This window comes from Pseudoxanthomonas suwonensis (genome assembly GCF_010093235.1).
Classification (GTDB): Bacteria; Pseudomonadota; Gammaproteobacteria; order Xanthomonadales; family Xanthomonadaceae; genus Pseudoxanthomonas; species Pseudoxanthomonas suwonensis.
In genome coordinates this window covers 1-57671 of the sequence record NZ_PDWP01000018.1, presented here as the reverse complement: position 1 = coordinate 57671, position 57671 = coordinate 1, and the positions used below count along the sequence as shown (strand labels likewise).

Annotated in this window: 45 protein-coding genes and 1 tRNA gene (1 of these 46 running past the window's edge); 9 read left to right on the top strand and 37 right to left on the bottom strand. The window is 71.1% G+C overall.

Annotation, left to right across the window (positions count from 1 at the left end; genetic code table 11):
• The 13 genes from tkt to CSC68_RS10160 form a co-directional block, all read right to left on the bottom strand.
• Positions 1 to 1382, bottom strand: the 5' portion of a protein-coding gene (gene tkt, locus CSC68_RS10220; protein WP_162203453.1) for a transketolase. 619 nt of this gene lie to the left of the window's left edge; the window shows 1382 of its 2001 coding nt (coding positions 1-1382); the start codon lies at positions 1380 to 1382; its stop codon lies beyond the left edge, outside the window.
• 174 nt (positions 1383 to 1556) lie between these two features.
• Positions 1557 to 2870: a dicarboxylate/amino acid:cation symporter gene (locus tag CSC68_RS10215; RefSeq protein WP_211365731.1), complete on the bottom strand. Its 1314-nt coding sequence runs from the start codon at positions 2868 to 2870 to the stop codon at positions 1557 to 1559.
• Between the two features lie 46 nt (positions 2871 to 2916).
• Entirely contained in the window at positions 2917 to 4575 is a 1659-nt protein-coding gene (locus tag CSC68_RS10210; RefSeq protein ID WP_162203483.1) for a BatD family protein, read from the bottom strand.
• A gap of 17 nt (positions 4576 to 4592) precedes the next feature.
• Positions 4593 to 6332 carry a VWA domain-containing protein gene (locus CSC68_RS10205; protein WP_162203452.1) on the bottom strand — a complete coding sequence of 580 codons (1740 nt, stop codon included), beginning with the start codon at positions 6330 to 6332 and terminating at the stop codon, positions 4593 to 4595.
• A complete protein-coding gene (locus CSC68_RS10200; RefSeq protein ID WP_162203451.1) occupies positions 6329 to 7354 on the bottom strand; it encodes a vWA domain-containing protein in 1026 nt (341 codons plus the stop codon). Before CSC68_RS10200 ends, CSC68_RS10205 begins: the two co-directional genes overlap by 4 nt.
• Complete coding sequence (locus CSC68_RS10195; RefSeq protein WP_162203450.1) at positions 7351 to 7812, bottom strand: DUF4381 domain-containing protein; 462 nt, start codon at positions 7810 to 7812, stop codon at positions 7351 to 7353. The genes CSC68_RS10200 and CSC68_RS10195 overlap by 4 nt, the downstream gene beginning before the upstream one ends.
• A 7-nt stretch (positions 7813 to 7819) precedes the next feature.
• Positions 7820 to 8740 carry a DUF58 domain-containing protein gene (locus tag CSC68_RS10190; RefSeq protein ID WP_162203449.1) on the bottom strand — a complete coding sequence of 307 codons (921 nt, stop codon included), beginning with the start codon at positions 8738 to 8740 and terminating at the stop codon, positions 7820 to 7822.
• Positions 8737 to 9750: an AAA family ATPase gene (locus CSC68_RS10185; protein WP_162203448.1), complete on the bottom strand. Its 1014-nt coding sequence runs from the start codon at positions 9748 to 9750 to the stop codon at positions 8737 to 8739. The genes CSC68_RS10190 and CSC68_RS10185 overlap by 4 nt, the downstream gene beginning before the upstream one ends.
• A gap of 118 nt (positions 9751 to 9868) precedes the next feature.
• Positions 9869 to 11743 carry a type IV pilus secretin PilQ gene (locus CSC68_RS10180; RefSeq protein WP_162203447.1) on the bottom strand — a complete coding sequence of 625 codons (1875 nt, stop codon included), beginning with the start codon at positions 11741 to 11743 and terminating at the stop codon, positions 9869 to 9871.
• A 15-nt stretch (positions 11744 to 11758) separates the two neighbouring features.
• The gene (locus CSC68_RS10175; protein ID WP_162203482.1) at positions 11759 to 12280 is read right to left on the bottom strand and encodes a pilus assembly protein PilP; all 522 of its coding nucleotides are present in this window, start codon (positions 12278 to 12280) and stop codon (positions 11759 to 11761) included.
• 26 nt (positions 12281 to 12306) lie between these two features.
• Positions 12307 to 12987 carry a type IV pilus inner membrane component PilO gene (locus tag CSC68_RS10170; protein ID WP_162203446.1) on the bottom strand — a complete coding sequence of 227 codons (681 nt, stop codon included), beginning with the start codon at positions 12985 to 12987 and terminating at the stop codon, positions 12307 to 12309.
• Positions 12984 to 13739, bottom strand: coding sequence for a PilN domain-containing protein (locus CSC68_RS10165; RefSeq protein ID WP_162203445.1), 756 nt, complete (start codon positions 13737 to 13739; stop codon positions 12984 to 12986). The genes CSC68_RS10170 and CSC68_RS10165 overlap by 4 nt, the downstream gene beginning before the upstream one ends.
• Positions 13739 to 14797 (bottom strand): type IV pilus assembly protein PilM, encoded by a 1059-nt coding sequence (locus CSC68_RS10160; RefSeq protein WP_162203444.1) that lies wholly within the window; start codon positions 14795 to 14797, stop codon positions 13739 to 13741. The genes CSC68_RS10165 and CSC68_RS10160 overlap by 1 nt, the downstream gene beginning before the upstream one ends.
• Before the next feature lie 213 nt (positions 14798 to 15010).
• On the opposite strand from CSC68_RS10160, the gene CSC68_RS10155 reads away from it, so the two are divergent.
• Positions 15011 to 17455, top strand: coding sequence for a penicillin-binding protein 1A (locus tag CSC68_RS10155; RefSeq protein WP_162203443.1), 2445 nt, complete (start codon positions 15011 to 15013; stop codon positions 17453 to 17455).
• A gap of 77 nt (positions 17456 to 17532) precedes the next feature.
• Positions 17533 to 18165 (top strand): hypothetical protein, encoded by a 633-nt coding sequence (locus CSC68_RS10150; RefSeq protein ID WP_162203481.1) that lies wholly within the window; start codon positions 17533 to 17535, stop codon positions 18163 to 18165.
• 96 nt (positions 18166 to 18261) lie between these two features.
• Here CSC68_RS10150 and CSC68_RS10145 read toward each other — a convergent pair whose 3' ends face one another.
• From CSC68_RS10145 to CSC68_RS10115, 7 genes are all read right to left on the bottom strand, one after another.
• Positions 18262 to 19551, bottom strand: a complete 1290-nt coding sequence (locus CSC68_RS10145) for a citrate synthase (RefSeq protein ID WP_162203442.1) — start codon at positions 19549 to 19551, stop codon at positions 18262 to 18264.
• A gap of 270 nt (positions 19552 to 19821) precedes the next feature.
• Positions 19822 to 20070, bottom strand: coding sequence for a type B 50S ribosomal protein L31 (locus tag CSC68_RS10140; RefSeq protein ID WP_028915918.1), 249 nt, complete (start codon positions 20068 to 20070; stop codon positions 19822 to 19824).
• A 97-nt stretch (positions 20071 to 20167) separates the two neighbouring features.
• Complete coding sequence (locus CSC68_RS10135) at positions 20168 to 21109, bottom strand: nucleoside hydrolase (RefSeq protein ID WP_162203441.1); 942 nt, start codon at positions 21107 to 21109, stop codon at positions 20168 to 20170.
• Between the two features lie 75 nt (positions 21110 to 21184).
• Positions 21185 to 23320, bottom strand: a complete 2136-nt coding sequence (gene recG / locus CSC68_RS10130; RefSeq protein ID WP_162203440.1) for an ATP-dependent DNA helicase RecG — start codon at positions 23318 to 23320, stop codon at positions 21185 to 21187.
• 10 nt (positions 23321 to 23330) lie between these two features.
• Positions 23331 to 23711: a RidA family protein gene (locus CSC68_RS10125; protein ID WP_162203439.1), complete on the bottom strand. Its 381-nt coding sequence runs from the start codon at positions 23709 to 23711 to the stop codon at positions 23331 to 23333.
• A 75-nt stretch (positions 23712 to 23786) separates the two neighbouring features.
• Entirely contained in the window at positions 23787 to 25958 is a 2172-nt protein-coding gene (locus tag CSC68_RS10120) for a RelA/SpoT family protein (RefSeq protein WP_162203438.1), read from the bottom strand.
• A 79-nt stretch (positions 25959 to 26037) separates the two neighbouring features.
• The gene (locus CSC68_RS10115) at positions 26038 to 28224 is read right to left on the bottom strand and encodes a RelA/SpoT family protein (protein WP_425501238.1); all 2187 of its coding nucleotides are present in this window, start codon (positions 28222 to 28224) and stop codon (positions 26038 to 26040) included.
• 55 nt (positions 28225 to 28279) lie between these two features.
• On the opposite strand from CSC68_RS10115, the gene CSC68_RS10110 reads away from it, so the two are divergent.
• Entirely contained in the window at positions 28280 to 28900 is a 621-nt protein-coding gene (locus CSC68_RS10110; protein ID WP_343039886.1) for a hypothetical protein, read from the top strand.
• A gap of 69 nt (positions 28901 to 28969) precedes the next feature.
• Here the strand turns inward: CSC68_RS10110 and CSC68_RS10105 are convergent, their stop codons facing one another.
• Positions 28970 to 29530: a Dps family protein gene (locus CSC68_RS10105; RefSeq protein ID WP_162203436.1), complete on the bottom strand. Its 561-nt coding sequence runs from the start codon at positions 29528 to 29530 to the stop codon at positions 28970 to 28972.
• A gap of 99 nt (positions 29531 to 29629) precedes the next feature.
• Between CSC68_RS10105 and hrpA the strand changes: the two genes are divergently transcribed.
• Positions 29630 to 33820, top strand: a complete 4191-nt coding sequence (hrpA, locus tag CSC68_RS10100; protein WP_162203435.1) for an ATP-dependent RNA helicase HrpA — start codon at positions 29630 to 29632, stop codon at positions 33818 to 33820.
• 58 nt (positions 33821 to 33878) lie between these two features.
• Positions 33879 to 35750: a DNA helicase RecQ gene (gene recQ / locus CSC68_RS10095; protein WP_246193523.1), complete on the top strand. Its 1872-nt coding sequence runs from the start codon at positions 33879 to 33881 to the stop codon at positions 35748 to 35750.
• A gap of 21 nt (positions 35751 to 35771) precedes the next feature.
• Here the strand turns inward: recQ and CSC68_RS10090 are convergent, their stop codons facing one another.
• Complete coding sequence (locus CSC68_RS10090; RefSeq protein WP_162203434.1) at positions 35772 to 40268, bottom strand: DEAD/DEAH box helicase; 4497 nt, start codon at positions 40266 to 40268, stop codon at positions 35772 to 35774.
• 230 nt (positions 40269 to 40498) lie between these two features.
• Here CSC68_RS10090 and CSC68_RS10085 point away from each other — a divergent pair, with 230 nt between their 5' ends.
• The gene (locus tag CSC68_RS10085; RefSeq protein WP_162203433.1) at positions 40499 to 40717 is read left to right on the top strand and encodes a hypothetical protein; all 219 of its coding nucleotides are present in this window, start codon (positions 40499 to 40501) and stop codon (positions 40715 to 40717) included.
• 247 nt (positions 40718 to 40964) lie between these two features.
• Here the strand turns inward: CSC68_RS10085 and CSC68_RS10080 are convergent.
• The 14 genes from CSC68_RS10080 to CSC68_RS10015 form a co-directional block, all read right to left on the bottom strand.
• Positions 40965 to 41040, bottom strand: a tRNA-Lys gene (locus CSC68_RS10080).
• A gap of 100 nt (positions 41041 to 41140) precedes the next feature.
• The gene (gene queC, locus CSC68_RS10075) at positions 41141 to 41815 is read right to left on the bottom strand and encodes a 7-cyano-7-deazaguanine synthase QueC (RefSeq protein WP_162203432.1); all 675 of its coding nucleotides are present in this window, start codon (positions 41813 to 41815) and stop codon (positions 41141 to 41143) included.
• A 48-nt stretch (positions 41816 to 41863) separates the two neighbouring features.
• Positions 41864 to 42523 (bottom strand): 7-carboxy-7-deazaguanine synthase QueE, encoded by a 660-nt coding sequence (queE, locus tag CSC68_RS10070; RefSeq protein ID WP_162203431.1) that lies wholly within the window; start codon positions 42521 to 42523, stop codon positions 41864 to 41866.
• A gap of 171 nt (positions 42524 to 42694) precedes the next feature.
• Positions 42695 to 43504 carry a tol-pal system protein YbgF gene (gene ybgF / locus CSC68_RS10065; RefSeq protein ID WP_425501237.1) on the bottom strand — a complete coding sequence of 270 codons (810 nt, stop codon included), beginning with the start codon at positions 43502 to 43504 and terminating at the stop codon, positions 42695 to 42697.
• 4 nt (positions 43505 to 43508) lie between these two features.
• Complete coding sequence (pal, locus tag CSC68_RS10060; protein WP_162203430.1) at positions 43509 to 44021, bottom strand: peptidoglycan-associated lipoprotein Pal; 513 nt, start codon at positions 44019 to 44021, stop codon at positions 43509 to 43511.
• Between the two features lie 70 nt (positions 44022 to 44091).
• Entirely contained in the window at positions 44092 to 45411 is a 1320-nt protein-coding gene (tolB, locus tag CSC68_RS10055) for a Tol-Pal system beta propeller repeat protein TolB (RefSeq protein WP_162203429.1), read from the bottom strand.
• 218 nt (positions 45412 to 45629) lie between these two features.
• Positions 45630 to 46616, bottom strand: coding sequence for a cell envelope integrity protein TolA (tolA, locus tag CSC68_RS10050; RefSeq protein WP_162203477.1), 987 nt, complete (start codon positions 46614 to 46616; stop codon positions 45630 to 45632).
• 19 nt (positions 46617 to 46635) lie between these two features.
• Positions 46636 to 47064, bottom strand: a complete 429-nt coding sequence (gene tolR / locus CSC68_RS10045) for a protein TolR (protein ID WP_162203428.1) — start codon at positions 47062 to 47064, stop codon at positions 46636 to 46638.
• Positions 47065 to 47089: 25 nt separating this feature from the next.
• Positions 47090 to 47866 (bottom strand): protein TolQ, encoded by a 777-nt coding sequence (gene tolQ, locus CSC68_RS10040; protein WP_162203427.1) that lies wholly within the window; start codon positions 47864 to 47866, stop codon positions 47090 to 47092.
• Between the two features lie 70 nt (positions 47867 to 47936).
• Positions 47937 to 48347, bottom strand: a complete 411-nt coding sequence (gene ybgC / locus CSC68_RS10035; RefSeq protein ID WP_162203426.1) for a tol-pal system-associated acyl-CoA thioesterase — start codon at positions 48345 to 48347, stop codon at positions 47937 to 47939.
• A 309-nt stretch (positions 48348 to 48656) separates the two neighbouring features.
• Entirely contained in the window at positions 48657 to 49139 is a 483-nt protein-coding gene (locus CSC68_RS10030) for a transposase (protein WP_162203425.1), read from the bottom strand.
• 262 nt (positions 49140 to 49401) lie between these two features.
• The gene (gene pilB / locus CSC68_RS10025; protein WP_162203424.1) at positions 49402 to 51132 is read right to left on the bottom strand and encodes a type IV-A pilus assembly ATPase PilB; all 1731 of its coding nucleotides are present in this window, start codon (positions 51130 to 51132) and stop codon (positions 49402 to 49404) included.
• Positions 51133 to 51268: 136 nt separating this feature from the next.
• On the bottom strand, positions 51269 to 52729 hold the full coding sequence (locus CSC68_RS10020; RefSeq protein WP_162203423.1) for a sulfatase-like hydrolase/transferase: 1461 nt from the start codon (positions 52727 to 52729) through the stop codon (positions 51269 to 51271).
• 66 nt (positions 52730 to 52795) lie between these two features.
• On the bottom strand, positions 52796 to 53272 hold the full coding sequence (locus CSC68_RS10015) for a pilin (RefSeq protein ID WP_162203422.1): 477 nt from the start codon (positions 53270 to 53272) through the stop codon (positions 52796 to 52798).
• A 403-nt stretch (positions 53273 to 53675) separates the two neighbouring features.
• On the opposite strand from CSC68_RS10015, the gene CSC68_RS10010 reads away from it, so the two are divergent.
• The 3 genes from CSC68_RS10010 to coaE all read left to right on the top strand — a co-directional run bounded on the left by CSC68_RS10010 (position 53676) and on the right by coaE (position 56512).
• Positions 53676 to 54938, top strand: coding sequence for a type II secretion system F family protein (locus tag CSC68_RS10010; protein ID WP_162203421.1), 1263 nt, complete (start codon positions 53676 to 53678; stop codon positions 54936 to 54938).
• A 12-nt stretch (positions 54939 to 54950) separates the two neighbouring features.
• Positions 54951 to 55814: a prepilin peptidase gene (locus tag CSC68_RS10005; RefSeq protein WP_162203420.1), complete on the top strand. Its 864-nt coding sequence runs from the start codon at positions 54951 to 54953 to the stop codon at positions 55812 to 55814.
• Positions 55815 to 55894: 80 nt separating this feature from the next.
• Complete coding sequence (coaE, locus tag CSC68_RS10000) at positions 55895 to 56512, top strand: dephospho-CoA kinase (RefSeq protein ID WP_162203419.1); 618 nt, start codon at positions 55895 to 55897, stop codon at positions 56510 to 56512.
• Positions 56513 to 56538: 26 nt separating this feature from the next.
• On the opposite strand, the gene CSC68_RS09995 is transcribed toward coaE, so the two are convergent.
• A complete protein-coding gene (locus tag CSC68_RS09995; RefSeq protein ID WP_162203418.1) occupies positions 56539 to 57498 on the bottom strand; it encodes a Nudix family hydrolase in 960 nt (319 codons plus the stop codon).
• Positions 57499 to 57671 lie beyond the last annotated feature (173 nt).

Sequence of the window (57671 nt, the reverse complement as noted above, 5' to 3'; positions counted from 1 at the left end):
ACGTGGATCACGTGCGCCGGGATCAGCGCGCTCATGCGCAGCGCGTTGCGGGCGTAGTCGCTGAACACCAGGAAGGTGGCGTCGAACGGCAGGAAACCGCCATGCAGGGCGATGCCGTTGGCGATCGCGCTCATGCCGAACTCGCGCACGCCGTAGTGCACGTAATTGGCGTTCGGGTCCACCTCGGTGACCGACCTGCTGGCCTTCCACTGGGTCAGGTTGGACGGGGCCAGGTCGGCCGAGCCGCCGATCAGCTCCGGCAGCAGCGGCGCGAACGCGGAGATCGCGTTCTGCGAGGCCTTGCGCGAGGCGATGGTCGCGCCCTCGGCCTGGACCCGGGCGATGAAGGCGTCGGCCTGGGCGATGAAGTCCTCCGGCAGTTCGCCGCGCGAACGGCGGACCAGCTCGGCGGCCTCGGCGGGATACTGCTTCGCGTACTTGTCGAACAGCTGCTCCCACTCGGCCTGGCGCAGCTGGCCGGCACCGTTGGCGCGCCAGCCGTCGTAGATCTCCTGCGGGATCTCGAACGGCGCGTACGGCCACTCCAGCGCCTTGCGGGTGCCTTCGATCTCGTCCTTGCCCAGCGGCGCGCCGTGCGACTCTTCCTTGCCGGCCTTGTGCGGGGCGCCGAAGCCGATGGTGGTCTTGCAGCAGATCAGGGTCGGCTTGTCCTCGACCGCGATGGCCTGCTCGATCGCGGCCTTGATCGATTCCGGATCCTGGCCGTCGACGCCACGCACCACGTGCCAGCCGTAGGCCTCGAAGCGTGCCGGGGTGTCGTCGGTGAACCAGTCGTGCACCTCGCCGTCGATCGAGATGCCGTTGTCGTCCCAGAACGCGGTCAGCTTGCCCAGGCCCCAGGTGCCGGCCAGCGAGGCGGCCTCGTGGGAGACGCCTTCCATCATGCAGCCGTCGCCCATGAACACCCAGGTGCGGTGGTCGACGACCTCGAACTCCGGGCGGTTGAAGCGCGCCGCCAGCACCTTCTCCGCCAGCGCGAAGCCGACGGCGTTGGCGAAGCCCTGGCCCAGCGGACCGGTGGTGGTCTCCACGCCCGGGGTCTCGTAACGCTCGGGGTGGCCGGCGGTCTTGCTGTGCAGCTGGCGGAAGCGCTTGAGCTCCTCGATCGGCAGGTCGTAGCCGCTCAGGTGCAGCAGCGCGTAGTGCAGCATCGAACCGTGGCCGTTGGACAGCACGAAACGGTCGCGGTTGAACCAGTCCGGGTTGGACGGGTTGTGGCGCAGGTAGTCGTTCCACAGCACTTCGGCGATGTCGGCCATGCCCATCGGCATGCCGGGGTGGCCCGACTTGGCGGCCTCGACCGCATCGGCGGCGAGGAAACGGATGGCATTGGCGAGCTGGCGGCGTGTCGGCTTCGTCATGTGGGGATTCGGCTTGGTCGATGGCTACCGCGGAATGCGGGCCGCCCATTGTCCCATCCCCGGCCGCCCCTGTCCTGCCGCAAGCCCTTGATTCGCCGCCCCGAACGCAGTGTTTCCCGACTTTTCCGGCGGTCGCGGGCTCCCGCCGCGGTTTCCCCTTGGAACCGTCGCCGCTCAGGCGACGGTTCCGGACGCCGGCGCATGGCCGCCGTCGGCATCCTCCGGCTCGCCGGCGGCCACCAGCGCGGCCAGGGTCAGGTCGCCGCTGACGTTGAGCGTGGTCCGGCACATGTCGAGGAAATGGTTCACGCCCAGGATCAGGCCGATGCCGATCGGATCGACCCCGACCATCGCGCAGATCAGGGCCACCACCGGCAGCGAGCCGGACGGCACGCCGGCGGTGCCGATGCCGCCGAGGATGCACACCAGCATCACCATGAACTGCTGGCCCAGGCTCAGGTCCACGCCGAAGAACTGGGCCAGGAAGATCACGGTCACGCCCTCGAACAGCGCGGTGCCGTTCTGGTTGGCGGTGGCGCCGACGGTCAGCACGAAGCGAGAGACCTTGTGCGGCAGGCCGATCTGGTCGGCCACCCGCAACGCGGTCGGCAGGGTCGCATTGCTCGACGCGGTGGAGAACGCCATCACCGCCGCTTCCTGGATGTCGCGGAAGAACTTCAGCGGCGAGCGCCCGGCCAGGCGCACGGCGATGCCGTAGCCGACGAACATGTGCAGGCCCAGCGCCAGCACCACCACGCCCACGTACGCGCCCAGACGCAGCAGCAGGTCGAAGCCGAAGATCGCCGCGAGGTTGAACATGAAGCAGAACACCGCGTACGGCGCCAGCCGGATCACCAGCCCGATCAGGGTCATCGAGATCTCGAACACGCCCTCGATGCCGCGCTTGAGCGTGGCGACCTTGTCGTCGTCGGTCAGCACCATGCCCACGCCGAACATCAGCGCGAAGAACATCAGCGCCAGGATCGAGCCGTTGTCCGAGGCGGCGGCCACGACGTTGCTGGGCACGATCGACAGCAGCATGTCGATGCCGCGCGGCTGCGATTCGATGCTGGCGACGATGTCGCGGCTACGCTCGGCGTTCTGCGCCAGCATCTGCGCGGCCATCGCCGGATCCACGCCCGCGCCCGGGCGCAGCAGGTTCACCAGCAGCAGGCCCAGCAACACCGCCGCGCCGGACAGCACCACGGTGTAGGCCAGGGTCTTCCAGCCGATCCGGCCAAGGGCGCGGATGTCGCCCATCTCGGCGATGCCCAGCACCAGCGCCGAGAACAGCAGCGGCACGATCAGCATGAAGATCAGGTTGAGGAACAGGCTCGACGCCGGCGTGGTGACGTAGCGGGTGAACGCCTGGACCCAGCTGGCATCGGCGCCGGCCGTCAGGTGCACCACCAGGCCCAGCAGCAGGCCGGCGGCGAAGCCCACGCCCATCTTGAGCGGCATGGGCCAGGGGCGTCCTTTGGAGGTCATGCGGTAGTCCTGGGAACGTGCCAAACCGGCAGGTTAACAGACGCCGTCAACCGCCCCGGGCAGGCGGATACAACGGCGGCAACGGCGCCCCGGCGGCCTCCCGCGCCGCGCCGGCCCAGCGCGGGCCATCGCGGAACGCGGCGCGCAGCGCCACGCGGGCGCTGGACGGATCGCCATCCCCGGCCCACAGCGCGCGGCGCATGGCCTGCAGCGCGTCGCGCTGGGCGGGGTCGGCAAGGCGCGCGATCACCTCGTCCAGGTCGGCGGCCGGCGGATCGGCCATCGCCTGCAGCAGGCGTACGGCCTCGCCGAAACTTTCCGCGTCCAGCGCGCGCCGCAGCTCGGCCGTGGACGGCCTCCCGGCCCGGTGCGCGGACGCGGTCGCGGGCGCGGCATGCCTGGTGCGCGAGCGCAGGCGCAGTGCCCAGGCCAGGGTCGCCAGCCACAGCAGCGCCAGGAGCAGCACGAGCCAGCGCCATGGCGCCACATCCGCAGCGCCACCCGCCACGGCCGCGGTCGGCGCCGGCAGCGCATCGCCGCCCCCGGCCGTCCCTGCATGCGGCACGGCCGCGGCCGGATCGCGTGCCTGCACCGCGCCCGGAGCCACGTCCAGCTCCAGGTCCGGCAGCCTGGCAGTGCGCGCCTCGCCTGCCACGGTGTCCCACCAGCCCACCGACTGCCCCGGAACCACCAGGCGGCCCGCCCGCTGCGGCACCACGGCGAAGCGGCGCACCACGGTCAGCTGGGGACGGCCATCGATGAAACGCTCGGTCGTTTCCGCGCGCTCGGCGAACACCTGCGCGCCTTCCACCCGCGGCACCGGCAGTTCCGGGAACTGGGCGGCGATCGCGCCGTCCGCCTTCGCCTCGACCACCACTTCCACCGCCTCGCCGGCCCGTGCCGCGCCCGGCTGCCCGAGATGGCGCAACTGCAGGCCACGTAGCGGCAACCAGGGCTGTGGAACGCCCACGGGCCGCGGCCGCACCTGCAGGACCTGCGCCTTCCCGTCCGCGGCCAACGCGCGGTCCGTGCCGAAGAAATCGTCGAAGCAACGCGGCGCGGCCTGCCCGCGGAAACGCGGCGCCGGCAGCTCCAGCGGGCCGCTGCGCTCGGGCACCAGCAGGAAGCGGCGCTCCACGAACTGGTACTCGCGGCCGCCGATCCGCTCGCGTCCCGACACGTCATCGCCCACCCGCTGCAGCGAGGCACCGTCGGGAGCCGGCTGGCCCAGTTCGCCCGACAGCAGCGAGGTGGCGTAGTACAGGCGCACGGTCACGCCGACGCTCTGCTGCACCCAGGGCGAGGTCTCATCCACGCGCGTCTGGAGGAAGACTTGGCCACGCTCCTCCTGCTGCGCGTCCCCCACCTGCAGCGCCAGCGGCTGGCTCAGCTCGCGGCCCACGCGCAGGGCCGGGATTTCCAGCAGGCCGCTGCGGCGCGGCACCAGGCGCACCCCGACCAGCGTGGCCCGGCCCGGCCCTTCGTTGCGGTAGGGCCTGCCCACGGTGAAGTCCCGCTGCAGTGGCGCGAAATCGGGCGCGACGCCTGGCTGGTCGGTCTCGATGTTGAGGGTGACCGTTTCGCCCTCGCGCACCTGGGTGCGATCCAGCCATGCCCGGGTCGCCGCATCCGCGGCCCCGGCCAGGAACAGCGCTGCCGCGCAACAGGCGCGGGCGAGGACGGCGAAGGCGCGGCCGGGACGCATCCGGAGTCGGTGGACGCTCATCTTCCCTCCTGCTGGCGACGCTGGTGCTCGAGCTGGAACTTGGCGCGCAACAGGCCGCCCGGATCGTCCGGCACGCGCTGCAGCCACGCTTCGTGGGCCTGGCGGCGCTCCTGCTCGCGCACGTCGCCGGGCGCGGCGGCCTCGCCCTCGTCCGGCGGCGCCCCTTCCCGCGCCTTCCGCTCCATCGCCTGGCGCATGCGCTCGCGCTGCTCGCGATCGGCCTGCTCCTGGCGTGCACGCGCGGCCGCGGCATCCTCGGACGTGCCATCCCCGCTCTTCGTTTCCGCCTGGTCCCTGGACGGTGCGTCGGGCGGCGGCGGCGGCCCTGGCTGCGGCTCGCCTTCCTGTCCGCTGTCGCCCTTGCCGGCGGAGGAACCGGAGCTGTCGCCCCGCTCCTTGGCCTGGCGATCGCGCTCGCCGGACTTGCCGGCGCCGTCCTGGCGCGGCGGCTGCCTGCGCATCGCCGCTTCCACCACCTGGCGGTTGGCCCGCGCGTCCTCCATGTCCGGCGCCTGCGCCAGGGCACGGTCGTACGCCTGCAGCGCCTCCTCGTAGTTCCCCTGTCGCGCCAGCGCGTTGCCGAGGTTGTACTGGGCCTCGGCGCCACGCGCACCGGCCCGTGCGAAGGCCTCCGTGGCGGCGGCGAAATCGCCGCGGCGATAGGCCTCCACGCCGCGCTCCAGATGGCGCTGTGCCTGCTGGTCCGGGCGCAGCCACGGACTGTCCTGGGCGAACGACGGCGCGGCCGGCAGCAACCACAGCAGCAGCGGCAGCGCCAGCAGCGCGGCGCCACGCCGGAATGCCAGCGCCGTCAGCAACAGCAGCGGCGGCAGCAGCCAGTAACCCTGGTCCAGCCAGGTCCGCGCACCGGCGGCGTCCGCGGGACCGTCCGCCATCGCCGGCTGCAGCACGCCGATGGCCGCCAGGTCGGAGCCATCGGCCGTCAGCGCCGCATAGCGCCCCTGCCCGGCAGCGGCCAGCGCGCGCAGTGGGGCATCGTCGCGGCGCGAGGTGCGCACCACCCCGCGCGCGTCGCGGTAGGCACCGCCGGCGGGAGTCCCCAGCCCGAGCACCGACACCTGGTAGCCGGCGGCGGCGGTGGCCGCGGCGATCCGGGTGGCGCGGCCGTCGGCCGTGGCGGTCAGCAGCAGGATCTGGCCACGCTCGAAGCCGGCCTGGCGCAGCAGCCCCGCGGCATGGGTGATCGCGCGATCGGCACGGTGTCCGTCCACCGGCATCACCTCCGGGGCCAGCGCATCCAGGAACAGCGCGACGTTGTCGGCATCGCCGGTGAGCGGCGCGACCGTGTACGCGTCGTCGGCCCATGCGACCAGGGCCACGTCGCCGCCCTGGCGCTCGTGCAGCAGCGTGGCCAGCTTGGCCCGCGCCTGGGCCAGGCGCGAGGGCGGCAGGTCGGGCGTGGCCACCGAACTGGACAGGTCCAGGGCCAGCACCAGCGGCATCCGTGGCCGGACCTGGGGCTGCGCGGCCTGGCTCCAGCCGGGCCCGGCGAGGGCCAGCACCGCCAGCAGCAGGGCCAGCGATACGCCGGCAAGCCGCAGTCCGGCCCCGCCCCGGCCGGGAACCAGCAGGACCTTCAGCAGGTGCGGATCGACCACGTCGCGCCAGTCCTGGCGACGGCGAAGTCCCCATGCCGTCCACAGCAGCGGCAGCAGGATCAGCGCCCACAGCCACTGCGGGCGCTGGAAATGCAGCAGGTCCAGCCAGCCGCTCATGCGGCGCCCCCGGCACGGATACCGCCGCGCAGGCGCACGGCCGGCATCCCCGCCAGCACGGCAAGCACCAGGGCACCGCCCAGTGGCCAGGCATAGGCCTCCAGCCGCGGACGGACGGGCTCGGCGGCGACGTCCACCGGCTCCAGCCGGTCCAGCTCGGCGTAGATGCCGGCCAGCTCGTCGGCATCGCGCGCGCGGAAGAAGCGCCCGCCGGTCGCCTCCGCGACTGCGCGCAGGGTGTCCTCATCGACATCCTCGCCAGCCTGCACCGGCACGCCGAACAGCGAGAACCCGCCGGCGCTGCCGCCGAAGGCGATGGTGTACACGCGCACGCGTTCGGCCGCGGCGAGCTCGGCGGCCTTCAGCGGCGGCAGGACGCCGGCCGTGTTGACCCCATCGGTAAGCAGGACCAGGACGCGCTGGCCCTCGGGCTGGGCGCGCAGGCGCTTGACCGCCAGGCCGATGGCGTCGCCGAGCGCAGTCTCGCGGCCGGCCAGTCCGGCCACGGTGTCGCGCAGCTGTTCGCGCACCGCGGCCAGGTCCAGGGTCAGCGGCGTGAGCATGTAGGCGCGCTGCCCGAACACCAGCAGGCCGACACGGTCGCCGGTCCGGCGCTGCAGGAAGTCGGCGATGACCGCCTTGGCGGCGGCCAGGCGGTCCACCGGCTGCATGCCGAGCATCATGTCGGTCTCGCTCATGCTTCCGGACAGGTCCACCGCCAGCAGCATCTGCCGCGCCTGGTGCTGCGGTACGGCGGCCTCGCCCAGCTGCTGCGGCCGTGCCGCGGCGATGCACAGCAGGATCCAGGCAAGCGCAGCGAGCACCCCGCGCACCGGCGAGGCCCCCGAACCGGTGGCGGGACCACGGAGCCGGCCGGCCCATGGCACGCGCAGCGCGGCGCCCGCTTCGCGACGCGGCGGAAGCAGCCACCGCACCAGCAGCGGCAATGGCAGCAGCAGCCACGCCCACGGCCAGGCGACCCCTGCGAAGCCACCCCATGCCTGTGCCAGCCAGCCGGTCATGCAGGCCTCCGCTTCGGCTCCATCAGGTCCAGGAAGCGCGCGTGGGCCAGCGCGGCGACGGCATCGACCTCGGGCGGGTCCAGCTGCGGGCGGAACGGACCGTCGAGCAGCAGGCGCCCGGGCCCGGCGCTGAAATCCAGTCCGCGCCCGCCGTCCAGGAAGTCCAGCCAGGCCTCGCCCTGGAGGCGTTCCGCGCCCGGCTGGGCGCGCCGGGCGGCGCGGCGCAGCAGGGAGGAGATCGCCGCCAGCCGCTGCGGTGGCGTGCCGCGCGCGGACTCCTCCAGGAACCAGCGCGACCAGCGTCGCCGCCGGCGCGCACGCCAGAAGCGCCAGCCAAGCCAGGCCGCCACGACCAGCAGGATCGCGACGCCCACCCACCACCAGCCCGGCGCAGGCGGCCACCAGCCCGGGGACGGCGGCAGGTGTACGTCGCGCAGGGGCAGGCTGGTCGGATCCATGGCCGGCTCAGGCATCGGGCGGGAGCGGCCGCGCCGGCCGCAGCCATCCGGAGGCGGTGGCGTCGGTCGCCAGGCGATGGACGCGCCAACCGTAGGCCGGCAACGACTGCGCCAGGGTTTCGGCCGGTCTGGCCAGGACCTGGTGCCACTGCGCGCGCGCCTGCGCGAGCTGCAGCGGGACGTGCAGGCGCTGTCCGCCGCTGGCCACCGCCAGCGCGCGCCGCGGCGGCGCGATCTCCAGCGCATCCTGCAGCAGCACCAGCGCCGCTTCGTGGTGCCGGCCCAGCGCCGCCCAGCGCTGCAGCGGGACCTTCGCCGCCGCCTGCGGGTCGGCCAGCACCACCAGGCGCGCGCCGGGCCGCAGCAGCCGCTGCGCGTGCTCCAGCGCCAGCTCCAGTCCGGCATCGTCCGCGGGCGGGCGGGCGTACCAGCGCGACAATGCCTCGAGCACGCGCATGGCGCCGCGCATGCCGCCGGCCGGTGGAATCGCCGGCTCCCCGGCGCGCAGGGCCGCGATGCGGTCGCCGGCCTGCAGCGCGGCCCAGGTCGCGCCCGCGCCGGCGCGCGCCGCCTGCACCGACTTGAAGCGCACCCGCGTGCCGAAGTACAGCGCCGGCGACGTATCTGCCACCAGCAGGGCCAGGCGTTCGCGCTCGGCCTGGAACAGCTTGGTGTGCGCACGCCCGGTCCGGGCGGTCAGCCTCCAGTCCATGCGCCGCACGTCGTCGCCGGGCACGTACTCGCGCGACTCGGCATATTCCATGCCGCGGCCGCGCAGGCTGGAAGGCGCGGCACCGCGCATCCCGGCGCGCCCGATGCCCGGCGTGTCCATCCGCGGCGCTTCGTGCCGCAACGCGACCAGCTCCTCCAGCCGCGGGACGATGCCATCGCCAGCCGCCCCCGGATCCCGGAGCGCGGCGCCGCTCATGGCGGCGGCACCTGTTCGAGCAGCGCCGACACCAGGCGGTCGCCATCCCAGCCCTCGGCCAGGGCCTCGTAGCTTGGCAGGACGCGGTGGCGCAGCACGTCGGGAGCCACGGCACGGATGTCTTCGGGCGTCAGGTAGTCGCGACCGGCAAGCCAGGCGCGCGCGCGCGCGCAGCGTTCTAGGGCGATCGATCCACGCGGGCTGGCGCCCCAGGCGATGCGACGGGCCAGCGCCGGGTCGTAGCGGGCCGCGTCGCGCGAGGCCAGCACCACCTCCACCAGGTAGCGTTCCAGCGCCGGCGCCATGTGCAGGGCGAGCACTTCCTCGCGGGCGGCGAACACCACTTCCTGCGGCATGCGCTCGGGCGCCGCCGTCTCGTGCAGGACGCTGCGCGCCTGGTTGCGCGCCAGGCGCAGGATCTCGGTCTCCATCGCCGCATCCGGGTAGCCGATGCGCACGTGCATCAGGAAGCGGTCCAGCTGCGCCTCCGGCAGCGGGAACGTGCCTTCCTGCTCGATCGGGTTCTGGGTGGCCATCACCAGGAACAGCGGCGGCAGCGCGTAGGTCTGGCGGCCGACCGTGACCTGGCGCTCGCCCATGGCTTCCAGCAGCGCCGACTGGACCTTGGCCGGGGCGCGGTTGATCTCGTCGGCCAGCAGCAGCGGATGGAACACCGGCCCCGGCTGGAACTCGAAGCGGCCCTCCTGCGGGCGCCACACCTCGGTCCCGGTGAGGTCGGCCGGCAGCAGGTCGGGGGTGAACTGGACGCGGGCGAAGTCCGCTTCCAGGTGCGCGGCCAGGGTGCGGATCGCGGTGGTCTTGGCCAGGCCGGGTGCGCCCTCCACCAGCAGGTGGCCGTCGGCCAGCAGTGCGATCAGCAGCCGCTCGACCAGCGCCTCCTGGCCCACGATGGCCGCCGAAAGCCGCTCGCGCAGGCGCTGGAAGGCGGCGTGGGCTGCGCTGGTGGCGGGATCCGGGGTGGCGGCGGTTTCGGCGGTCGGGGTATCCATGCACCGATTCTGACCGATCCGGGCGCGGCGTGGTTCCCGGTGCGCCGCGTCCACGCCGGCCCGGAAACGGAAACGGGGCCCGCGGGCCCCGTTCCGTGTACCGGCCAGGGGCCGGTTGTCAGACGCGCTTCTCGACCCGCATGACCTTCGGGGTCAGGAAGATCAGCAGCTCGGCCTTGTCCTTGATGCGGCTCTTCTTCTTGAACAGCGCGCCGAGGAACGGCACGTCGCCCAGGAACGGCACCTTGGAGACGCTGTTGGTGTCGGTGAACTCGTAGACGCCGCCGATCACCACGGTCTGGCCGTCGTCGACCAGCACGGCGGTGTTGATCTCGCGGGTCGCGATCTCCGGCACCTGGCCGATCGAGGTGTCGATGTAGCCCAGGATCTCGTCCTTCAGCACGTTGACCGCCATGAAGACGCGGTCGTCCGCGGTGATGGTCGGGGTGACCTTCAGCTCCAGCACGACTTCCTTGAACTGCACGTTGGGCGTGGCGAAGCCCTGGTTGCCGCCGCCGGTGAGGGTCACGTAACCGACCTCGCGGCCCTGGCGGATGACCGCCTCGCGCTGGTTGGAGGTGACCACGCGCGGATTGGACAGCACCTCGCCGCGGCCTTCGCGCTGCAGCGCCGACAGCTCCAGGTCCAGGGCGAAGTTGCGGCCCAGCAGGGTGTAGGCCAGCGCGCCGGCGTTCTCGGCCGAGGCCGGGAGGTTCACGTTCAGGCCGCCTGGAACGTTGTGGATGCCGCTGTTGAGGATGCTGACGTTGTTCTCGAGCGAGCCGCTGACGACGCCGGTGTTGTTGCCGGTGCGACGGCCGGCCACGCCGAAGCGCGCACCCAGGTCGCGGGCGAACGAATCGGTGGCGATGACGATGCGGCTCTCGATCAGCACCTGGTCGACCGGGCGGTCGATCACGTCGATCAGCTCGCGCATCTGCGCGACCTTCTTCGGGATGTCGCTGATCATCAGCGTGTTGGTGCGCTCGTCGGCGACGATGCGGCCACGCTGCGAGAGGAAGCCATTGTCGTTGTTGCCCTGGCCGCCACCGCCGCCGCCCACGCCCTTGGCCTCGGTCAGCGCCTTGAAGATCGCGCCGGCCGAGTGGTAGTTCACCTGGATGTAGTCGGTGACCAGGTCAACGCGGTTCTCCAGGTCGATGCGGGCGTCCTCGCGGGCCTTCTCGAACGAGGCCAGCTCCGCCTGCGGCGCCACCCAGATGACGTTGCCGTCACGGCGCTTGTCCAGGCCCTTGGCGCGCAGGACGATGTCCAGCGCCTGGTCCCACGGCACCTGCACCAGGCGCAGGGTGACGTTGCCCTGCACCGTGTCCGAGGCGACCACGTTGAGGTTGGACTCCTCGGCGATCAGCTGCAGGACGGTACGCACCGGCACGTCCTGGAAGTTGAAGGTCACCGGGCGGCCCGAGTAGGGGCGGCTCGCGACCTTGGCCTGGGCGCTGGCGACGCTGTCGCCGGTGACCGCGCCCACCGCCGGCGCGCTGGTGCGCGGCGAGATCTCGACCACGTACTCGTTGCCGGTCTGGTAGGCCAGCGACTCGTAGGCGCCGCGGGTGGCCAGCACCAGCTGGGCGCCGCCGGCGTACGGACGGGCGTCGATGCGCTGCACCGGCGTGGCGAAGTCGGTGACGTTGAGCGGACGCTGCAGCTCGGCGGGCAGCACGGCGTTGGCCACGTCGACCACCACGCTGCCGTCCTGGGTGCGCAGGTCGGGGGCCACGCCCTCGCCGTCGAACCTCAGGACCAGGCGGCCCGCGCCGCCGTCGCCGCGCTTGAAGTCGATGTGGGAAACGCTGGCCTTGGCCGCTACCCCTGCGGCCGAGGCGGAAGGCTGTGCCGGAGCCGCCGGCGTGGCGGCAAAACCGGTGGCGGCGGCAGTGGCCAGCGCGAGGGCCAGGCCAGCCAGGCCCACGGCCTTGAAGGTCGCCGGGTGCCGCGGCTTGCACAGACTCCGGTTGTTGGAAAAGGTCATCGTGCTATCCCCTAATCAATGATCTTCGAGCGCGATCGAGGCCGGACGTTCCAGCCATCCCCCCGCGCCATCTGGCACCAGTTCGACCAGTTCGATCCGGTCTTCGTAAACGCCCACCACGCGGCCGTCGTTCTGGCCGAGGTAGGCCCCCGGGCGGATCCGGTGGGTCACCTTGTCCGGCGCCATCACCAGGGCCAGCAGGCCGCTGCCCTGGCCGATCGTGCCGACCATGTCCAGGCTGTCCAGCGGGAACTGTTCCAGCGGTTCCTTGGGCCGGTTCGGATCGGGACGCAGGCCGCCGCCGCCCTCAGGATTGCTCCAGGCGTCGCTGAACGGATCGCGCAGGTCCTGCGCGGCGTACTCGAAGGTTTCGAACTGCTGCATGACCGGCAGCGGATCCAGCGGCGGCGCCGGGCGGGCGCGGACGTCCGCGACCCACTTGCGCAGGTTCGGGGCGTCGCCCGGGGTGCTGGTGATGCCGCGGCCGCAGGCGCCGAGCGCGAGCATGAGCATCAACGCTCCGATGCCGCGCAGCATGTTGCCGTGTTCGTGGCGCCCCATCGTCACTTACCCCCCTTCTTCGGCTTCTTCTTGCCGCCCTTGGCCTTGCCGGCCGGCTCGACCTTCGGCATCTCGCTCTCGTCGAGGTAGCGGTAGGTCTTCACCGTGCCGGACAGCTCCAGCACTCCGGCCCGCGTGATTCCCCCGCGGTCCTTCGGCTTGAGGGAGATGTCATGCATGGTCAGGATCACCACCCGCGGCAGGGAGGCCACGCCGCTGACGAAGGCGCCGAACTGGTGGTAGCTGCCCACCATGCGCAGTTCGATCGGCTTCTCCGCGTAGAACTCGCGCGGCATCTCCGGCAGCGGCTTGAACAGCTCGTTGGTCAGGCCGCTGGCGAGGGCGGTCTGGGAGATGTCGACGATCAGGTCCGGCATCTCGGTCTTGCTGGGCAGCTGCCGCAGCATCTGCTGCAGCACCAGCTCCATCTGCGCCAGCTGCTGGCGCAGGGGTTCCAGGTTCGCGGCCTTGCCCTGCTCGTCCTCGAACTGCTTGCGCAGCGCGACCTCGTCCCGCTCGAGCTTGAGCAGGGTGTCGCGCTTGCCGTTGATCAGCGCGAACCAGGCCACGAGCACGATGCCCACCGTCAGCAACCCGCAGAGGACCATCTTCCACTGCTGCGGCCAGGCGCCGATGTTGTTGAAATCCAGTTCCTTGAGATTGACGCTCTTCTTCTGACTCATGACGCCGGTCCCCCCGCGGCGTTGGCCGCCGGCTTGTTGCCCTGATCACCGCCGTCCTGCACGGTGGCGGCCCCGGCCTCGGCCTCGGCCTGCACCGCCGCTGCCTCGGGGGCGGCGGCAGCAGCTTCGGCCTCGACCTGCACAAGCGCGGCCGGGTCGATGGCCTGCCCTTCCTCGCCGCTGGCGTTGGGATTGGCCAGGCGGACCTTCAGGCTGAAGTTGTACGGCAGCGCACGCGCGCCACTGGTCATCGGCGCCTTGTTGTCCTTGCGGACCTCGATGATCGACAGGTCGGGCTTGGTCATCCAGCCGGAGATCTCGAGGTTGCGCATGTAGCTGCTGACGCGCGCGTTGGACTGCGCGGTGCCCTCGAGGGTGAGGATCTCGCCCTCCTGCTTGAGGGCGGTCAGCACCACGCCGTCGGGGATGGTGCGCACCAGCGAATCGAACAGGTGCACCATCTGCGAACGATTGGCCTGCAGCTCCTCGATGACCTTCTTGCGCGCCAGCAGGCGTTCCTTCTTGAGGTCGAGCTCGGCGATTTCCTCGTTCTGCTTCTGGACCTTCTCGATCTCCGCCTTGAGGAAGCGGTTGCGCTCCTGCTGGCCGCTGATCTGCTGGTCGAAGTGGAACCAGACCAGGGCGGAAATCAGCAGGCCCGCGATCGCGGCCACGCCCAGCATGACCTGGAACTCGCGCTGGCGCTGCTTGCGGCGCTCGGCGCGCCACGGCAAAAGATTGATGCGTGCCATCAGTCGAAGCTCCTCAGGGCCAGGCCGGTGGCGATCATCAGCGCCGGGGCGTCCTGCGCCAGCGCGTGCGGCTGCACGCGCGGGCCGAGGGTCATCTGCGCCAGCGGGTTGGCGACCTGGGTCGGCACGCCCAGCTGCTCCTCGACCATCTCGGGCAGGCCGAGGATGGAGGCGCAGCCGCCGGCCAGCACGATCTGGTCGACGCGGTTGAACTCGCTACCCGCGTAGAAGAACTGCAGCAGGCGGCTGACCTGCTGGACCGTCGCTTCCTTGAACGGCTCCAGGACCTCCAGCTCGTAGGTCTCGGGCAGGCCGCCCTGGCGCTTGGCCTGGCCGGCTTCCTCGTAGGTGAGGCCGTAGCGGCGCATCACCTCGTCGGTGAGCTGCTTGCCGCCGAACAGCTGCTCGCGGCTGTAGAGGCTGCGGCCCGCGCGCAGGACATTGAGCGTGGTCATGGTCGCGCCGATGTCGATCAGCGCCACCACGCCGTCGCGTCCGCCCGGCAGGCTGTCGGCGATCAGGGCGAAGGCGTTCTCGACCGCGAAGGCCTCCACGTCCATCACCTTGGCCGTCAGGCCGCCGAGCTCGAGCGCCGACTGGCGCAGCTCGACGTTCTCCGAACGCGAGGCGGCCAGCAGCACCTGGACGGTATCGGGGCTGTTCGGCATCGGGCCGAGCACCTCGAAGTCCAGGTTCACTTCCTCGATCGGGTACGGAATGTAGTTGACAGCCTCGAACTCGACCTGGGCCTCCAGGTCGTCCTCGCTGAGGTTGGCGGGCATCTGGATCACCTTGGTGATCACAGCGGCACCGGCAACGGCCGCCGCGGCCGCACGGACCTTGGTGCCCGAGCGGGTCACGGCGCGGCGGATCGCCTCACCGACCGCCTCGACCTCGACGATGTTCTTCTCCACCACCGCATTGGGCGGCAGCGGTTCGACTGCATAGTGTTCGACGCGATAGCGGTTTCCGCTGCGTGACAGCTGCAGCAGCTTGACCGCAGTCGAGCTGATGTCGACGCCAATGAGCGGCGACTGACTTTTTGGGATGAGCCCCACGGTTTCTCCCCTGCCGACGGGCACTTGGACGCAACTTCTGTGCCCGCGCATTAAATAATGGCTTTTTCAGACTTGGCAAGCTTCCCGTGCGGCAGGCTGCGACCCCCGCCGCCCGACTCGCTGCCCTGTCTGACTCCCCACGGATGCCTCCCCGGCGGCATCCTCGGCGCCATCATATACTCTGCGGCCGCAAAATCTGCAATCGGAACCTCGATGCCCCGTCTCCGCCGCGTGCTCCGCTGGGCCCTGATCGCCACCGGGATCCTGGCCCTGGCCGGCCTGATCGCCCTGGCCGTCCTGTACCGGATGATCGCGGCCGACCTGCCCGACGTGTCCGTCCTGCGCCAGATGGAGCTGCAGGAGCCGCTGTACGTGCACACGGCCGAAGGCAGGCTGATGGCCGTCTTCGGCGAGGCCCGCCGCTACCCGGTGACCATCGAGCAGGTGCCGCTGCGGCTGCGCCAGGCGTTCCTGGCGATCGAGGACGCGCGCTTCTACGAACACGGCGGCGTCGACTACAAGGGCACCGCCCGCGCGATCTGGCTGATGGCCACCACCCGCAGCCTCAAGGTCCCGGGCGGCTCGACCATCACCCAGCAGGTGGCGCGCCAGGTCTATCTCAGCCCGGAGGTCAAGCTGAAGCGCAAGGCCGCGGAAATGCTGCTGGCCATGCGCATGGAGCAGGAACTGAGCAAGGACGAGATCCTGGCCCTGTACCTCAACAAGAGCTTCTTCGGCAACCGCGCCTACGGCGTGGCCGCGGCCGCGGAGTTCTACTACGGCAAGAAGCTCGACGAGCTGGACCTGGACGAGATGGCCTCGCTGGCCGGCATCCCCAAGTTCCCCTCCTCCGGCAACCCGCTGGACAACCCCGAGCGCGCCAAGGTCCGCCGCGACTACATCCTCGACCGCATGGCCGAGCTCGGCTTCGTCAGCGCCGCCGAGGCGGCCGCGGCCAAGGCCGTGCCGATGCACGCCGGTGCGCACGAGCCGCCGCTGGAGGCATCGGCGCCGTACGTGGCCGAAATGGTCCGGCAGGAGATGATCAACCGCTACGGCCCTGAGGCGCTGACCCGCGGCTACCGCGTCACCACCACCATCCAGGCCGACCTGCAGGCGGCCGCCGACAAGGCCATGCGCGACGGCCTGCGCCTGTACGACCACCGCCACGGCTGGCACGGCGTGGAGCGGCAGGGGGGAGTGGCCGCGGACGCCGACGACGCCCGCCTGGCGCGCGAGCTGCGCGGGACTCCGGTGCAGGCGGACCTGCTGCCGGCCATCGTCGCCGCCACCGCCGCCGACGGCAGCGCCGAGGTGGTGCTGGCCGATGGCAGCCGGGTGAAGCTCGCCGCGGGTGCGGCGGGCTGGACCGGCAAGAAGCCGGCCGCCCTGCTCAAGCGCGGCGACGTGGTGCGGGTGCGGCTGGACGGCGAGAACGGCCTGGTCCTGGACCAGGTGCCGCGCGGCCAGGGCGCCCTGGTCTCGCTGGACGCCAACACCGGCGCCCTGCGCGCCCTGGTGGGCGGCTACAGCTTCTCCGGCAACAAGTTCAACCGCGCCACCCAGGCGCGGCGCCAGCCGGGCTCCAGCTTCAAGCCGTTCGTGTACGCGGCGGCGTTCGAGAAGGGCTTCAACCCGGCATCGATCGTGCTCGACGCGCCGGTGGTGTTCCGCGACCGCCGCGGCAAGACCTGGTCGCCGCAGAACGACGACGGCGAGTTCCGTGGCCCGATGCGCCTGCGCGAGGCCCTGGTGCAGTCGCGAAACCTGGTCTCGGTGCGCATGCTCGACGCGATCGGCGTGGATTTCGCCCGCACCTACATCACCCAGTTCGGCTTCGACGAGGCCGAGCTGCCGCCCAACCTGTCGATGTCGCTGGGCACCGCCTCGCTGACCCCGCTGTCGGTGGCGCGTGGCTATGCCGTGTTCGCCAACGGCGGCTCGCGGGTCGAGCCGTGGTTCATCGCCGAGGTCCGCGACCGCGACGGCGCGGTGGTCTTCAGGGAGGAGCCGGCCGTGGCCTGCCGCGGCTGCGGCGGCGGCCGCCCCGCCGGCGCGGCCCCGCAGGTGGTCGACGGCTTCAACTTCGGCGCCCTGCAGGCCCCGGACCAGGCCGCCGCCGGCCAGGCCGGCGCGCAGGAGCGCAACGCCCTGCCGGAGCCGCCCGCGGGCAAGCTCGCCCCGCGCGCTATCGACGAGCGCACCGCCTACCAGCTGGTGTCGATGATGCGCGACGTGGTCCAGCGCGGCACCGGCAGCGCGGCCAGGGCGCTGGGCCGCCAGGCCGTCGGCGGCAAGACCGGCTCCACCAACGACCACCGCGACGCGTGGTTCTCCGGCTTCGGCGGCCCCCTGGCCACCACCGTCTGGGTCGGCCGCGACGACTTCAAGTCGCTGGGCTACCGCGAGTACGGCGGCAGGGCCGCGCTGCCGATCTGGATCGACTACATGCGCGTGGCCCTGGAAGGACAGCCGGAGACGCCCAACGAACCGCCGGCAGGCATGGTCCAGGTCTACGTCGACGCGTCCGGGCGGGTCTCGACCTTCGGCGGCGGCCTGGCCGAGTACGTCAAGGTCGAGGACCTGGAGCGGATGCAGAACAACCTCGACTACCTGTGGCCGGAGCACCAGGACGAAGAGGCCTTCGACATCTTCTGAGGACGGGCGCGGCACCATGACCATGCCGTCACCGTGCTGCGCTACATTCCTCCCCAGGTTCTAACGGGGGAATGGCCATGGGCCGCGCGCGCCAGCATGCGGAAGCCAGGCAGGGCGAGCGCCGGCGGCGCCTCGCCCACGAAGCCGCCCGGCTGATGGCCGAGAGCGGCATCCGCGACTACCAGCAGGCCAAGCGCAAGGCCGCCAGCCGGCTGGGCATCCACGACGAGGCCTCGCAGCCGCGCAACCAGGAGATCGACGAGGCCCTGCGCGAGTACCAGCGCATCTTCCTGGGCCCCGCCCAGGCCGATGCGGTGCGCATCCGGCGCGAGGCCGCCGGGCGCGCCATGGAATTCTTCGCCTCGTTCCAGCCGCGCCTGGTCGGCCCGGTGCTGGACGGCACGGCCGACGCCCGTTCGCCGGTCAGCCTGCACCTGCATGCGGACGACCCCGAGGCGGTCCCGCGCTTCCTCGACGAGCACGACATCCCCGCCCAGTCCCGCGGGCGCCGCGTGCGCCTGGACCGCGACCGCGACCTGGCCACCACCGCATGGGTGTTCGAGGCCGAGGAGCTGGTCTTCGAGCTGACCGTGCTGCCGGTCGACGTCCTGCGCCAGGCTCCCCTGTCGCCGCTGGACGAGCGCCCGCTGGCGCGCGCCTCGCTGGTGCAGCTGCGCGGACTGCTGGCCGGGGGCCTGCCGGGGCCCTGAGCGGTTCCGGTGGCCGGCCACCGCGGCGCCGCCGCCTTCCACAAAAAGGAACGCCCCGCGATGCGGGGCGTTCCTGGTTCCACTGCCTGGCGCGGATCAGCGCTGGCCGGCGGGCTTGTAGTCGCGCACCGGCGAGCCGGTGTAGATCTGGCGCGGACGGCCGATCTTGGCTTCCGGATCGACCTGCTGCTCCAGCCAGTGCGACACCCAGCCGGCGGTGCGGCCGATGGCGAACATGACGGTGAACATCTCGGTCGGGATCTTCAGCGCCTTGTAGATGATGCCGCTGTAGAAGTCGACGTTCGGGTACAGCTTGCGCTGGATGAAGTACTCGTCCTTCAGCGCGGCCTCTTCCAGGCGCATCGCCACTTCCAGCAGCGGATCGTCCACGCCCAGCTCGCCCAGCACCTTGTGGGTCATCTCGCGGATGATCTTGGCGCGCGGGTCGAAGTTCTTGTAGACGCGGTGGCCGAAGCCCATCAGGCGGAAGCCGGAGTTCTTGTCCTTGGCCTTGGCCACGGCGGATTCGACGTTCTTGGCGTCGCCGATCTCCTCCAGCATCTTCAGCACGGCCTCGTTGGCGCCGCCGTGCGCCGGACCCCACAGCGCGGTGATGCCGGCGGCAACGGACGCGTACGGGTTGGCGCCGGTCGAACCGACCAGGCGGACGGTCGAGGTCGAGGCGTTCTGCTCGTGGTCGGCGTGCAGGATGAACAGCAGGTCCAGCGCCTTGGCCACGACCGGGTTCAGCTCCAGCGGCTCGCTCGGCACCTCGAACATCATGTGCAGGAAGCGGCTGACGTAGTCGAGGTTGTTGCGCGGATAGCGGATCGGCCAGCCGATCGAATAGCGGTAGGCGGCGGCGGCCAGGGTCGGCATCTTCGCCAGCAGGCGGATGGCGGCCAGGCGGCGCTGCTCAGGATCGTTGAGATCCAGGGTGTCGTGGTAGAACGCCGAAAGCGACGCGACGCTGCCGGCCAGCATGGCCATCGGGTGCGCGTCGTAGTTGAAGCCCTGCAGGAAGTTCTTCAGGGACTCATGCATCATCGTGTGATGCGTGACCTCGTGCTCGAACTTCTTGAACTCCGCCTCGGTCGGCAGTTCGCCGTTCATCAGCAGGTAGGCCACCTCCAGGAAGCTGGAGTGCTCGGCGAGCTGCTCGATCGGGTAGCCGCGGTACAGCAGCACGCCGTTGTCGCCATCGATGTAGGTGATGGCCGACTTGCAGCTGGCAGTGGCGGTGAAACCGGAGTCGTAGGTGAAAAGGCCGGTTTCCTTCGTCAGCTTCGAGACGTCGATGCAGTCGTTGCCCAGGGTCGGCTTGAGCACCGGCAGGGTCACCGACTTGTCGCCGGCATTCAACGTGACCTGGTCGAGATTGGACACGGTGTGCGCTCCTCTTTGGGGTAAGCGCGATCCGTCGCGCCGGGGCGCAAGGGTCGCGGTAGGGGGGTCCGTGGCGGCACGCCGCGGAACGCCGGGATTATCGCATACCCATACGCCCCGGTCCGCTGGACGGAAGTCGTAGAAGCCGGGCGCAGGCGGCACGGTCCGTCCCATAGCGGCAAAACGCGCGCACGACGAAGCGGCCGCACGAGTGCGGCCGCTCCATCTGCATCACATCGGCGGTCGCCGCCGGTGGCGGCGCGCCCGGGATCAGCGCGCGTAGCGGCGCTGGAACTTGTCGATGCGGCCGCTGGTGTCCACGACCTTGTGCTTGCCGGTGTAGAACGGGTGCGAGGCCGAGGAGATTTCGATCTTGACCAGCGGGTACTCGTTACCGTCTTCCCACTTGACCGACTCCTTGGCGGTGGCGGCCAGGGTCGAACGGGTCAGGAACTTGAAGTCGGAGGTGACGTCGTGGAAGACGACTTCGCGGTACTCGGGATGGATGTCGGCCTTCATGGCGGCGCACCGTAGGCTGTAGCGGACTGAGCCCGGTATTCTAGCGGCTCGCCCCCGGCTGGTGCAAGCCGGGGGAAGGTCGCGGAACCCGCCCGGCTCAGCCGGCGGCCAGGGCCGCCCGCACCCGGGCGTCGAACCGGGCCTGGTCGTAACGCAGCAGGATCCGCGCATTGTCCGGGGCGCCGGTCTGGCGGTTCCAGTCCACCGCGGTCAGGCCGCGGGTCAACCGGCCTTCGGTCTCCACCGCCACCGGACGCTCGGCCGTTTCCAGCGCACCGTCCGGCTCCAGGGCCCAGGCCATGGCCAGCGCGTCGGCCGAATGCCAGTGGTCGCCGCGGCGGTCCTCGGACCAGAGCCGGGTCTGGCGCGAGATCGCGTCGTAGAACCTCGCGCGCGGGGAGTCGGCGGCCAGCCACTTCTCCACCTCGCGGTGGTGGAAGCCATGGGCCAGGGTGGCCTCCCAGTCGGCCAGGTCGTACTTCGGGAAACCGGACAGCACCACGTGCGCGGACTCCGGATCGAAGCCGACGTTGAACTCGGCCACCGGGGTGATGTTGCCGTGGGCGCTGACCGCACCGCCCATCACCACCAGCCGCGCGACGCGCTGCGGCAGGGTCGGGTCAAGGCGCAGGGCCAGGGCCAGGTTGGTCAGCGGACCGAGGGCGACCAGCACCAGGCGGCCGGCGTGCTCGTGCGACAGGCGCAGGATCGCGAGCGCGGCGTGCTCGGGCTCCGCCTGCCCGGCCGGTTCCGGATAGCCGACGTCACCGAAGCCGTCGCGGCCATGCACGTGGGCCGCGTCCTCGCGCGGGGCGTGCACCAGCGGGCGGTCGCAACCGGCGAACACCGGCACCTGCGGCTGGCCCGCGACCTCGCGCAGCTTGAGCGCATTGCGCACGGTGTGCCCCAGGCCGACGTTGCCGGCGGCGATGGTCAGGCCCACGACTTCGTGGCGGGAATCGTTGAACGCCATCAGCAGCGCAAGCGCGTCGTCGACGCCGGGGTCGGTGTCGATCAGCAGCGGGATCCGGTCACTCATCGTGTTACTCCATCAGATGGCCGCGCAGTTTCGCCCCGCGACGCGGACAGGGCAATGGCGCAAGGCGGGGAGCGGTCAGGCGCCGGCGTAGCGCGCCGCGCCGCCGACCCAGCGCGCGATCACGCGATCGGCCACGCCCGGGGCGGACTCCAGCAGCAGGTCGGCCAGCCGGTGCACCTCGGGCAGCAGGTCCGCGTCGCGCGCCAGGTCGGCGATGCGGAACGCAGCCAGGCCTGTCTGCCGCGTGCCCAGCAGCTCGCCCGGACCACGCAGTTTCAGGTCCTCCTCGGCGATCACGAAGCCGTCGCCGGTCCGCCGCAGCACGTCCAGCCGCTGCCGCGCCATCGCCGACAGCGGCGGCTGGTACAGCAGCACGCAGGACGATGCGGCCGCGCCGCGCCCCACCCGCCCGCGCAGCTGGTGCAGCTGGGCCAGGCCCAGGCGCTCGGCGTTCTCGATGATCATCAGCGAGGCGTTGGGCACGTCCACGCCGACCTCGATCACGGTGGTGGCGACCAGCAGGTCGGTGTGGCCGTCCTTGAACGCGCGCATCGCCGCCTGCTTCTGCGAGGCTTTCATCCGACCGTGGACCAGGCCTACGCGCACGCCCGGCAACTGCGCGGTGAGCTGCTCGAAGGTGCGCTCGGCCGCCTGCGCCTGCAGGCCCGGCCCCTGGCCGTTGCCCGCATCCTCGGCCTCCTCGATCAGGGTGCAGACCCAGTACACCTGGCGGCCTTCGGCGCAGGCGACGCGGATGCGCTCGACCAGCTCGGGACGGCGGTCGGCGCTCACGGCCACGGTCTGCACCGGGGTGCGGCCCGGTGGCAGCTCGTCGATCGCCGACACGTCCAGGTCGGCGTAGGCGGTCATGGCCAGGGTGCGCGGGATCGGGGTGGCGGTCATCACCAGCTGGTGCGGCACGTGGCCGTGGGCCGGCCCCTTGTCGCGCAGCGCCAGGCGCTGCTGCACGCCGAAGCGATGCTGCTCGTCCACGATCACCAGCACCAGGTCGTGGAAGGCCACGCCCTCCTGCATCAGCGCATGGGTACCGACCACCACCTGGGCCGCGCCGGAAGCGACGTCGGCCAGCGCCGCGGCGCGCGCCTTGCCGGTGACCTTGCCGGCCAGCCAGGCGACGCGGATGCCCAGCGGCTCGAGCCAGGCGCGCAGGTTGGCCAGGTGCTGTTCGGCCAGTAGCTCGGTCGGTGCAGCGAGGGCGACCTGGCCGCCCTGCTCCACCGCCAGGGTCGCCGCCAGCGCGGCCACCACGGTCTTGCCCGAACCGACGTCGCCCTGCACCAGCCGCTGCATCGGGCTGGGCCTGGCGAGGTCGGCACGGACCTGTTCGTACACGCGCTGCTGGGCACCGGTCAGCGCGAATGGAAGCTGCGACTGCAGGCGGCGCGCGAGTTCGCCGGGACCATCCAGCGCGCGTGCGCGCAGCTGCTGCTGCGCCAGGCGCTGGCGGCGCAGGCCGAGGTGGTGGGCCAGCAGTTCCTCCAGCGCCAGCCGGCGCTGGGCCGGATGGGTGCCCGCCGCCAGTGCCGCCAGGTCCTCGCCGGGCGATGGCCGGTGCAGCACCAGCAGCGATTCGCGCAGCCCCGGCAGGCCGGCCAGTCCGGGCGTGCCGGGAGGCAGCAGCTCGAGCGCCTCGGCCGGAGGCAGGCGTTCCAGCGCCTGTCCGATCAGCTTGCGCAACGTCGCCGGGCCCACGCCCTCGATCGAGGGATAGACCGGATCGAGGCTGTCGCCGAGGGCCGGATCCTCGTCCGGCCCCAGGATCCGGTAGCTGGGATGGACGATCTCCAGCCCGTGCTGCCCCGGTCGCGGCGTGCCGAAGCAGCGCAGGCGCACGCCCGGGCGGAACTGCGCCACCTGGGCGGCACGGAAGTGGAAGAAGCGCAGCACCACGGTGCGGTGCGAGCCGTCGCCGACGGCCACGCGCAACATCGGCCGGTAGCGGAAGCCGCGCTCGACCGCCTCCACCGTGCCTTCGACCTGCGCCGGCTCGCCGCTGCGCAGGTCGGCGATGGCGGTCAGCCGGGGGCGGGCCTCATAGCGCCGCGGCAGCAGGAACCACAGGTCCTGGACCGTGGTCAGGCCGCGCGCGGCCAGGCTGGCGGCGAGCTTGTCGCCTACGCCGCGCAGCGAGGCCAGCGGCGTGGCGCCCTGTCCTGCCAGCGCCGGCGCGGGAACACGGGGTGGCGCCACGCGGGTGCGGTCAGTCCAGCACCATCACCGCATCGGCCTCGAACGCCACGCCCTTGGGCAGGGCGGCCACGCCGATGGTGGAACGGGCCGGGAACGGTGCGGTGAAGTACTGCTGCATCACCGCGTTGACCGCGGCGAACTGCGACAGGTCGGTCAGGTACAGGCCCAGCCGCACGATCCGGTCCAGCGAACCGCCGGCCGCCTCGGCCACCGCCTTGAGGTTCTCGAAGACCTGGCGCGCCTGCGCCTCGATGCCGCCTTCCACCACCTCGCCCGTGGCCGGAACCAGCGGGATCTGGCCGGAGAAGTACACCGTGTTGCCGCTGCGGACGGCCTGCGAGTACGGGCCGATGGCGGCCGGGGCGTGGTCGGTCTGGATGATCTGGGGCATCGGACGGCTTCCTGCATGGGGACAGCCGGGGATTCTAGCGTCCCGCGACCGTTTCCGGCCCGGGATCGCACGCCCTTATTGCCGCCTGACCGCCTGCACGACGTTGAGCCGGCGCAGGCGGCGGATGACCTCGGCCAGGTGGTTGCGGTCGCGCACCTGGATGGCGAAGCGCAGCTGCGCGGCATTCATGTCGCGGTCCAGGTAGTCCACCCGCTCGATGTTGGACTGGCTCTGCGCCACCGCCGCGGCCAGCTGCGCGAGCACGCCGGTATGGTTCTCCACGTCCACGATCAGCGAGGTGTCGTAGTCGCCGGTGACGTTGGGATCCCAGTCGATCGGCACCCAGCGCTCGGGCGACTTGCGGAACTCGGCCAGGTTCGGGCAGTCCAGGCGGTGCACCACCACGCCCTTGCCGGAGGTGTGGTAGCCCATGATCTCGTCGCCGGGGATCGGCTGGCAGCAGTTGGCGAAGCTCACCACCCCGCCCTCGGTGCCGTTGATCAGGATCTTTTCCTGCGAATGCTTGGAGTGGCCGCCGCCGCGCAGCTCGGCGTAGGCCATCAGCGCCTGCGCGGCCTGGCTGGGCATCCAGTTGCCCAGCGCGACCTCGGCCAGGAACGCCTCCAGACGCGGGAAGCGGTGCTCGGCCAGGAACGACTCCAGGCGCTTGGCCGGCAGGCGCTCCAGCGAGCTGCCCATCGCCTCCAGCGCGCGGTCCAGCATGCGGTGGCCCAGCTGCACCGCGTCCTCGTGCTCGAGCTGCTTGAGCTGGTGGCGGATCGCCGTGCGCGCCTTGCTGGTGACCACGAACTCCAGCCACTGCGGCTTGGGCGCGGCCGACCTGGCGGTGATGACCTCCACCGTCTGGCCGCTGGAGAGCTTGGTCTTCAGCGGCACCAGCTTGCGGTCCACGCGCGCGGCCACGGCCTGGTTGCCGACGTCGGTATGCACGGCATAGGCGAAGTCCAGCGCGGTGGAATTGCGCGGCAGGGCCAGGATCCGGCCCTTCGGCGTGAACAGGTAGACCTCGTCGGGGAAAAGGTCGACCTTGACGTTCTCCAGGAACTCCAGCGACGAGCCGGCGGCGCGCTGCGACTCGATCAGCTCCACGATCCAGGCGTGGGCCCGGCTCTGCGCGCTGTTGGGGCCGTCGCCGCCATGCTTGTAGGTCCAGTGCGCGGCGATGCCGCGCTCGGCGATCAGGTCCATTTCCTCGGTGCGGATCTGCACCTCGATCGGCGAGCCGTAGGGGCCGAACAGCACCGTGTGCAGCGACTGGTAGCCGTTGGCCTTGGGAATGGCGATGAAGTCGCGGAAGCGCCCGTCCAGCGGCTTGAACTGCGCATGCACCGCGCCGAGGGCGTGGTAGCAGTCGGCCACCGTGCGCACCACCACGCGGAAGCCGAACACGTCCATCACCTGGTCGAAGCTCTTACCCTCGCCCTGCATCTTGTTGTAGATGCTCCAGGGCGTCTTGATCCGGCTGACCAGGCGGTGCTCCAGTCCCTCGCGGGCCAGGCCCTGCGACAGCTGCACCTCCACCTGCGCCATCGACTCGCGCCGCACCACCGGTTGGCTGCGGATGTGCTTCTCGATGATCGCGTGGCGCCACGGATGCAGGGCGCGGAAGCCGAGGTTCTGCAGCTCGGACTTGACCAGGCTCATGCCCAGGCGCTGCGCGATCGGGGCGTAGATCTCCAGGGTCTCGCGGGCGATGCGCACCCGCGCCTCGCTGCCCTGCGCGCCCAGGGTGCGCATGTTGTGCAGGCGGTCGGCCAGCTTGATCATGATCACGCGCAGGTCGCGCGACATGGCCAGCAGCATCTTGCGGAAGCTCTCGGCCGCCGCTTCCTGGCGGTCGCGGAACTTGAGCTTGTCCAGCTTGGTGACGCCGTCCACCAGCTCGGCCACGTCCTCGCCGAACTGCGCCGCCAGCTCCTCGCGGGTCAGCGGGGTGTCCTCGATGGTGTCGTGCAGGATCGCCGCGACCAGCGTTTCCACGTCCAGGCCCAGTTCGGCCAGCACCGTGGCCACCGCCACCGGGTGGGTGATGTAGGGCTCGCCCGACTTGCGGGTCTGCCCGGCGTGGGCGGCGGCCCCGACCCGCCAGGCGTCGCGCAGCAGCGGCAGCTGCTCGCACGGCAGGTAGGAAGCGGCGCGCTCGAGTTCGAGGACGTAGTCCGGCCCCTGCTCGCCTGTGGACGGCGGCTCGCTTGCGACTGCCTGTGCGGATGGGCCGGGGTTCATGCGCGAAAGCCTATTCCAGCGGGCTGCCGGCGGCAAACCTTGCGGCGCGTGCGTGCGTGCATCGAACGCCACGACCGCCTCATCCGAGCCTCCACGCCCGCTCCACGCCCGGCAGGGCGTCGAGCTTGCCCAGCAGGGTGGACAGCTGGCCGTAATCGTTCACCCGCAGGCGCAGGCGCAGCTGCAAGCGGCCGTCCGCGTGCAGGTCGCTGCGGATGTCGGCCACGTGGGCGTCCTCCTGGGCGATCAGGGTGGTGACATCCTTCAGCAACCACTTGCGGTCCACGCCGCGGACCGCCACGTCCACCTCGTAGCCGCTGCCGCCGGAACCCCATTCCACCGGCAGCACCCGCTGCGGCTGGGCCGCGGCCAGGCGCGCGAAGGACGCGCACTCGGCCCGGTGCACGGTGACGCCGCGGTTGCGGGTCAGGTATCCGGCGATCGACTCGCCGGGCACCGGCTGGCAGCAGCGTGCAAGCTGCACCAGCAGGTTGCCCACGCCCTCCACGGTGAACCCGGGGCGCGGCTTGCTGCGCGCCGCCTGGCGGCTGGCCGGGCGCGCCGGCACCGGTGGCGCCGGGGACTGGCTGGCCGCCTCGGCGGCCCGTTCCAGCTCGTGCAGGGCGCGGCCGACCTGGTGGGGACCGATGTCGCCCAGGGCGACCTGGATGTACAGGTCGTCGACCGTCTCGGCGTGGAACCTCTTCGCCACCGGCGCCAGGTCGGCGGCCTGCAGGCCCAGGCGCCTGAGCTCCCGCTCGAGCATCTCGCGGCCGGCCTGGACGTTGCGCGAGCGGTCCAGCTTGTGGAACCAGGCGCGGACCTTGTCGCGCGAGCGGCCGCTGGCGAGGAAGCCGTTGGCCGGCAGCAGCCAGTCGCGCTTGGGATCGGGCTCCTTGCCGGTGAGGATCTCGACCTTGTCGCCGCTGCGCAGTCGGTAGCCCAGCGGCACGATGCGGCCGTTGACCTTGGCGCCGCGGTAGCGGTGCCCGACCATGGTGTGGACGTGGTAGGCGAAATCCAGCGGAGTTGAGCCGCGCGGCAGGTCGATGACCTCGCCCTTGGGGGTGAGCGCGTACACCCGCTCCTCGACCAGCTCGGCGTCCAGCGCCGCCGCCAGTCCCTCGTCGCGGTTCTCCGCGGCCTGCTCCAGCAGCTGGCGCATCCACGCGATCTTGCGCTCGAACGCGCGCCCGGCGCCCTTGCCCGCGGCGCTGCCGCCGGTCTCCTTGTAGCGCCAGTGCGCGGCCACGCCGAGCTCGGCCTGCTCGTGCATCTCGCGGGTGCGGATCTGCACCTCCAGCGTGCGCCCTTCCGGGCCGACCACGGCGGTGTGCAGCGAGGCGTAGCCGTTGGGCTTGGGCCGGGCGATGTAGTCGTCGAACTCCCCGGGCACCGGCGCCCATAGCGAGTGCACCACGCCCAGGGCGGCGTAGCAGGCGGCCACGTCGGCCACCATCACCCGCACCGCGCGCAGGTCGTAGAGCTTGTCCAGCGGCAGCTGCTTCTTCTGCATCTTCCGCCAGATGCTGTAGATGTGCTTGGGCCGGCCGCTGATCTCCGCGGCCAGGCCCTGTGCCGCCAGGGCCTGGCCCAGCTGCGCCTTGACCGACTCGATGTAGCGCTCGCGGTCGGCGCGGCTTTCGTCCAGCTCGCGGGCGATGCGGCGGTAGGTGTCCGGGTCCAGGAAGCGGAACGCCAGGTCCTCCAGCTCCCATTTCAGCTGCCAGATACCGAGGCGGTTGGCCAGCGGCGCGTGGATGTCACGGGTCAGCTGCGCCAGCGCGCGCCGCTCCTCCTCGGGCAGGCCGTTGGCGGCGCGCATCTTCGCCAGCTGGCGCGACAGCAGCACCGGCACCACCCGCAGGTCCTGGATGATCGCCAGCAGCAGCCGGCGCAGGCCCTCGCCGTTGCGCCCGGCCTCGCGCCCGGCGTGCAGCGCCCACACCTGGTCGGCCGCGTCCTGGCCGTCGAGCAGCCCACCCACCGCCGGCCACTGCGCGCACACCGCCGGCGAGGCCACCGCGCGCAGGCCCGGCAGGTCGTACAGCAGCGCGGCGACCAGCGCGGCCTCGTCGGCATCCAGGCTGACCAGGTTGCGCAGGGTGTCGGCGATCACCGGCCACGGCAGCGACGCCTCGTGCCCCGTGCCCTCCGCGTCCCACGCCCGCGCCAGGGATTCGCGCAGGGCGGCAGGCAGGCGGCCCGCGGCCGGGTCCCGCAACAGTGCGTGCAATCCGTCGATGGGGGGGCGCGACAAGGCCATTCCGGCGCGTGGGGTTGTGACTACACTAGCGAGCAACACACCGGAGGAACAAGACATGCAGGTGCTCCATCGTGTTCCGCTGCTCGGCCTGGCCCTGGCACTGGCGCTCGCCGCCGGGACGGCCGCCGCGCAGGACGCGCCCCCTTCGTCGCTGCGCCAGCAGATGAGCGCCGCGGAGTTCCGCGCAGCCGGCCTCGACAAGCTCAGCCCCGCCGAGCTGGCCGCGCTCGAGCAGTGGCTGCAACGGCGGCATGGCGCGCAGGCCGCCGCCCCGGCGGACGCCACGCCCGCGGTCGTACCGGCGACGCCTGCCGCGACGGTCGCGCCCGCTGCCGCTGCTGCCGCGGCCGTGGATGCCGCCGAGCTGGAGCGGATCCGCGAACAGGCGCGCGAGGAAGGCCGGCGCGAGGTGCGGGAGCAGGTCCGGGGCTTCTCGGACTTCGGCTCATCCGAGCCGATCACCAGCAACCTGGTGGGCGAGTTCCGCGGCTTCGGCAAGGGCAACCAGTACACCCTCGCCAATGGCCAGGTCTGGGAGCAGACCGAGGAGGCGCGCCTGGAGGGCGTGCGCCTGCGGGATCCGGCGGCGACCATCAAGCCGGGCCTGCTCAACAACGTGTGGTACATGCGCATCAAGGGCTACAGCACCACCGCCAAGGTGCGGCGCATCCGCTGAAACTGGTCGCCACGGAAAGCACGCGGCCGCCCTCGGGCGGCCGCGACGCATCCGGCAGGACCGCCCGGCTTACTCGAGCAGCGAGCGCAGCATCCAGGCGTACTTCTCGTGGGTCTGCAGGCGCTGGGTCAGCAGGTCCACGGTCGGATCGTCGCCGGCGTCGTCGGCGATCTTGAGCACGCTGCGCGCGGTGCGGCACACCGCCTCGTTGCCCTCGACCAGCTGCTGGACCATGCCCTTCCAGTCCGGAACGCCGTCGGCGCCCTGCTCCTCGCGGATCGAGGTCAGGCGGGTGAACTCGGCATAGGAACCGGGGGCGGTGAAGCCCAGCGCGCGGGTGCGCTCGGCGACCTCGTCCAGCGCGTTCCACTGCTCGGTGTACTGGTCCATGAACATCGCATGCAGCGAGTTGAACATCGGACCGGTCACGTTCCAGTGGAAGTTGTGGGTCTTCAGGTAGAGGGTGAAAGCGTCGGCGAGGTAACGCGCCAGGCCTTCCGCGATCTCCTTGCGGTCGCTGGCGTCGATGCCGATCTCGATGCGCGAGGAGGACGCGACCGGGTTGAGGCCGGAGGCCTTGCGCGGCTTGGTGGAAGAAGCGGATTTCGTGGCGGGCTTGGCCTTTGCCATGTTGCACTCCTGGGGCTTTGGGTCCACGGAACTGGTGGGGACTGTCAGAATAGACACTAACTCCGCCCGCGTTATGCAAAGTTTCACACGGCCCCATAGATGGAATCGATCCCCGACGACCTGCGCCAGGCCCTCGACGATGGCCGGGTTGCGATTTCCGGCGCCCTGAGCCGCGACCGCGGCCGGCTGCACGGGCTGTGGTCGCGCTGGCGCGGGAAGCCGGCCGACGCCGAACTGCGCGCACGCTTCGAACAGGCGCTGGCGGCCTCGGTCGCGGCCTGCCAGGCGCGCGCCGAAGGCCTGCCGCCCATCACCCTGGATCCGGCGCTGCCGATCACCGCCGAGGCCGAACGCATCGTCGAACTGGTGCGCACCCACCAGGTGGTGGTGGTGGCGGGCGAGACGGGCTCCGGCAAGACCACCCAGCTGCCCAAGCTGTGCCTGGCCGCCGGGCGCGGCGTGGCCGGCACGGTCGGCTGCACCCAGCCGCGCCGGATCGCCGCCCGTGCGGTGGCCGCGCGCGTGGCCGAGGAACTGAAGACGCCGCTGGGCGGGCTGGTCGGCTACCAGGTGCGCTTCACCGACAACGTCGGCGCCGACACCCGGGTCAAGTTCATGACCGACGGCATCCTGCTGGCGGAGATCGCCTCCGACCGCTGGCTGTCGGCCTACGACACGATCATCGTCGACGAGGCCCACGAACGCAGCCTCAACATCGACTTCCTGCTGGGCTACCTCAAGCAGCTGCTGCGCAAGCGTCCGGACCTGAAGCTGATCGTCACCTCGGCGACGATCGATACCGCCCGCTTCGCGCGCCACTTCGACGACGCACCCGTGGTCGAGGTCGCCGGCCGCACCTATCCGGTTGAGGTGCGTTACCGCCCGCCGGATGGCCCGGCCGAGGAGCCGCAGGCGCAGCCCGGCCGCGGCGGAAGCAATGCCCGCCGACCGCGCCAGGAGCGCGAGGCCGATCCGTTGTCGGCGATCACCGCCGCGGTGGACGAAATCACCGCCGAGGACCCGCGTGGCGACGTGCTGGTGTTCCTGCCCGGCGAGCGCGAGATCCGCGACCTGCACCGCGCCCTCGAGAAGCGCCAGTACCGCTCGACCGAAGTGCTGCCGCTGTACGCGCGGCTCTCGGCCAAGGATCAGGACCGGGTGTTCAACCCCGGCCCGCAGCGGCGCATCGTGCTTGCCACCAACGTCGCCGAGACCTCGCTGACGGTGCCACGCATCCGCTACGTCATCGACCCGGGCGACGCGCGGATCAAGCGCTACAGCCCGCGCTCGAAGATCGACCGCCTGCACGTGGAGCCGGTCAGCCAGGCCAGCGCAAACCAGCGCAAGGGCCGCTGCGGACGCGTGTCCGAGGGCGTGTGCTACCGCCTGTATTCGGAGGCCGACTTCCTCTCGCGGCCGGAGTTCACCGATCCGGAGATCCGCCGCTCCAGCCTGGCCGGCGTGATCCTGCGCATGCTCCACCTGGGCCTGGGCCGGATCGAGGACTTCCCGTTCCTGGAGCCGCCGGACGAGCGCGCCATCGCCGACGGCTGGCAACAGCTGATCGAGCTGGGTGCGGTGGAGGACGCCGGCAACGGCCAGCGCCGCCTGACCGCGATCGGCCGGCAGATGGCGCGCCTGCCGGTGGACGTGAAGCTCTCGCGCATGCTGGTGGCGGCACAGGTGCATGGCTGCCTGCGCGCGATGCTGCCGATCGCCGCCTTCCTCGGCGTGCAGGATCCGCGCGAGCGCCCGCCGGAAGCGCGCGAGGCCGCCGACAACGCGCACGCGCAGTTCGCCGATCCGCGCTCGGAATTCGTCGGCATCCTGCGCCTGTGGCAGGCCTACGACGACGCTTATGGCGAACTGACGCAGTCGAAGCTGCGCGACTGGTGCGGCAAGCGCTTCCTCGGCTTCCTGCGCATGCGCGAATGGCGCGAGTGGCACCGCCAGCTCAAGCTGCTGTGCAACGAGCTGGGCTGGCGCGAGGAGGAGCCGCAGCACTCCCTGCTGCCACTGCTGGCCGGCGCGCCGGCGGCAACCGAAGCCCGTGAGGGCAACCGGCCCACCCGCGGCGAACTGCACCGCGCCGCGCGCCTGGCGCGCGAGGGCAAAGCGGGGGCAGAGTCGGTTTTCCAACAGGACAAGCAAGGCGGCGGGAAACCGGGGAAAACCGACTCTGACCCCGGTTTTGGGGCCCGCGAACGCGCCGCCGCCTACCAGGCCCTGCACCGCGCCCTGATCGCCGGCCTTCCGACCCAACTCGGCCACCGCACCGAGAAGGGCGACTTCCAGGCGCCGCGACAGCGTCGCTTCCAGCTGTTCCCGGCATCGCCGCTGGCGAAGAAGCCGCCCCCGTGGGTGCTGGTCGCCACCCTACTGGACACGCAGAAGGTCTGGGGCCTGACCGCCGCCACGATCGAGCCGGACTGGGCGATCGCCGAGCTGCCGCACCTGCTGGCGCGCAAGCACTTCGACCCGCGCTGGTCGCGCGCCCAGGGAAACGTGCTGGCCTCCGAGCAGATCAGCCTGTTCGGCCTGGTGCTGGCACCCAAGCGCCCGGTGCATTACGGCCGCATCGACCCGGCCGGCGCCCACGACCTGTTCGTGCGCCAGGCCCTGATCCCCGGCGAGATCGACACGAAAGCCTCGTTCGTCGCCGCCAACCTCAAGACCCTCGAACAGGCGCGCGAGGAGGAAGCCAAGCTGCGCCGCGTCGGCCTGGTCGCCGACGAGGACTGGCAGGCGCGCTGGTACCTGGACCGCGTCCCGGCCGAGATCCACTCGGCCACCGGCCTGGATGCCTGGTACCGCAAGCTGGAGCAGGAGAAGAAGCGGGCCCTGCGCTGGTCGCTGGCCGACCTGCTGCCGGGCGAAGGCCAGCAGGGCGACCTGTATCCGAAGTACTTCGCGCTGGGCGACGCGCGCCTGCCGCTGCACTACAGGTTCGAGCCGGGCGCGGCCGACGACGGCGTCACCCTGGAGGTGCCGCTGCCGCTGCTCAACGCGCTGGATCCGGCGCGGCTGTCGTGGCTGGCGCCGGGCTTCGTCGCCGACAAGGCCGCCGGCCTGATCCGCACCCTGCCCAAGGCCATGCGGCGCAACTACGTGCCGGCGCCGGACTTCGGCCGGGCCTTTGCCGAGGCCTTCCCGCGACCGACGGCCGATTCCATCACCGGCGAGCTGGCGCGTTTCCTCAGCCGCACCACCGGCAGCCCGGTGGCGGCGCTGGACTTCGACGAATCGGCGCTGGAGCCGCACCTGCGCATGAACCTGCGCCTGCGCGAACTGCCGGACCGCGGCGGCAAGGTGCTGGCCGAGTCGCGCGACCTGGACGACCTGCGCGCGCGCTTCGGCGAGCGTGCCGCGCACGCCTTCGCCGCACGCGCCGCCAACACCCTGGCCACCAGCACCCGCGAGCTGCGCGAGTTCCCCGAGGAGCCGCTGCCGCTGCAGGTCACCGGCGACGCCGGCGTGCCCGGCTTCCCGGCGCTGGTGGACGAGGGCACGCACGCAGTGCTGCGGGTGTTCGCCGACCGCGGCCAGGCCGAGGCCGCGCACCCGCGCGGCGTCGACCGCCTGCTGCGCATCGCCCTGGCCGACAAGGCCAGGCAGGCACGCAAGCAGCTGCCGGTTTCGCCCAAGCTCGGCCTGCTGTATGCGGCGATCGAGCAGTTCGGCGGATCGCCGCAGGACAAGGTGCAGGAGAAGGAGCAGCTGCGCGCCGACCTGGTCGAGGCCGCGCTCAATGCCGTGCTCGCCGATGGCCTGGGCGAAATCCGCGACCGGGCCGCGTTCCAGAAGCGCGCCGAGGCCGCCGGACGCCAGCTGTTCGCCGAGGCCATGCAGCGCCTGCAGCTGGCCGAGCAGATCCTGGCCGCCGTGGCCACGCTCAAGCCGAAGCTGGAAGCCCCGCTGATGGGCTGGGCCGGCGCCAACCTGGACGACCTGCGCGCCCAGCTCGAGGGCCTGGTGCATCCGGGCTTCCTGCGCCACACCCCGGCCGAGGCGCTGGCGCAGTTCCCGCGCTGGCTCAAGGGCATGGCCCTGCGTGCCGAGCGCGCCCTGCGCGATCCGGCCCGCGACCAGGCCCGCATGCTCGAGTTGAAGCCGTTCGCCGACGCGCTCGCCGCTGCAACCGCGCGTGGCGATGCCGGCCAGCCGGAATGGCAGTCGCTGCGCTGGGACGTGGAGGAGCTACGGGTTCTGCTGTTCGCGCAGGAACTGGGCGCACGCGGCGGTGTTTCACCAAAGAAGCTTGCACAGAAGCTGGCGGCCCTGGCCGGCTGAGCACGGTGCAAGCGATATTGTTCATGCCGGCGCGCAGCCGCGCCGGTATCCTTGGTGCATGCAGGAATCCCTGAACACCACGCCGTCGCGTGCCGGCGGCGCGACCGTGGCGCGCGATGCGCTTTCCGTGCTGCGCCAGGTGTTCGGCTACGACGCCTTCCGCGGCCAGCAGCAGGACATCATCGAGCACGTCGCCGCGGGCAACGACGCCCTGGTGCTGATGCCCACCGGCGGCGGCAAGTCGCTGTGCTACCAGGTGCCGGCGCTGCTGCGCGAGGGCACCGGCATCGTGGTCTCGCCGCTGATCGCGCTGATGCAGGACCAGGTCGAGGCCCTGCTGCAGCTGGGCGTGCGCGCGGCCTGCCTCAACTCCACCCTGGACGCCGAACAGGCCCGCCAGGTCGAGCGCGGGCTGCTCGACGGCAGCCTCGACCTGCTCTACGTCGCCCCCGAGCGCCTGCTCACGCCGCGCTTCCTGTCGCTGCTGGAGCGCAGCCGCATCGCCCTGTTCGCGATCGACGAAGCACACTGCGTCTCGCAGTGGGGCCACGATTTCCGCCCCGAGTACCGCGAGCTGACGGTGCTGCACGAGCGCTGGCCGGAGGTGCCGCGCCTGGCCCTGACCGCCACCGCCGATCCGCCCACCCGGCGCGAGATCGCCGAGCGCCTGGCGCTGGAGGAGGCGCGCTGCTTCCTCAGTTCCTTCGACCGCCCCAACATCCGCTACGCGGTGGCGCACAAGGACAACCCGCGCCGGCAGCTGCTGGATTTCCTCGGCGGGCATCGCGGCGAGTCGGGCATCGTCTACTGCCTGTCGCGGCGCAAGGTCGAGGAGACCGCGGAGTTCCTCGCCGGCCAGGGCATCGCCGCCCTGCCCTACCACGCCGGCCTGCCTTCGGACGTGCGCGCGGACAACCAGCGCCGCTTCCTGCGCGAGGACGGCATCGTGATGTGCGCGACCATCGCCTTCGGCATGGGCATCGACAAGCCGGACGTGCGCTTCGTCGCCCACCTGGACCTGCCCAAGTCGATCGAGGGCTATTACCAGGAGACCGGCCGCGCCGGCCGCGACGGCGAACCGGCCGAGGCCTGGATGGGCTATGGCCTGGGCGACGTGGTCCTGCTGCGGCAGATGATCGAGCAGGGCGAAGCCAGCGAGGAACGCAAGGCGCTGGAGCGGCGCAAGCTCGACCAGCTGCTGGGCTACTGCGAATCGGCGATGTGCCGGCGCCAGGCCCTGCTGGCCGCGTTCGGCGAGACCTACGAATCTCCCGATGGACGCGAAGGCTGCGGCAACTGCGACAACTGCCTGCAGCCGGTCCGCACCTGGGATGCCACCGAGGCCGCGCGCAAGGCGCTCAGCTGCGTGTACCGCACCGGCCAGCGCTTCGGCGCCTCGCACCTGATCGAGGTGCTGCGCGGCGCCGATACCGAGAAGGTGCGCCAGTTCCGCCACCACGAGCTGTCCACCTACGGCATCGGCACCGACCTGGACACCAACACCTGGCGCAGCGTGTTCCGCCAGCTGGTGGTCGCCGGCCTGCTGGAAGTCGATGCCGAAGGCCATGGCGGCCTGCGACTCGGCGCGGCCGCGCGGCCAGTGCTCAAGGGCGAGCGCCAGGTCCTGATGCGCGAGGAGCCGGCGCGTCGCCCAGGCCGCGCTGGCGGCAGCGACCGTCCCAGCCAGAGCACCCTGCACGTCGATTCGTACGACCGCCCGCTGTTCGATGCGCTGCGCGCCTGGCGCGCCGGCCTGGCGCGCGAGCAGAACGTGCCGGCCTACGTGATCTTCCACGACCGCACCCTGCGCGACATCGCCCAGCTGCGCCCGGCCACGATCAGCGAGCTGGCGCGGGTCGGCGGCGTCGGTGGGGGCAAGCTGGCGCGCTATGGCCAGGACGTGCTGGACGTGATCCGCGAGTACGGCTGAGTCGCGCTCGCCTGCGCGGATTCAGCGCGCAGGCTGCGGCAGGCCGGCCTGGGTCCTCGCCAGCAAGGCCTCCAGCCCGGGCTCCGGCTCGCCGGACAGGCGTCGCCGCACCTCCTCCTCGACCGCCGGCTCCAGCGCCGCCAGCAATCGCACGTCGGCGGCGACGCGGGCGGCCACCGGCACGCCATCGCGGTACAGCAGCCGCGCACCGCCGATACGCGGCACCTTCTCCCCCGCCAGCAGGGTGCCGGACAGGTTGAGCGGATCCAGTGCGCTGACCTCGACCAGCTGCCCGTCCAGCGGGCGGTTGCGCATCCGGCGCAGCGGCGCGATCGCTTCAGGCAGCGCGAACTGCTCGCCGCTCAGTCCCTCGATGAAACGCCCGCCGCGCACCTCGCCACGCGCCTCCAGGCGGTGATAGACGCGCAGCAGCTCGCGCCACGGGGGCAGCCACGCCGCCTCCCGCTCGAGGATGCGCCAGCCGACCACGCCATAGCGGCGCAGCAGCACCCGGGCCACATGCTCCACCGCTTCTGCGTCGGGACGACGGCGGCCCGTTGCGCCCGCCTCTTCATGCGGGGCAGGCCGCCGCACCAGGGCCCAGCGTCCCGCGTCCGCGACGCCACCAAATGCCGCGCGACGGCGACCGCGACCCGGCGTGGGGCGCTTCGATGGCGGCACCAGCAGCGCGCGCAGCCCGGCGAAGCTGTCGCAATGGGCCACACCGCGCGCCACCAGTTCGGCCAGCGCGTCCTCCAGCTCGGTGCGCAGCAGGCGGGTAGCGTCCAGCAGTTCGTCGAAGAACGAGGCGCCGTTGGCGGCCAGGTAATCGGCGACCTTGCGTGCACGCGAGGACAGGCCCGGCAGTTCGGCGTCCAGTGGCGGCGCCAGCACGGCCCAATGCTGCACATGCCGACGCGGCAGCAGCAGCACCGGCGTGCCGCGCAGCGAAACACCGGCGCGGTTGCCCTCGGCCTCGCTGCCAGCCGCACGCAACCGGGTCCACAGGGTGCGGCCCGCGGTGCACTGGTCGTCGAGCCAGGCGCTGGCGTAGTCGCGCACCCGGGCCGGCAGGATCTCGGCCTCCCAGGCCGGCGCCGGCGCCTCGTAGCCTTCCAGCTGCGCCAGCACATCGGCCAGCGCCTCCGGTCCGCTGACCCGCGCATCCGGGGCCACGCGCTGCCACTCGAACAGGAAGCGCATGAAGTCGCGCGGCGCCACCGGCTCGATCCCGCGGCGCAGGCGCTTCAGGGTGAGGCGATGGATGCGCGCCAGCAGGTAACGCTCGCACCACTCCTGCTCACGCGCACCGGGCGTGAAGCGGCCCTGCATCGCATATCCTTCGGCCTGCAGCGCGAGCAGCGCCTGCCCGATGGTCGATGGCGGAAGTGCCAGGCTGTCGGCCAGCGCGGCCACCGTGACCGGGCCCAGCGCGGTCAGCCGCGACCGCAGCAGCGCGACCAGCGCATCCTCCGCGGCCCAGGACACCCGCGCGAATTCCTCCGGCACCACCAGTGCGTGCTCCTGTCGCGCCTGCGGATGCAGCGCCAGGAGTTGCGGCAGGCGTTCGGCCGCGACCCACCATTGGCGTCCTTCGGCCTGCACGCAGGTGGCGCGCGCCTCGCCTGCCAGCGCATGCAGCAGATCCGGCCAATGCGGATCGCGCTGCGCTTCGCCCGCGGTGATGTAGCCCAGCCCGGTCAGCACCTCGTGCATGCCGTCGGCCGTGTGCGCATGTGGCCACGCGTCCGCGCGCACCTGTTCGATCGCCTCCGCGTCCAGCTGGCCGAGATCCGAGGCCGACTCCGGATCGGCATAGCGGCGCGACTGCACGGCCTGGGTGCGGCGTTCTTCCAGCGGCGCATCATCGAGGAAGGCGTAGGGTCGTGCATTGATGGCTTCGGCCGCGACCGGCGATGGCGTGGCCACGTCGCGCGCCACCACCCGGATGCGTCCGGACTCCAGCCCGCGTAGCACCTCCAGCCAGCCATCCAGGTCCATGGCCTCGTGCAGGCAGTCGTGCAGGGTCTGCGCGACCAGCGGATGGTCCGGCACCTGGCGCTCGCCGACGATGTTCTCCAGGCAGGCGACCTGGTCGGGGAACACCGTGGCCAGCAGGTCCTCGGACTTCATCCGCTGCAGCTGCGGCGGCACCCGCTTGCCGCCGGAGAAGCGCGGCAGGGCCAGCGCGGTACCGGCATTCCAGCGCCAGCGCACCGCGAACAGCGGCGCGTCCAGCAGTGCCTGCACCAGCACGTCGGCGGCCGAGGACGAGTGCAGGTACTTCGCCACCTCGATCAGGGGAAAGCTGTGGCTGGTGGACAGCGACAGCACGATCGCATCCTCTGTCGCCGCGGCCTGCAGCTCGAAGTTGAACTGGCGGCAGAAGCGCTTGCGCAGGGCCAGGCCCCAGGCGCGGTTGAGCCGGCTCCCATACGGACTGTGCACCACCAGGTGGGTGGAGCCGGTCTCGTCGAAGAACCGTTCCAGCACGATGGTGTCCTGGGCGGGCATCGCCCCCAGCGACACCAGGGTCGCGCCGAGGTAGTCGACCAGCTGGCGCGCGGCTTCCGCACCCAGGCCGACCTCCTCCTGCAGCCACCGGCAGGCCGCGGCGGTGCCTTCCGGCGCCAGCCGGGCGGGCGCGCCATCGTCCGCCACCTGCCCGGCCAGTCGTGCGGCCACTTCCGCGCGCAGCCGGGAGACGCCCAGCGACAACTCGTCGCTGCGACCCGGCGCCTCGCCCAGCCAGAACGGGATGCTCGGCGGCTGGCCCTGGGCGTCCTCCACCCGGACCTTGCCCGGTTCCACCCGCAGGATGCGGTAGCTGGTATTGCCCAGCTGGAACACGTCGCCGGCCATGCTCTCGACCGCGAAGTCCTCGTTGACCGTGCCGACGAAGCTCGACTGCGGCTCCAGCACGACCGAATAGTCGCCGGTTTCGGGGATCGTGCCGCCGGACATGGTCGCCACCCTGCGCGCGCCCTCGCGGCCGCGCAGGCGACGGTGCACGGCGTCGCGGTGCACCCAGCCGGCACGCGCGCCGCGACGGTCGCTGAACCCGCCGGCGAGCATCGCCACCACCTCGTCGTAGCGGCTGCGTTCCAGGCGGGCATAGGGCCAGGCGCGGCGCAGGCGCTCGAACAGCGCGTCCTCGTCCCATTCGGCCGCGGCGACCTCGGCGACGATCTGCTGCGCCAGCCCGTCCAGCGGTGCTTCCGGTACCCGCAGCGCATCCAGCTCGGCACGCCGCACGCAGTCCAGCAGGGCGGCGCATTCGACCAGGTCATCGCGGGTGGTCGGGAACAGGCGCGCCCGCGGCACGCCGCCGACATGGTGGCCTGCGCGACCGGCGCGCTGCAGGAAGGCGGAGATCGAGCGTGGCGATCCGAACTGGCACACCAGGTCCACGTCGCCGATGTCCAGGCCAAGTTCCAGCGAAGCGGTGGCGACCAGCACCTGCAGCTGGCCGCGCTTGAGCTTCTGCTCGGCGTCCAGCCGCAGTTCCTTCGACAGGCTGCCGTGGTGGGTGGCCACCGCGTCGTGGCCAAGCAGGCGCCCGAGATGGAACGCGGCGCGCTCGGCCATGCGCCGGGTGTTCACGAATACCAGGGTGGTGCGATGTTCGCGCGCCAGTTCGGACACGCGCAGGTAGACCTGTTCCCACTGGTCGTTGGACATCACCGCCGACAGCGGGGTGGGAGGCAGCTCCAGGGCCAGGTCGCGCCGGCGGGCGTAGCCGATATCGACGATCGCGCAGTCGGGCACGTCGGTGGCCGCAGTGCCGCCATGCACTGCTCCGCCCGCCTGCCACCCGGCTGCGTCGCCGGGAAGCCGGTCGCGGCCGGGGTGGACATTGCCGGCGCCGACCAGGAAGCGTGCCACCTCTTCCACCGGCTTCTGCGTGGCCGACAGGCCGATCCGCACCAGTGGGTGCCCGCACAGCGCCTCCAGCCGTTCCAGCGACAACGCCAGGTGGCTGCCACGCTTGTTGCCGGCCAGGGCATGGATCTCGTCGACGATCACGCTGCGCACCGTGCCCAGCATCGCCCGTCCCGACTCCGAGCCCAGCAGGACGTAAAGCGACTCGGGCGTGGTCACCAGGACATGCGGCGGCTTGCGCCGCAGCCGCGCGCGCTCGGACTGGGGCGTATCGCCCGTGCGCACCGCGGTGCGGATCTCGACCTCCGGCAGCCCGAGCTCGCCCAGGGCTGCGCCGATGCCGGCCAGCGGCGCCTCCAGGTTCAGGGCGATGTCGTTGGACAGGGCCTTCAGCGGCGAGACGTAGACCACCCGGGTCTCGTCGGGCAGGCCGCCCTGCTCCAGCCCCTCGCGCACCAGCGCGTCGATCGCGGCGAGGAACGCGGTGAGTGTCTTGCCCGAGCCGGTGGGCGCGGCCACAAGGGTGCTGCGCCCGGCCATGATCGCCGGCCACGCCGCGACCTGTGCCTCCGTGGGACCCGGAAAGGCGGCGTCGAACCAGCGGGCGACGGCGGGATGGAATGCGACTGTGCTCATGGCGGGAACGGCCGGGGAAAGGCAGCCTGATGCGGGGACGTCGCAGGCGGCGCGACCGGCCTCTCCCCGACTATGGGTCCCACCGGCCAGGCCATCAACGCCGGCGGGCCAGCCGGGCAGCTGGCGTTCATGGCCGGCCAACTGGCCCGTCCACCGGCGACGCGGTATGTTCGCCACGGGAGGCCAGCGTGACCGACGGCGGCGACAGGACGCAGCCCAAGGAGTTGGCAATGGCGACGGAAGACCCGCGACGGAGCGCCCGGCACCGGGCCGGCCTGCGGCAGCGCGTGCGCGACTTCAGCAAGGCCTATCGCAAGGCGCGCGAGTGGCGCTGCACGCCGGTACAGGCGGCCATCGCCGCCGTCCGGTATGCGCTGACCGGCGACAGCGGCCGCTTCGTCTCGCATGACGGTGCACGCCTGTCGCGCATCTACCGCTCCGACGGCTAAGCCCGCTGCACCGCACGCTGGTGCCCGCCCCACGATCCGCGCCGGCCGCCGTAGGGGCCGGCTCCCGCAGCGGGCCGGAGGGCAGCGACACCGGCACGGCGCCGCAAGGTCGCCATTCGCACCATCGGCCTTCAATGGCGCGCGCGCATGGGCCGGGCAGCGGCGCTTCAGGCCTGGCCGCGAAAAAGAAAAACCCCGCGCGCCGGCGGGGTTTCGCGTTCCGGGCAGGACGCCAGGAGGGATTCGATGGTGGGCCGTGTTGGAATCGAACCAACGACCAGCGGATTAAAAGTCCGATGCTCTACCGACTGAGCTAACGGCCCACGGGTCCGGCCGTGGCCGGGTCGCGCATTTTACCCGATCGGGCGACGCCTGCGGCCGATGCGGCCGATCGGCTGCGACGCCGATGGCGCCACCCGTGGCTCAGGCCCCGGCGACGTAACGGGTGGGGTCGGCCACGCCCGCGGCGGCGAAGCCGGCCGCGCGCAGCTGGCAGGCATCGCAGTGGCCACAGGCCCGGCCCTGTTCGTCGGCGCGGTAACAGGACACGGTCTGGCCGAAGTCCACGCCCAGGCGCAGGCCCTCGCGGACGATCTCGTCCTTGCCCATGCGGATCAACGGTGCATGCACGCGGATACCCGCACCCTCGACGCCAGCCTTGGTGGCCAGGTTCGCCAGCCGCTCGAAGGCCTCGACGAATTCCGGGCGGCAGTCGGGATAGCCGGAATAGTCCACCGCGTTGACGCCGCAGAAGATGTCGGCCGCGCCAAGCACCTCGGCCCAGCCCAGCGCCACTGACAGCATGATGGTGTTGCGCGCCGGCACGTAGGTCACCGGGATGCCTTCGCCGCCCGCCTCGGGCACCTCGATGTCGTCGGTCAGGGCGGACCCGCCGATGCTGCGCAGGTCGATGGCCACGGTCTTGTGCTCGGCCGCGCCCAGGGCGGCGGCCACGCGCGCGGCGGCGTCCAGTTCGGAGGTGTGGCGCTGGCCGTAGCGGACGCTCAGTGCGTGCACGGCGAATCCCTGCTCGCGGGCGATGGCCAGGACGACGGCCGAATCCATGCCACCGGAGACGAGGGCGACGGCTTTCTTCATGGGAACTGCTTCATGTGGGGTGGCCCATTGTAGGGCCGTGCAACCGGCTCAGCGCCCCGGTTCGTCGTTCCAGAGGATCTTGTGCAGCTGCATCTGGAAACGCACCGGCAGGCGATCGGCCACGATCCAGTCGGCCAGGTCGCGTGCCTCCAGCTGGCCCTTGCTGGGCGAGAACAGCACGTCGCAACGTTCCGGCAGGCGGTGCTCGGCGAGCATGTCGCGCGCCCACTCGTAGTCGGCGCGGCCGCACAGGACGAACTTCACCTGGTCGCGCGCGGTAAGCAGCGGGAGGTTCTCCAGCCGGTTGCGCGCCATCTCGGCCGAGGCCGGGGTCTTGAGGTCGACCACCCGCGATACCCGCGGGTCGACGCCGGCGATGTCCAGCGCGCCGGAGGTCTCCAGCGAGACGTCGTACCCGGCATCGCAAAGGCGCCGCAGCAGGTCCAGGCAGCGCTTCTGCGCCAGCGGCTCGCCGCCGGTGACGCAGACATGGCGCACGCCATGGCGCGCGACCTCCGCCAGGATGGCGTCGATCTCCCACCACTCCCCGCCGTGGAAAGCGTAGGCGGTGTCGCAGTACTGGCAGCGCAGCGGGCAGCCGGTCAGGCGCACGAACACGGTCGGCCAGCCGGCGGCGTTGGCCTCGCCCTGGAGCGAAAGGAAGATCTCGGTGATCCGCAGGCGGTTCTGCGGGGGGGGGGGATTCATGGGGACGTATTGTACGGCCGGCGCGGGGTGGCCCTGGCCGGGGGATGGCGAGGACGCGGCCGCCGGACCGGGCGGGGCCGCGACCTACCGCCGGCAATCTGCCAGCCACGCGGCGGCGCGGGCGGGAAAATCCCGGAAAAAGGCGGCCACCCTGCCGGGTGGCGCGCCAGCTCAGCGCAGCTGGCTGAGCTGGATGGAACGCAGGCGGTCGGCGGCGATGCGCGCCGCGTCGGTGCCCGGATACTGCGACTCGACCTGGGCCAGGGTCGCCTGCGCCTGGCGCACCTCGCCCTCGCCGAACTGGGCCAGGCCCAGCTTCAGCAGCGCGCCCGGCGCCTTGTCGTGGGTGGGATAGCGCTCGATCAGGCCGCGGAACTGCTGGCCTGCAAGCGCGTAGTTGCCGGTGGCGTAGTAGCTCTCGCCCAGCCAGTACAGCGCGTTGGGCGCATAGTCGCCGGCCGGGTAGGCATCAAGGAAGGCCTGGAAGGCCTCGGCCGAGCGGTCGTACTCGCCGGCCTTGAGGGTATTGAAGGCCGCCTCGTAGGCAGCGCGTTCGTCGGCGCCCAGTGCGAGCGAACCCGGATCGCCATGGACCCTGGGCTGTGCGTCGGCCGGTGCGGCCGGGGCCTTCGGCGCGGGCGGAGCAAGCGCGGCGGCGCCGGTGGCGGCCGGGGGCGCGGGAAGCTCCCCGCCTTCCAGCCGGTTGAGGCGGCCGTCGAGGTCGAGGTACTGGTCGCGGTTGCGCTGCTGCAGCTGCTGGTGCTCGTGCTGCAGCTGCTCCAGCGCCGAACGCAGTTCCTGCACCTCGCTGCGCAGCAGCGCCAGCTGGTTCAGCAGGTCCTGGTTGGCCTGGGTGTTGTTTGCCTGGACCTCGAGCCGGGCAACCCGGTCGGCCAGGCTCATCTTCTGCGCATGCGCGGGCGTGGCGGCCACGAGGGCCGCCACGACCAGCATCATGCCGATGGCACGAAGGTGCAGCATCTACTTAGCGCGCGGTGTAGACGATTTCCACGCGACGGTTCTGCGCCCAGCAGGCCTCGGTCGACTCGGTGCAGACCGGACGCTCTTCGCCGTAGCTCACGACTTCCAGCTGGCTGGCCGAACCGCCGGCAGCCTGCAGGGCGGAGTTGACGGCGTTGCCACGGCGCTCGCCCAGGGCCTGGTTGTAGGCGCGGCTGCCGCGCTCGTCGGCGTTGCCCTGCAGGGTGATGCGGGCCGACGGACGATCGACCAGGTACTTGGCGTGGCAGGCGACGATGGCCTGGAACTCCGGCTTCAGGGCATCCTGGTCGAAGTCGAAGTACACGACGCGCTGGCGCAGGCAGGCGTCGGTGTCCAGGTCTTCCGGACCATAGCGGCCGTCATCGGCAACCGGGGCGGTCGGGGCCGGGGTCGGGGTCGGCTCCGGAGCCGGCTCCTCCTTGACCTTCTTCGAGCAGCCGGCCAGGACGGCGACCGACAGCATGGAAACCAGCAGAACGCGGGTGGAACTGTTCATGATCATTTCCTTGTGATGCACAGGTGGTGGTTGAGATAAGCGTGCAACGGGCGAATCTTACAACTGATTATTAACGCGCGCTGCGGTACGGCGACCACGCCGGTTCGCGTACGTCGCCGTCGGCCAGGACCAGGCGCTGGCGCACCCGGGCATCGGCCGAAACTGCGTACAGCACCCCCCGGCCACCCTCGCGCGCGGCGTAGATCAGCATGCTGGCGTTGGGGGCGAAACTGGGAGACTCGTCCAGGGAACCGGTGGAGATGGCGCTCCAGCGCGGCGAGCCGAGGCTGGTGTCCATCATCGCGATCCGGTAGGTGTTGCCGGAACCCTGGGCCATCGCGATCTTCTTGCCGTCGTAGGAGACGGTGGCGGTGGCGTTGTAGTTGCCCTGGAACGTGACGCGGGTTGCGGCGCCCCCGGTAGACGGGACCTGGTAGATCTGCGGGCGGCCGCCACGGTCGGAGGTGAAGTAGATGGTCGAGCCATCCGCGCTCCAGGTCGGCTCGGTATCGATGCCGAAATGGTTGGTCAGCTGGGTCAGCTGCTTGCTGCCCAGGTCCATGACGTAGATCTCGGGGTTGCCACTGCGCGACAGCGACAGGGCCAGCTTGCGGCCGTCAGGCGAGAACGACGGCGCGCTGTTGATGCCGCGGAAGCTGGAAACCAGCTCGCGCGCGCCGGTCGCGATGTCCTGGATGTAGATCGAGGAGTTACCGCGTTCGAAGCTGACATAGGCGAGCTTGCGGCCGTCGGGGCTCCAGGCCGGGGACAGCAGCGGCTCGGCCGAGCGCACCACCACCTGCGGGTTCCAGCCGTCCGAATCGGCCACCACCAGCGCGTAGCGCATGCCGCTGCCGCTGTTGCTGGCGGTCACGTATGCGATGCGGGTCCAGAACGCACCGCGCACGCCGAGGATCTTCTCGTAGATGGCATCGGCGATCTGGTGGGCCACGTCGCGCATGGCGCTGGCGCGTGCGGTCATCGCCAGGCCCAGCAGGCGCTCGCCGCGGGCCACGTCGAACAGCTCGTATTCCACGCGGTAGCCGCCCTCGCCCGCATCCAGCACGCGGCCGACCACCAGGTAGTCCTGCCGCAGTTGGCGCCAGGTCGGGTACTGGATCTCGCCGCCGCGCGTGGGCCGCTCGACCATCTGCTCGACCGGAAGCGTGCGGAACTGGCCGGAGCGCGCGAGGTCGTCGCGCACCACCTTTGCCACGTCCGTTTCCGGCGCCGCGCCGCCGCCTTCATACGGCATCGGCACCACCGCGATCGGCAGGGCCGAGGCGTTGCCGCCGATGATGTCGATCTCCAGGCCCTGTTGCTGGGCGACAGCCAGGCCGGGCACCAGCAGGCAGGCGAGCAGGAAGAACCAGCGCAACGAAGGTTTCATGGGCAGGGGCACGGGCATTCGGAGGATCGGTAGGGATACCAGCGAGGATGTGAACATATTCCCAATCATGAACGAAAAGCGCGTGAACGCTTCTCCGGCCGTCGGAGCGGGCGCCCCGGCCGGCCGGGCGGTCGCCCCGGGAACGCGCGTCGCCGTCGGGACGGCCCGGGAAGACCGCGGGGATTCATGGAAGTTCCCGCCCGGGCGGCGGTGGGATATCAGCGGTCGCGGGCCTCGAAGTTGAGGATCAGGGTGCGCTGGAACACCGATTCGAAGCCCCGGTACGGCAGCGGCTGCGCACGCAGGACCGCCGCCTCGAGCGAGCGCTGGCCGGCCTCGTCGTAGGGGCAGCCCGGCTGCACCTTCACGTCGATCACCTCGCCGCCGGGCAGCTGGCGGATCTGCACGCGGCAGCGCTGGCCCAGCGGCACGGTCTCCGGCCGGATCCACTGGTTGGTCACCGCCTGCTGGATCGCCGCCGAATACTTGGCGAGCAGGTCCTCGCTGGTGCCGCCCTGGCCGGGCGAACCCTGGCTGGCCTGGGCAGGCGCGGACTGGCGCTGCTGGACCTGCTGCAACTGGCGCAGGCGCTGCTCGGCGCGCTCCGCCTCGCGTGCGGCCTGCTCGCGCTGGCGGCGGATCTCGGCCAGCTTCTTCTGGCGCTCGGCTTCCTCGGCCTGGGCAGCCAACCGGCGCTGGTTCTCGGCTTCCTTCTGGCGCTGCTGCTCGGTCAGGTCGATCTGCTGCTGGCGGCGCCGTTCTTCCTGCTCGCGCTCGGCCTTTTCCCTGGCGATGGCGTCGCGGCGCGCCTCGTCCTGGTCGACCGTATCCGGTTGCGGGATGAAGTCCTGGGCCTTCTGCTGCGGGGCGACCTGGGCATCCTGCGGACGCGGTTCCGGCAGCGGCTGCGGCGGCGGCACGGTTTCCTCGGGCGCGGTCTCGACCACCGGCTCCGGCAGCGGTTCGGGTTTTGGCGCCTCCTCGGCGCGGCGCTGGGCGGCAGCAACGTCGGCAGGGCTCATCACCAGCGAGGCCTCGATCGCCGGCGAGCCGGCGGCCGGCTCGACCTGGCGCTGCGGCGACCACCACCAGGCCAGCCAGAACAGCACCGCCACCGCCACGTGCAGGGCCAATGCCGCCAGCAGCGGGCCGGTCAGCCCGCCCTCGCGGTCGTCGGGTCGTGGGTAGAACGCGTCGGCGTGCATGCTCACCTGGGCGCCGGCCTCAGCGCTCGCCCGGCTGGCCCATCAGGCTCACCCGCGGCACGCCGGCGGCCTGGACCAGGACCATGGTGTCCATCACCTTCTGGTATTCCACGCCGCCCGGAGCGGCCACGAACACCGGCAGGTCCTTGTTCTGCGCGACGAATGCCGCCAGCCGCGCGCTCAGCTCGGTGGCGTCGATCGGCTGCGCCTTGCCGCCCTCCAGGGTGAGGAAGTAGCGGCCGTCGGCGTCGACGGTGACGATCACCGGGTCCTTCTTGCTATCCACCGAGCGCGCATTGGACTTCGGCAGGTCCACGTCCACGCTCAGGCTCAGCAGCGGCGCGGTGACCATGAAGATGATCAGCAGCACCAGCATCACGTCGATGTAGGGAACGACGTTGATCTCGGACTTGAGCTTGCGGCGCTTGTGGCGTGCGAGTGTGCTCATGGGGTGCTCCCGGCCGGCAGGCGGCTCATTCGTCCGCGCCGGCCTGGCGCTGCAGGATCGAGCTGAACTCGTCGGCGAAGCTTTCGTAGCGCTGCGACAGGCGGTCGACGCGGCTGGTGTAGCGGTTGTAGGCCCACACCGCGGGGATGGCGACGAACAAGCCGATCGCGGTGGCGAACAGGGCCTCGGAAATGCCCGGCGCCACCGAGGCGATGCCGACCTGCTGGCCCTGGCTGACCATGTCGTGCATGGTCACCATGATGCCGAACACGGTGCCCACCAGGCCCACGTAGGGCGCGGTGGAACCGATGTTGGCCAGCAGCTCGAGGTTGCGCTCCAGCTGGCCGACCTCGCGGGAGTAGGCCACGCGCATGGCGCGCTGCGCGCCCTCCAGCTGTGCCCTGCCGTCGTGGCGACGCTTGTCGCGCAGGCGGGTGAACTCGCGGAAGCCGGCCTCGAAGATCGCCTCCAGGCCGCCGACCACGCGGTTGCGGTCGGTGGCGGCCGCGTACAGCTTGACCAGGTCCGCGCCGGACCAGAACCGGTTCTCGAATTCGTCCGCTTCCTGGTCGGCGCGCTTGAAGGTGCCCAGCTTGCGGAAAATGATCACCCAGCTGATCAGGGACCCGGCCAGCAGCAGCAGGACGATCAGCTTGACCGGCAGGCTCGCGCGCAGCATCAGGTCCAGATAGTTGATGCCGCCGTGGGCGACGCTGGTCGCCGCCTCGGTGGCCGCCGCGGCCGCGTCCGGGGGCAGCGCCTCGACCACGGTGGCCAGCAGGGCCAGGCTCGATCCGATCATCCTTCGTTCCTCAATGCATTGTCTTGGTGCGTGGTGCGGCGGGGATTCACTCCCGTCGCGGTCGTCCCGGTCACGGCCTGTGACCGGGCTGCAGCGTCCGTAGTTCCTCGTACAGCACCGGATCCATGGGGCACGGCCGGAAATCGACCGCCCGCAGGGATGCCACTTTCACCTCGGCCTCCAGCAGCACCTCTTCGCCGCGCAGGATCCGCTGGGAGAAGACCACGCTGGCGCGACCCATGCGGGAGACCTCCGCGGTCACCTCGAGCAGGTCGTCCAGCCGGGCGGGGCGCAGGAAGTCCATGCGCATCGAGTGGACCGCGAAGACCACCCCGGCCGCCTGCAGGTCGCGCTGGCCATGGCCCATCGCCCGCAGTGCGTCGCTGCGGGCGCGCTCCAGGAAGGCTACGTAGCGCGCGTGGTAAACCACGCCACCGGCATCGGTATCTTCCCAGTACACGCGTATCGGAATGCTGAACATCGGCAGGGTCGGCAGCGTCCAAGCCGGCAAGCATGACGCCTCCCGCGCCCGTGGGCCAGCCCCGCGGCCCGGGGCATGCCCTGCGGCCGCCGGGATGGCCGCCCCGGCCCGTCTCCTGGCCGGGGGCCAGAGCCGCGGACGCCTCCGGACCCGCCCTGCCGCGGGATCCTGCGCCCCTCGCACGTGCAGCGCCCAGTCCTCCTGCCGGCCGGACGCCCATGGCCGGAAGGGGCAGGCTGCCGGCGCCCCGCCGGCAGCCTGCCCTCTACCGCCCCCCCCCTCAACCCGTGCAGGCGGCGCCGCGACGGCTCAGATCCAGATGCAGTCCCAGAACGGATACTCGGCCAGTTGCACGGCCAGGCCCGCCTGGACCGGCGCCACCAGCATGCGGCGCGCCACCGCCCGCGGATCCTCGTCGATGGACAGCGGGCGCGCCCTGAATCCCGCCTCCCACAACGGCCCCGCGCGGAACAGCGTCCTGTTGACCTGTACGGCGCTGCAGGACTTCATCCGGCTGACCGCCTTCTCCACGGGCATCCGCTCGCCGGACTGGATAAGCCAGCAGACACGGTCCGGCAGCAGGACCCAGGCCAGCAGGCGGCTGTCGCCCAGCGCCGCCGGATCGCGGAAGGCGCGCACGGCCGTCCAGGCCACATGGAAGTCGGCGAAGCAGGCGTAGCGGCCGCGCGTGACCACCCCGACCTCGAAAATGGCGTCCCCGGCCCGATCTGCCGTCGGATCGACATCGCGCGAAGGGGTATCGGCGTACGGAGCGGATTTGGCTGCAGGCATGTCCATGTGCCTACAGTGGCGCGGCTGCGGGTCCGGAAACAGCGGGAAAATCCGCTGCAACCCGTAGGAATGTGCCGAATGCCCCCTGCCCGCTTCCTACATGGGAAATGGCAGGAAGGAGGCCGCATCCGGTGGCAGCCGAATGCACGGCCAGGAGGCGGCCTGGTGGCAGCACGCCTCGTAGTTCCTGGTGGCCAGTGGCGACTGGCGGCCGCGCAACGCAGCCGCCGGGCGACGAAGGCGCGCGTCGCGCGCCGGGACCTCAGTCCTTGGTGACGCGGTTGATCTCGGCCAGGCTGGTGATGCCTTCGCGGACCTTCTTCAGCGCCGACTTGCGCAGGTCGGCGATGCCGGCCTTCTCGGCGACCTCGGCGATCTGCATCGCATTGCCGCCGGCCAGCACGATCGCCTGGATCTCCTCGCTCATCGGCATCACCTGGTAGATGCCGGTACGACCCTTGTAGCCTTCGGTGCACTCGTCGCAACCGACCGGCTCGTACACGGTGAAGCCGGCATCGATCTCGGCCTCGGTGAAGCCTTCCGCCAGCAGCGCGTTGCGCGGCAGCTCCACCGGCCGCTTGCACTTCGGGCACAGGCGACGGGCCAGGCGCTGGGCGATCACCAGGGTCACCGACGAGGTGATGTTGTAGGGCGCGATGCCCATGTTCATCAGTCGGGCGATGGTCTGCGGCGCGTCGTTGGTGTGCAGGGTCGACAGCACCATGTGGCCGGTCTGCGCGGCCTTGATCGCGATCTCGGCCGTTTCCAGGTCGCGGATCTCGCCGACCATGATCACGTCCGGGTCCTGTCGCAGGAAGCTGCGCAGGGCCGCGGCGAAGGTCATGCCGCGCTTGTTGTTCTGCTGGACCTGGTTGACGCCCGGCAGGCGGATTTCGACCGGGTCCTCGGCGGTGGAGATGTTGCGCGTCTCGTCGTTGAGGATGCCCAGCGCGGTGTACAGCGAAACGGTCTTGCCCGAGCCTGTGGGACCGGTCACCAGCACCATGCCGTAGGGCTTGTGGATCGCCTCCAGGAACAGCTTCTGCTGTTCCGGCTCGTAGCCGAGCTTGTCGATGCCCAGCTTGGCCGCGCTGCCGTCGAGGATACGCAGCACCACCTTCTCGCCGAACAGGGTCGGCAGGGTGCTGACGCGGAAGTCGATCTGCTTGGACTTGGACAGGTTGAGCTTGATGCGTCCGTCCTGCGGCACGCGCTTTTCGGCGATGTCCAGCTGCGACATGACCTTCAGGCGCGCGGCGATGCGCTGGTTGAGCTTGACCGGCGCACGGGCCACGGTCTTGAGCAGGCCGTCGATGCGCAGGCGCACCCGGTAATCCGTCTCGTAGGGCTCGAAGTGGATGTCCGAGGCGCCGCGGCGGATCGCGTCCACCAGCACCTTGTTGACGAACTTCACCACCGGGGTGTCGTCGCCCTTGGCGTCGACGCCCGATTCGGTGTTGCCGTCGTCCTCGCCGCCGCCGATGTCGAGGTTCTCCAGGCCCTCCTCGTCCTCGCCCAGCGCACCGTCCAGCTGCGGACTCGTGTTCTGCCACTGCTCCAGGGTGCGCCGGATCTGGTCCTCGTCGACCAGGATCGGCTCGACCACCAGGTTGGTGTGGAACTGGATCTCCGCCAGGGCTCCGCTCTGGGTCGGGTTGCTGACGCCGACGAACAGCTTGCCGCCGCGCTTGAACAGCGGGAGCACGTGGTGCTTCTGCACCAGCTCCTCGCTGACCAGCTTCATCGCGTTCTGGGACGGGTCGAAGGCCGATACGTCCAGCAGCGGGATGCCGAACTCCAGCGAGTTGGCGGCGGCCAGCTGGGACGCGCCCACCAGCTTCTTCTCGGCGATGAAGCGCGCCAGCGGCACCTTCGCTTCCGCCGCATGGGCCATGGCCGTACGGGCGGCGGCCTCGTCAAGGGCGCCATCCAGGACCAGACGACGGGCAATGCCGGTGATACCGACAAGATTGGCGGTGGCTGAGGCGCTCATGGTGTTTTCCCCTAATGCGGGGAGAAAGATAGCGCACGCTGCAGCTGAATGGGCAACCCGGCAGCCACGGCGAACCCCGGCGTGGCCAGTATCGCTGGCACCGGGGGCGCCTTGGCGCCTCCCGATCCCAGCCTGATCAACGACTTGCCATCCCGGCTTGCGGATCGAGCCCGGTACGCCAGCCCGGGATCATCGAATTGAACCGGGCCAGGCCGTACTGCTCGGCAAGCGTCGGAGCCGGCAGCAGCAGGCTGCGCCCAAGTCCCATTTCGGTGATGCCCAGCCCCACCAGCGAGGCCACCGTGGGCGCCACGTCCAGGGTCGTCGCGGTCCGTTCGATGACCTGCGGCTCGATGTCCCGCCCCAGGACCAGGAACAGGTTGTCGCGCTTGGCCTTGCGCTTCAGCAACTGGGACGCCTTGCCGGCCACCTGCAGGTGGTCCGAAGCCACGACGATCAGCAGGTCGTCCGGCGCGTGCTTCTGGAGCCAGCGTACGAATTCCACCGCCTGGCCATCGCTGCAGTGGGCCGAAGCCAGCATCGGATTCTCGAAGCCGCCGGTGTCGCACCCCGGGCTCGGGTAACCGTCGTGCGGATGGGTCGCGGTGGTGAGCACGAACAGGGCGAACGGGTCCTCCCCGCTACGCAGCCTGTCGAACTCCTGGCGCGCACGCGCGAACACGATGTCGTCGTACGCCCCCCATTCCGAACGCGGGAAGCCGCCGATCTCCGCATCCAGCTCATCGAGCCCGATGACCGTATGGAAACCATGGGCACGGTAGTAGCGCCCCTTGCCGGAGAAACCCAGGTCCGCCCCGCCGACATAGCTGAGCCGATAACCGGTGTCGCGCATCACATCGCCCAGGCAGTGCACGCCGGGTCGATAACCGCCGCTGGTGTCGCCGCCTGGCAACTCGGCCATGACCATGCCGCACTGGCTGGCGACCATGCCGGCAATGGTCCAGTTCATGAGGGGAGCGGTGGCGATGCCGTGGATGGACAGGCCCTCGCCCTCCAGCGCCCGGAGGCGCGGCGCGACCCCGGGGAACAGGGATTCATCGAGGAAGCTGCGCTCGTAGCTTTCCAGGTAGAGGTAGACGATCGAGCGCGGCGGTCTGGCCGCCGCGGGATCGACGCTCCAGCGCAACTGTCCGGTCAGCACGTCGTCGCTCACGGCCAGCTGCCGCTGCAGCGCGTGCAGGTCGGCCACCGCCGGATGCAGCGGAAGCAGGACGAGCCCGGCAAGGACGAGGCACCAGCCGATGCGGGCCGGAACCGGGCGCCGGTTGCCACGCCGGACGCGGGAAGCAGCAGCCCACAGCCACAGCAGGTAGGCGGCGGCCACGCAGAGGACGAGCGCCAGGAGCGCCGGAAAGCGCAGCACCCCCAGCTCGCCGCGGTGGACGCCGTAGTTGAAGTGGGCCAGCACGGCGTAGGTGATGCCTTCGCCGGTGAAATGGTCCGAGATTCCGTAGGCCAGGGAGAGCAGGCATCCCGCACCCAGGACGACGGCGATCGCCGCCAGTTGCAGCCGGCTCCGTGCGGCCACCAGCCCGCAGAGGGCCAGCAGCAGGAGTCCCGTGATCGTCAGCAGCATGCAAGGTCTCCGGCAAGAAAAAGCCCCGCTTGCGCGGGGCTCTTTCATGCAGCTTCGCTAAGCGAATTACTGGCCGCGGCAGGAGCCCGGCAGGAACTTCGCCGGCACGGTGGTGCCGTCGTCGCTCGAACCGCAGCGCCAGCCGTAGATCTGCACACCGGCGTCGGTGTTGGTCAGAGCGTCCTCGTCATCCTTCATCGGGACAAGGGTGATGACGTTGCCGTCGATGTTGTCGGCGTCGATGTTGGCCAGGGTGACGGAAATCTTGCCGTCGTTGCCGGTCTCGATCGACTCGACGTACTTGGTCGGAGCCTCGGAGGTCTCGCAGCCCCACTCATCGGCGTCCGGCAGGGTCGAGCCAACGGTCGACTGCACGATCTCGGTGATGGTGGTACGGCAGGACGAAGCCGCCAGGATGGCCTCGGACACCTTGGTGCGCTTGGTGTAGTCGGCGTAGGCCGGCAGCGCGATGGCGGCCAGGATGGCGATGATCGCGACGACGATCATCAGTTCGATCAGGGTAAAGCCCTGCTGCTTCTTCATATCTATTTCCCCTAAGACGGTTGTTGGTGGGCACCGGAGTACCCCTTGCCCATTGGTGCGGGCCCGTGACTCAAGATCACGTACCTGTCCCCACGCAGGTTGCGTGCCAAGTTCCCCGCACGCCGACCCGCGGCCGCATCATAGCAATGCGCAGCGCCAAACTCCTAGCCCATGGCGGCCTGACTGCCGTGATCCGCTCCACAGGTTGCGCAGGCGGACATGAAGGGCAGGAAGTGACGCTCTGCGTCACCTACTGCCCGGACCATCGCACCCTGGGCACTTCCCGATCCTGTCTCCCCCCGGCCTTGGCGCCACGCTCCCGGGACGCGTGCCTGTCGCCCGATTAACCGCTACCATGCGGGTTCGTGCCGGCATGGGGATGCCGGCGGGGGGGATTCGAATCATGTCCGTATCGCGTACTGCCGCCCGGAAGCCGACCGTGCCCGTCGACCGGGCCACGAGCCAGCTGGTGCCCTTCGTCTGGGAAGGCACCGACAAGCGCGGCGTGAAGATGAAGGGGGAACAGGCGGCCAGGAACGCCAACATGCTGCGCGCGGAGCTGCGCCGCCAGGGCATCACCCCCAGCGTGGTCAAGCCCAAGTCCAAGCCGCTCTTCGGCCAGGCCGGCAGTGCCATCACGCCGAAGGACATCGCGTTCTTCAGCCGCCAGATGGCGACCATGATGAAGTCCGGCGTGCCGATCGTCTCGGCGCTGGAGATCATCGCCGGCGGCCACAAGAACCCGCGCATGAAGACGATGGTCGGCTCGATCCGCGCCGACATCGAGGGCGGCTCCTCGCTCTACGAGGCGATCAGCAAGCATCCGCTGCATTTCGACGAGCTCTACCGCAACCTGGTGCGGGCCGGCGAAGGCGCGGGCGTGCTGGAGACCGTGCTGGAGACGATCGCCAACTACAAGGAAAACATCGAGGCGCTCAAGGGCAAGATCAAGAAGGCCCTGTTCTATCCGGCGATGACCATCGCGGTGGCGCTGATCGTCAGCGCGATCCTGCTGATCTTCGTGGTCCCGCAGTTCGAGGAGACCTTCAAGGGCTTCGGCGCGGACCTGCCGGCCTTCACCCAGATGATCGTGAACATGTCGCGGTTCATGGTCGCGTACTGGTGGGCCGTGCTGCTTGTCGTTGGTGGCGCGCTCGGCGGGTTCATCTTCGCCTACAAGCGCTCGCCCGCCCTACAGCACTTCCTGGACCGGGTGATCCTGAAGGTGCCGGTGCTGGGCGACATCATGAACAACAGCGCCATCGCCCGCTTCGCGCGCACCACGGCCGTCACCTTCAAGGCCGGCGTGCCGCTGGTGGAGGCGCTGGAGTCGGTGGCCGGCGCCACCGGCAACTCGGTGTACGAGAAGGCGATCTTCCGCATCCGCGACGACGTCGCCGTCGGCTACCCGGTCAACCTGGCCATGCGCCAGACCGGGCTGTTCCCGCACATGGTGATCCAGATGGCGGCCATCGGCGAGGAGGCCGGCGCACTGGACGCGATGCTGTTCAAGGTCGCGGAGTACTATGAGCAGGAGGTCAACAACGCCGTCGATGCGCTGGCCAGCCTCATCGAGCCCATGATCATGGTCGTGCTCGGCGTCCTGGTCGGCGGCATGGTCATCGGCATGTACCTGCCCATCTTCAAGCTCGCCGCCACCATCTGACCAAGGCATCCAATGGCGTTCCTCGACCAACAGCCCCTGCTGGGTTATCCGCTCGTTGCCAGCGTGGGGCTGGCGGTTGGCAGCTTCCTCAACGTGGTCATCCTGCGCCTGCCGCGCAGGCTGGAGTGGGAGTGGAAGCGCGACGCGCGCGAGATCCTCGGCCAGCCCGAGATCTACGATCCGCCGCCGCCCGGAGTGGTCGTTGAACCCTCGCACGATCCGGTCACCGGCGACCGGCTCAAGTGGTGGGAGAACATCCCGGTCCTGAGCTGGCTCATGCTGCGCGGCCGCTCGCGCTACAGCGGCCAGCGCATTTCCATCCAGTACCCGCTGGTCGAGCTGCTGACCGGCCTGCTGACCGTGCTGTGCGCCTGGCGCTTCGGCTTCGGCTGGCAGGGCTTCGGCGCGATGCTGCTGACCTGGTACCTGATCGCGCTGTCGGGCATCGACCTGCGCACCCGCCTGCTGCCCGACCAGCTGACCCTGCCGCTGATGTGGCTGGGCCTGATCGCCAGCCTCGACAACCTGTACATGCCCGCCAAGCCCGCCCTGCTCGGCGCGGTGGTCGGCTACGTCTCGCTGTGGAGCGTGTGCTGGCTGTTCAAGCAGCTCACCGGCAAGGAAGGCATGGGCCACGGCGACTTCAAGCTGCTGGCCGCGCTGGGCGCCTGGTGCGGACTCAAGGGCATCCTGCCGATCATCCTGCTGTCCACCGTGGTCGGTGCGGTGGTCGGGTCGGTCTGGCTTGCCTACAAGGGCCGCGACCGCGCCACGCCGATCCCGTTCGGCCCCTACCTGGCCATCGCCGGCTGGATCTTCTTCTTCTGGGGCGAGTCGCTGCTGGGCGCCTACGCGCGCTACGCTGGCCTCGGCTGACCCCGCCGGGGCCGACGGCCGCGCTGCGGACGGCGGCCCGGCTCCCCGGCCATCGCAGGCTGCACCATCTGGCTGACCGAATGAGCAGGTTCATCATCGGCCTCACTGGAGGCGTGGCTTCCGGCAAGAGCGAGCTGACGCGGCGCTTCGAGGCGCTGGGCGTGCTCGTGGCCGACGCCGACGTGGTCGCGCGCGAGGTGGTCGAGCCCGGGCAGCCAGCGCTGGCCGCGATCGTGCGCGAGTTCGGTCCCGGCGTTCTGCAGGACGATGGAAGGCTGGACCGGCGCCGGCTGCGCGAGCTCATATTCGCGGACCCGCTGGCGCGCCAGGCGCTGGAATCGATCACCCATCCGGCCATCCGCGCCGCGCTGGAGGAACGCTGCCGCGCGGCACCGGGTCCCTACGCGATCGCGGCCGTGCCGCTGCTGGCCGAGGCCGGTGGACGCGAAGGCTACCCGTGGCTGGACCGGATCCTGGTGGTGGATGCGCCGGAGTCCACCCAGCACGCCCGCCTGATGCGCCGCGACGGCGTGGACGGGGACCTGGCCGGGCGCATGATCTCCACGCAGGCCCCGCGCGAGGCAAGGTTGGCGATCGCCGACGATGTCGTGGTCAACGACGGCGAGCCTTCGCACCTGGATGCCATGGTGGCGCAGCTGCACGCCCACTACCTGGCGCTGGCAGCCGCCAGGGGCTGACGCCCGCACCGCCGCCCGCGGCGCCCTCAGGCGGCCACCGACTCCCACAGGGCGCGGATGGCCGCGACGCCCTGCGCGCCCTGCAGCCGTGCCGCCTCCACGTCGTCAGGACCCAGGCCGCCGATCGCGTAGATCGGCAGGCCCACGTGCTGGCGCAGCTCGGCAAACCCCTCCCAGCCGATGGGTTCGGTACCGGGATGGGTGGCCGTGGCCCGGACCGGCCCCAGCACCGCGAAGTCGCAGCCCAGCGCCTGCGCCGCCTGCAGTTCGGCCAGGGTATGGCACGACGCCCCCACCGCCTGCCCAGGTGGCAACGGGCGCGCCGCGAGTCCCGCCAGCTGTTCGCTGCCCAGGTGCACGCCGACGCCCAGTTCCCGGGCCAGGTCGATGTCGCGGTTGAGCAGCAGTTCGGCGCCGGCCGCCCGGCAACGGACCAGGGCGGCCTGGGCCAGTTCCCGCCAGGGGCCGGCCCCCAGTCCTGGCGCACGCAGCTGCACGCGGCCCACGCCGGCATCCAGCGCGGCTTCCAGGGCCACGAGCCAGCCGGCGAGGTCGTCGCCCGGTGCAGGCGTGACCAGGTACAGCCCGGGCTGCCGCAGCACCCCGACCACCGGCACGTCGGCCGAAGGCATCGAATAGCGCGACAGGCGTTCGGGCTCGACCCAGGTCATGGCCTGCCCTTCGCGCCCGCGTGGCGAGCCCTTCCAGCGCGCGACCCGGAACACCTCCAGCCGCAGCCGCTTGCTCGGGTACTGCTGCGGCACCTCGATCAGCCGTTCGCCGATCTCCACCTCGATCCCCAGTTCCTCCTCGAGCTCGCGCGCCAGCGCCGCCTGCGAGCTCTCACCCGGCTCGCGCTTGCCCCCGGGGAATTCCCACAGCCCCGCCAGGTCGCTGTCCTTGCCGCGCTGGGTGAGCAGGATGCGGCCACGGACGTCGGTGATGACGCCGGCCACGACATGGATCGATCGCAACGGTGCTTCCATGGATGAAGCTTAACCGGGACGGGCACGCGGCCGGTATGCCGGAAGCCCCCCCGGGCTGGGTGAAGCCTGGAGCGGTGGCCGCCGTGTCCGGCCCGATCCGGCAGCGTGCCCGCGGCGGCCACCCGCCCCGCATGCTAGCCACGCCCTGTCTCTTCTACACATCTCCCAGCCCC

Excerpts from the sequence above, each read along its gene's own strand:
- CSC68_RS10215 (WP_211365731.1), bottom strand. The coding sequence starts at position 2,870 with ATGACCTCCAAAGGACGCCCCTGGCCCATGCCGCTCAAGATGGGCGTG.
- CSC68_RS10210 (WP_162203483.1), bottom strand. The coding sequence starts at position 4,575 with ATGCGTCCCGGCCGCGCCTTCGCCGTCCTCGCCCGCGCCTGTTGCGCG.
- CSC68_RS10205 (WP_162203452.1), bottom strand. The coding sequence starts at position 6,332 with ATGAGCGGCTGGCTGGACCTGCTGCATTTCCAGCGCCCGCAGTGGCTG.
- CSC68_RS10200 (WP_162203451.1), bottom strand. The coding sequence starts at position 7,354 with ATGACCGGCTGGCTGGCACAGGCATGGGGTGGCTTCGCAGGGGTCGCC.
- CSC68_RS10195 (WP_162203450.1), bottom strand. The coding sequence starts at position 7,812 with ATGGATCCGACCAGCCTGCCCCTGCGCGACGTACACCTGCCGCCGTCC.
- CSC68_RS10190 (WP_162203449.1), bottom strand. The coding sequence starts at position 8,740 with ATGAGCGGCGCCGCGCTCCGGGATCCGGGGGCGGCTGGCGATGGCATC.
- CSC68_RS10185 (WP_162203448.1), bottom strand. The coding sequence starts at position 9,750 with ATGGATACCCCGACCGCCGAAACCGCCGCCACCCCGGATCCCGCCACC.
- CSC68_RS10180 (WP_162203447.1), bottom strand. The coding sequence starts at position 11,743 with ATGACCTTTTCCAACAACCGGAGTCTGTGCAAGCCGCGGCACCCGGCG.
- CSC68_RS10175 (WP_162203482.1), bottom strand. The coding sequence starts at position 12,280 with ATGCTGCGCGGCATCGGAGCGTTGATGCTCATGCTCGCGCTCGGCGCC.
- CSC68_RS10170 (WP_162203446.1), bottom strand. The coding sequence starts at position 12,987 with ATGAGTCAGAAGAAGAGCGTCAATCTCAAGGAACTGGATTTCAACAAC.
- CSC68_RS10165 (WP_162203445.1), bottom strand. The coding sequence starts at position 13,739 with ATGGCACGCATCAATCTTTTGCCGTGGCGCGCCGAGCGCCGCAAGCAG.
- CSC68_RS10155 (WP_162203443.1), top strand. The coding sequence starts at position 15,011 with ATGCCCCGTCTCCGCCGCGTGCTCCGCTGGGCCCTGATCGCCACCGGG.
- CSC68_RS10150 (WP_162203481.1), top strand. The coding sequence starts at position 17,533 with ATGGGCCGCGCGCGCCAGCATGCGGAAGCCAGGCAGGGCGAGCGCCGG.
- CSC68_RS10140 (WP_028915918.1), bottom strand. The coding sequence starts at position 20,070 with ATGAAGGCCGACATCCATCCCGAGTACCGCGAAGTCGTCTTCCACGAC.
- CSC68_RS10135 (WP_162203441.1), bottom strand. The coding sequence starts at position 21,109 with ATGAGTGACCGGATCCCGCTGCTGATCGACACCGACCCCGGCGTCGAC.
- CSC68_RS10125 (WP_162203439.1), bottom strand. The coding sequence starts at position 23,711 with ATGCCCCAGATCATCCAGACCGACCACGCCCCGGCCGCCATCGGCCCG.
- CSC68_RS10120 (WP_162203438.1), bottom strand. The coding sequence starts at position 25,958 with ATGAACCCCGGCCCATCCGCACAGGCAGTCGCAAGCGAGCCGCCGTCC.
- CSC68_RS10115 (WP_425501238.1), bottom strand. The coding sequence starts at position 28,224 with ATGGCCTTGTCGCGCCCCCCCATCGACGGATTGCACGCACTGTTGCGG.
- CSC68_RS10110 (WP_343039886.1), top strand. The coding sequence starts at position 28,280 with ATGCAGGTGCTCCATCGTGTTCCGCTGCTCGGCCTGGCCCTGGCACTG.
- CSC68_RS10105 (WP_162203436.1), bottom strand. The coding sequence starts at position 29,530 with ATGGCAAAGGCCAAGCCCGCCACGAAATCCGCTTCTTCCACCAAGCCG.
- hrpA (WP_162203435.1), top strand. The coding sequence starts at position 29,630 with ATGGAATCGATCCCCGACGACCTGCGCCAGGCCCTCGACGATGGCCGG.
- recQ (WP_246193523.1), top strand. The coding sequence starts at position 33,879 with ATGCAGGAATCCCTGAACACCACGCCGTCGCGTGCCGGCGGCGCGACC.
- CSC68_RS10090 (WP_162203434.1), bottom strand. The coding sequence starts at position 40,268 with ATGAGCACAGTCGCATTCCATCCCGCCGTCGCCCGCTGGTTCGACGCC.
- CSC68_RS10085 (WP_162203433.1), top strand. The coding sequence starts at position 40,499 with ATGGCGACGGAAGACCCGCGACGGAGCGCCCGGCACCGGGCCGGCCTG.
- queC (WP_162203432.1), bottom strand. The coding sequence starts at position 41,815 with ATGAAGAAAGCCGTCGCCCTCGTCTCCGGTGGCATGGATTCGGCCGTC.
- queE (WP_162203431.1), bottom strand. The coding sequence starts at position 42,523 with ATGAATCCCCCCCCCCCGCAGAACCGCCTGCGGATCACCGAGATCTTC.
- ybgF (WP_425501237.1), bottom strand. The coding sequence starts at position 43,504 with ATGCTGCACCTTCGTGCCATCGGCATGATGCTGGTCGTGGCGGCCCTC.
- pal (WP_162203430.1), bottom strand. The coding sequence starts at position 44,021 with ATGAACAGTTCCACCCGCGTTCTGCTGGTTTCCATGCTGTCGGTCGCC.
- tolB (WP_162203429.1), bottom strand. The coding sequence starts at position 45,411 with ATGAAACCTTCGTTGCGCTGGTTCTTCCTGCTCGCCTGCCTGCTGGTG.
- tolA (WP_162203477.1), bottom strand. The coding sequence starts at position 46,616 with ATGCACGCCGACGCGTTCTACCCACGACCCGACGACCGCGAGGGCGGG.
- tolR (WP_162203428.1), bottom strand. The coding sequence starts at position 47,064 with ATGAGCACACTCGCACGCCACAAGCGCCGCAAGCTCAAGTCCGAGATC.
- tolQ (WP_162203427.1), bottom strand. The coding sequence starts at position 47,866 with ATGATCGGATCGAGCCTGGCCCTGCTGGCCACCGTGGTCGAGGCGCTG.
- ybgC (WP_162203426.1), bottom strand. The coding sequence starts at position 48,347 with ATGTTCAGCATTCCGATACGCGTGTACTGGGAAGATACCGATGCCGGT.
- CSC68_RS10030 (WP_162203425.1), bottom strand. The coding sequence starts at position 49,139 with ATGCCTGCAGCCAAATCCGCTCCGTACGCCGATACCCCTTCGCGCGAT.
- pilB (WP_162203424.1), bottom strand. The coding sequence starts at position 51,132 with ATGAGCGCCTCAGCCACCGCCAATCTTGTCGGTATCACCGGCATTGCC.
- CSC68_RS10020 (WP_162203423.1), bottom strand. The coding sequence starts at position 52,729 with ATGCTGCTGACGATCACGGGACTCCTGCTGCTGGCCCTCTGCGGGCTG.
- CSC68_RS10015 (WP_162203422.1), bottom strand. The coding sequence starts at position 53,272 with ATGAAGAAGCAGCAGGGCTTTACCCTGATCGAACTGATGATCGTCGTC.
- CSC68_RS10010 (WP_162203421.1), top strand. The coding sequence starts at position 53,676 with ATGTCCGTATCGCGTACTGCCGCCCGGAAGCCGACCGTGCCCGTCGAC.
- CSC68_RS10005 (WP_162203420.1), top strand. The coding sequence starts at position 54,951 with ATGGCGTTCCTCGACCAACAGCCCCTGCTGGGTTATCCGCTCGTTGCC.
- coaE (WP_162203419.1), top strand. The coding sequence starts at position 55,895 with ATGAGCAGGTTCATCATCGGCCTCACTGGAGGCGTGGCTTCCGGCAAG.
- CSC68_RS09995 (WP_162203418.1), bottom strand. The coding sequence starts at position 57,498 with ATGGAAGCACCGTTGCGATCGATCCATGTCGTGGCCGGCGTCATCACC.